The following is a 42,795-nucleotide window of genomic DNA, read 5'->3' as shown; positions in this document are numbered from 1 at the left end:
TATCGCACCGGCGACCTGGTGCGCTGGCGCGAGGATGGACAACTGATGTACCTGGGCCGGCTGGATCATCAGGTCAAGCTGCGCGGCCTGCGCATCGAACTGGGCGAGATCGAGGCTGCCTTGCTGGCGCAGCCCTCGATTCGCGAGGCGGTGGTGGTGGCCGTGGATGGCCAGCGACTGGCGGCGTATGTGTCGCTGCATCAGGGCCAGAGGCATGACGAGGCAGCGCTGAAAACCGCGTTGGCCGAGCATCTGCCCGAGTACATGGTGCCGGCCATCATCACGGTGCTGGCGGCGTTGCCGCTGAACACCCATGGCAAGATCGACCGCAAGGCCTTGCCGGCGGTGCAGATCAGCCAGGACAACGACTACAGCGCCCCGCAAGGCGAGATCGAACTGGCGCTGGCGGCAATCTGGCAGGAAGTGCTGGGCCTGCCCCAAGTGGGACGTCAGGACAATTTCTTTGCCCTCGGTGGCGATTCCATCCTTAGCCTGCAGATCATCGCGCGCCTGCGCAAGAGCGGCTGGAAGCTGACGCCGCGCCAGATGTTCGATCGCCAGACCATCGCCCAGTTGGCCGAGGTGGCGCAAGCCATCGATCAGGCGTTGCCTCCCGGCGCCGCGCCGGTCGCCGTCAGCGGTCCCGATATCAGCCTGCTGGCGTCGGCCGACCTGCCGGTCCTGCCGGCGCCGCCTGAAGAGGTGGCCGCCGTCTATCCGCTCTCGCCGATGCAGACCGGAATGCTGTTCCACAGCGTCTATGACAGCGGCAGCGCCGCCTATCTCAACCAGTTGCGCATCGATATCGATGGCGAGCTGGACGTGGCGCGCCTGCGCAATGCATGGCAAGCGGTGCAGGATCGGCACGACGTCTTGCGTACCGGTTTCCTGGCCGAGCATGCTCCGCCGCTGCAATGGGTGGCGCGCACGCTGGCGCTGCCCATCGAGCAAGCCGATGTGCGCGCCGCCAGCGACCCCGGCACGGCGCTGGAAGCGATCGCCGCCGAGCAGCTGGGGCGCGGTTTCGACCTGGCGCGTCCGCCGCTGCAGCGCCTGATGCTGGTCCGCACCAACGCGACGCGCCATCATTTCATCTGGACTGTTCACCACCTGCTGCTGGATGGCTGGAGCACCTCGCAGTTGCTGGGCGAGGTTGTGCGCCATTATCACGGGCAAGCCGCCAGCGAGCCGGTGCAGGGTGCCTATCGCCACTACATCGGCTGGCTGCAGCAACAGGATGCCGAGGCCGCGCGCCGCCACTGGCAGGACAGTCTGGCCGCGCTGGCGGCGCCGACCTATCTGCACCAGGCCTGCGCCCCGGCGCAACAGGCCCCGGCGGCCGGGCCTGGGGCCGGCTATGGCGAATACAAGGTCTTCCTGTCGGTGCGGCAGACCGAGCAATTGCAAGGCTTCGCGCGCGAGCAGCGGGTCACCCTCAACACCCTGTTGCAGGCCGCCTGGGGGCTGCTGCTGCAACGTTATACCGGACAGGCGGCGGTCTGCTTCGGCGCGACCGTGGCCGGGCGTCCCGAGGAACTGGAGGGCGTGCAGCAATGGCTGGGCCTGTTCATCAATACCTTGCCGGTGCTGGTGCCGGCGGCGCACGCCCAGCCCGTCGGCCAGTGGCTGCAACAGCTGCAGGATCAGAACCTGGGCGCGCGCGCCTTCCAGCACACGCCGCTCTACGAGATCCAGCGCTGGCACAGCCACCTGGGCCAGAGCCTGTTCGACAGCATCCTGGTGTTCGAGAACTATCCCATCGACAGCGTGCTGCGCAGCGGCCAGGCGCAGGGGCCGAGTTTCCGCCGCACCCATACCCGCGAGCAGACCAACTATCCGATGACGGTGGGCGTGGCGCCGGGGGATGGGAGGCAGAGCGGCTTGCAGATCGGTTTGCGCTATCAGTGCCAGCACTTCGATGACGCGACCGTGCAGCAGATCGCCGGTCATCTGCTGCATGGCCTGCAGGCGCTGACGCAATCGGCGGCGCGCGCCGTGGGCGAGGTGGCGCTGCTGGCGCAGGATGAGCAGCAGGCGCTGCTGCAGTTGGGCCGGGCCGCGCCCGGCGAAATGGAGCGCGTACCGGTGCACCTGCTGTTCTCGCAGATCGCGCAGCGCCAGCCGCGGGCCGAGGCGGTGGTAATGGGCGAACTCAGCCTCAGCTATGGCGAGATCGAACAGCGCTCCAATCGCTTCGCCCGGCAGTTGCTGGCGCGCGGCCTGCCCGCCAGTGCAGGCGAGCAGCGCATCGCCGTGGCGCTGCCGCGTTCGCCGCAGATGATCGTGGCCCTGCTAGGCATCCTCAAGGCCGGCGCGGCCTATGTGATGTTCGATCTGGAAGCACCGCAGGAGCGCGTGGCCTACATGCTGCGCGATGCCCGGGTCGGCCTCGTCGTTGCGCAGGGGCAGCCCTGGCCCCCGCTGGCGGCGCAGGATGGTCCCGACTGGCTGGATATCGACAGCCTGGATCTGGACAATGGCCACGCCACGCTGCCCGCGGTCGAGACCAGCCCGGAGAGCCTGGCCTATGTCATCTACACCTCCGGCTCCACGGGCCGCGCCAAGGGGGTGGAAGTGGCGCATGGGCCGCTGTCCATGCACATCCAGGCCACCGCCGCGCTCTACGAGATGGGGCCGCAGTCGCGCGAACTGCATTTCCTCTCCTTCAGCTTCGATGGCGCGCACGAGCGCTGGATGACGGTGCTGAGCGTGGGCGGTGTGCTGGTGCTGCGCGATCCCGAACTGTGGACGCCGGAGCAGACCGCCGCAGCGCTGCACCGGCATCGCATCACCCACGCCGGCTTCCCACCGGTCTATCTCAAGCAGCTGGCCGACTGGGTCGAGCGCACCGGTAATGCGCCGCCGGTCTTCCTGTACTCCTTCGGCGGCGAAGCCATGCCGCGCGAGACCTTCGAACAGGTGCAGCGCGTGTTACGGCCGCAGCGTCTGATCAACGGCTATGGGCCGACCGAAACGGTGGTCACGCCGCTGGTCTGGAAAGCCGGAGCGACCCAGCCCTGCGATGTGCCGTATGCGCCCATCGGCCGCCCGGTCGGGCAGCGTACCGCGATGATCCTGGATGACCGCCTGCAATTGCTGCCGCGCGGCGTGGCCGGCGAACTCTACATCGGCGGCGCCGGACTGGCGCGCGGCTATCTGGATCGTCCCGGCCTGACGGCGGCCTCCTTCCTGGCCGATCCCTTCGGCGCGCCGGGGCAGCGCATGTATCGCACCGGCGACCTGGCGCGCTGGCGCGAGGACGGGCAGATCGCCTATCTGGGACGCATCGACCATCAGGTCAAGATCAAGGGTTTCCGCATCGAACTGGGCGAGGTCGAGGCGGCACTGCTGGCCCAGCCTGCCTTGCGGCAGGCTGTGGTAGTGGTCCGTACCATGGGCGGCATCGATCGCTTGCTGGCGTATGTCAGCGCGCATCCCGAGTACGCGCCTGATCTGGTCGCGATCCAGCAGGCGCTGGCCGACAGTCTGCCGCCCTACATGCTGCCCAGCCGCATCATCGTGCTGCCGGCGCTGCCGCTCAATGCCAATGGCAAGATCGACCGCAAGGCGCTGCCGCAGGAGCTGCCGGCCATGCCGGAAAGCGCACTGGGCGATGCGCCCGAGGGCGCGCTGGAAAACCTGATCGCGGCCAGCTGGGCCGAAGTGCTGGGCGTGCAGCGGGTCGGCCGGCACGACAACTTTTTCGAACTGGGCGGTGATTCCATCCTCAGCCTGCAGATCATTGCGCGCCTGCGCCAGCAGGGCTGGAAGCTGACGCCGCGCCAGATATTCGAACAGCAGACCGTAGCGGCGCTGGCCCAGGCGGCCACCCCGGCCGAGCCGGTGGCGCAGCGGGCGCAGGCAGGTGCCGAGGTGGATGAAGCCAGCGATGGCCCGGTGCCGCTGCTGCCGATCCAGGCCGACTTCCTGGCCAGCGCCATTCCGCAGCGTCATCACTGGAATCAGGCCATCCTGCTGCACAGCCGCCAGCCCATCGATTTCAGCGCGATGCAGCAGGCCCTGGACGATGTGGTCAACCATCACGATGCATTGCGCATGGTGTTCCGCCAGGATGCGCAAGGGCTGTGGCAGCAGGCCTATGGCCCGCGCCGCGAACGCGATGCCGATGAGTCGTTGCTATGGCAGGCACGGGTGCATGCGCCGGCCGAGCTGGAGGCCTTCTGCGCGCGCGTGCAGCGCAGCCTGCAGCTGGAACGCGGCCCCTTGCTGCGCGCCGGCAGCATGGCGCTCAACGACGGTAGCTGGCGCTTGCTGCTGGTGGTGCACCATCTGGTGGTCGATGGAGTGTCCTGGCGCATCCTGCTGGAAGACCTGGGGCTGGCCTACCGCCAGCGGCTGGCCCATGCCGAGCCGGTCTTGCCGCCGCGCACCGCATCCTATCGCCAGTGGGGCCGCTGGCTGCAGGCCCAGGCGGCCACGCGCGGCAAGGAGTTCGGCTACTGGCAAGCGCTCATGGAGGTGCCTGCCAGCCTGCCGTGCGATCATCCCGACGCGCCGTTGCTGGCCGCCGATCAGGCCCGCGTGGCGTGCCGCCTGGATGCGGCGCAGACGCAGGCGCTGCTCAAGCAGGCGCCGGCGGCCTATCGCACCCGCATCAACGATCTGCTGCTGGCGGCATTGGGGCGCGCGCTGGGCCAGTGGGGTGGCATGGCGCAGTTGCTGATCACGCTGGAAGGGCATGGCCGCGAGCAGCTTGAGAACGGCAGCGAGGCGCCGGACGTCTCCCGCACCATAGGCTGGTTCACCAGCGTCATGCCGGTGGCCTTGCCCACGGCGGGCGAGTGGCCCACCCTGATCCGCGCCGTCAAGAGCCTGCTGCGCAGCCTGCCGGACAACGGCATCGGCTACGGCCTGCTGCGCCAGTGGGGCGAAGATGCCCAACGCGAAGCCTTGCGGCGCATGCCCAAGCCGGCGCTGGCCTTCAACTATCTGGGCCAGTTCGACGGCAATTTCCGCGAGGAGGGCGGCTGGCAGCCGGCGCCGGAATCGCCCGGCGCCTCGCGCGATCCGGGCGCGCCGCTGGGCTGCGAGCTGTCCATCAATGGCCAGGTGGTCGGGGGCGAGCTGCGGCTGGAGATCAGCTACAGCCGGCAACGCTATCAGGCCGCCACCGTGCAGCGGCTGGCCAGCACGCTGGAAACCGCCTTGCACGAACTGATCGCCCATTGCGCCAGCAGCGCGGGCGGGGTGACGCCATCGGACTTCCCGCTGCTGCAGCGCGACCAGACGCAGCTGGACGCCATCGTGGCCGAAATGGCCTGCCCGCCGGCCCTGATCGAGGACATCTATCCGGCCCCCCCCTGGCAACGCAATATGCTGCGCCATCTGCGGGACTCGCCCTACTCGGTGGCCAACGTCGTGCAGCTCGACGCCAGCAGCGCCCACATCGATCTGGCGCGCTTCGCCCAGGCCTGGCGCACCGTGCTGCAGCGTCATCCCATCCTGCGCACCGGCTTCGCCTGGGGTGGGCAGGCGCAGCCGGTGCAGGTGGTGTTGCGCCAGGCCGAGCTGCCGCTGACCGTGCTGGACTGGCGCGGCCAGTCGGCGGGCAATGTGCAGCAGCAATGGGAAGCGCTGTGTCAGCACGAGCACCAGCGCGGCTTCGCGCCGCAGCGGGCGCCGTTGATGCGTTTTGTGATCGCCCAGGAGGATGGCGCTTATCGGCTGCTCTGGACCTGGCACCATGTGCTGCTGGATGGCTGGAGCATGTCGCAGCTGCTGGGTGAGGTGTTCTCGCTGATGGAAGAACAGCCACTGCAGCATCAGGCGCTGGACTTCAGCCATTACATCGCCTGGCTGCAACAGCAGGCCGGGCCGCAGGATGAGTCGTTCTGGCGCGCCCAGTTCGCGCGCTGCCCGCAGTTCCCGGCCGGGCTGCTGTGCGGCGCCGCCACTGGCCTGCCGCAAGGCCAGGCCAGTGGCGCGCCATCGGCCTATGGCACCGTGCGCGAGCAGCTCACCACGGCGCAGACCCAGGTGCTGCAAGCCTTTGCGGCCAGCAGCAAGGTCACCTTCAATACCCTGGTGCAGGCCGCCTGGAGTCTGGTGCTGCAGGAGGCCACCGGATCCGATGATGTGGTCTTCGGCGTCACGGCCTCGGGGCGCAGCACCGATTTCCCGGGCATCGAGCGGGTCATGGGCATGTGCATCAATACCTTGCCGCTGATCCAGCATCTGGACGGCGCGATGGGGGTGCCGCAGTGGTTGGCCGGGCTGCAATCGCACAACCTGGCGCTGCGCCAGCGCGAGCATGTGGATTTGGCGGCGATTTCTCAATGGGCGGCACGCGATGAGGGCGACTGGTTTGACAGCCTGCTGATCTTCGAGAACTTCCCGGTGGATGAATCGCTGAAGAAGGGCGTGGGCCGCTCGCTGGCCTTCGACGCCATCCGCAGCCGCGGCGCCACCGAATTCCCGCTGACGGTGGTGGCGTTGCCGGGCGCGGCGCTGCGCTTCCAGTTCGAGTACGACGGCGCACGGATGGAGCAGGCGCAGGCGGCGCAACTGGCTCGCCGGCTGATCGAGCTGCTGCTGGCGCTGCCCGGACAGGACAAGCTGTCCGGTCTGCTGCGCCAGGGGGACCCGCTGTCCACACGTGGACGCCTGGCCGACCGTACCCGTACTGCATCGGTACTGCACCGCCATCCATCCAGCCGCACGCGTGGCGATGGTCAGGAGGAGCGACCGGAGGATGCGGTGCTGGTGTGCTTCCCGGCGCACATGGGCAATGCCCATGAGTACGATGCGCTGGCCGCAGCCATCGGCAGCGAGCATGCGGTGTACCAGCTGCTGTGTCCGTCGCATGAGCAGTGGCGCTGGAGCAGCATGGATGCCGCTGCGCTGGCGGCGCAGTATGCCAGTGCGCTGTGCGCAGCCCTGCCGGGCCGCCGCCTGCGCCTGCTGGGCTGGTCAGTGGGCGGCCTGCTGGCGCTGGAGACGGCGCGGCAGCTGCAGGCGCGCAGCGATGGAGCGGTACAGGTGGAGTGGATCGGCCTGGCCGACAGTGCCGACTTTGCCGGGCTGCGCCAGCAACTCGCGCAGATGCCCATGCCGCCAGCGGCTGTGCTGCTGGCCCATGAGGCCACGCTGGAGCGCTGGCTGGCGGGTTCGCAGCGGCGCGCACGCTGGTATGCGGTGCTGGGACAGATGAGCGCGGCACAGCGGGCGTATTTCCTCATGGAGATCGTGGGGCGGCTGGGTGAGCGCCTGCCGCTGGATGCTCCGGGCACAGTCGGGGCGGAAGCGGCGCTGTGGGAGCGCATCCGTTGCCTGCGGCTTGGCCTGCAGGCACAGGTACAGGTGTCGGCGCCGCTGCATGTCTGGCAGGCCGGTCGGCGCGATGCCGGGCAGGCGCCGACCGACTGGGTGCAGCATGGCGCTACGCTGATCTCGGTGAACACGGTACCGCAGGCCGATCACCTGTCCCTGCTCACCGATGGCCACTGGCACGCCAGCGTGCGTGCATTGCTGGTCTGAAGCGGGCAGGGCGGACGTGAAAAAACGGCCTCCCGGAATCATCCGGGAGGCCGTGCCAGAGGTCGAAGCAAGGCAGTGGCAGTGTGGGCTTCAGGCCTGGCGCAGCTTGTCCTTGCTGAGTTTGCGGCCTTTGCGCTTTTTCCACCACACCACGATGCCGGTCACCGACAGCAGGGTGATGACCAGTCCCATGAAGGAAATGAAGATGCGCCATGGCAGCCCGAACACATGCCCCATATGCAGCGCGCCTATCCAGTTGCTGAAGGTATTGCCGCTGCGATCGCCCTTGGGCAGCCAGTGGCCGCGCAACTGCCCGGTGCGGGCATCGATCAGGATGCCGGTGTTGCCGACGTTGCTGCGCAGGTCGGCGGTGCTGTGCACCATGTAGGCATACAGGCCGCGGCGGCGATCGAAGCTGAGTCTTTCCTCGAAATCGGTGCTGATGCCCCGTTCGGCGGCAAAACGCTGCATCGCCTCGCGGGCCATCGTGTGCGCCTGCGGCCAGCTCATCGGCGGCGCGGCCAGAGGTTCGCGCAGCGGCGGTTGGGCGCGCCAGCTGTTGTCGAAAGGCAGGATACGCGACATCACCGGCATGTAGATCTGGTCACGCAGGTTGAACATCACGCTGGACCAGGCGAACAGCAGTAGCATCAGCCAGCACCACAGGCCGAAGGCCCGATGCAGGTCGAGGTTGATGCGGTAGACGCCGGCCTGCCACTTGACCATCCACGCCGGTTTCCACTTGGACCAGAACGGACGTCCGCGCGGCCAGGTGAGATAGACGCCGACAAAGCAGTCGATAGTCCAGAAAGTCGAGACCAATCCCATCAGCAAGGCGCCCGGCACGCGCGGCAGGGCCATGGAGTGGTGGATGTTGAAGACCAGCGGCATCAGGTTCTGCGGACGAAGGCTGATTTTGTCGCGGTCGCGCACACCCTGCACCTTGCCGGTGTACGGATTGACCAGGATTTCGTTGTAGCCCAGCCGGTAGGGCCGGCCGGTAGCCGGATCGGTGGCGGGGTCGGCCATGAAGGAGACCGTGCGGCCGGGCTGCGGATGCAGCATCAGCTGGTTGATGTGGAGCTTCTCGCCCAGCTGCTGCTGGACCCGTTCACGCAGGGTGTACGGGTCCAGCATGGCAGCGGCTGCCTGGCCCGGTGCCGGCTGGGCCAGTTGCAGCTCGGGCGCGAGCCAGACCTCCAGCTCATCCTCGAAGGCGAGCAGGATGCCGGTCAGGCTGGCCACCACCAGGAAAAACGCGATCGCCAGACCGGTCCAGCGATGCAGCAGGACGAAGGTCTGGCGAGTCGGCACCCACAGCCTCCAGGCGCGCCCGGAGGACGCCGGAGCGGTTTTTACCATCGTGTGGTCACCTGTACCAGGCCGGTGCGGCGAGCGCCGTATTCACACAGTTCCGAGCAGAAGGCATAGACGCGGTCGGTGACGTTGTTGAGCTTGAGGGCCAGCTCGAAGTTGCGCCAGTCGCTGGAAATGCGGCCCAGGTCGAAGCGCGCGCCGAAGTCCAGCAGCGTGACCGAAGGTGTCTCGAAGGTGTTGAGCGCATTGCCATAGGCGCGGCCGATGTAGCGTACCCCCGCCGAGACGTGCGCGCCAGCCAGTGCGCCGCGCTGGAAGCCGTAGTCCAGCAGCACGCCGGCATTGTGCTTGGAGGCGCCCGGCAAGGCTTTGCCCAGCGTGCTGGTACTGGAACTGCCGGAGGTATTGCTGGTGACCTTGGTGTTGGTATAGCTGTAGCTGGAGGTCAGGTTCAGGCCATCGGCCAGCGACATCTTGCCTTCCAGTTCGACGCCTCGCGAACGGGCTTCGCCGGTTTGCAGGAAATAACCGGTGTGGGCCAGGTCGGCGGTGGAGACGTTCTGGCGGCGCAGGTCGAACACGGCCAACGTGAACAATGCATTCGTGTTGACCGGGGCGTACTTGACACCGGCTTCGTATTGCTTGGCGGTCTCCGGTGTGAGCATGGCGCCGCCGAAGCTGGTGCCGGTGGTCGGGGTGAAGGATTCCGAGTAGCTGGCATAGGGAGACCAGCCGCCATCGAGCTCATACACCGTGCCCAGGTTGCGGGTATTGGCCTGGTCGCTGCGCTTGGTCCGGGTTCTGGCGATGTAGTTGCTGACGGTCTGATCGGAGTTGTCGTGCCGGATGCCGGCCGAGACGATCCAGCGCTGGCCGATCCTGAGCTGGTCCTGCAGATACACCCCGACCTGTTCGTCTTCGGTCTTGGTGTTGTAGTTGTCCGCCACCGCCGGCAGGTTGGCATAGGTGTTGGTGTAGATGTTGGAGAGCACGTAGCCGGCCAGCGTGTTGGGACTGAGGTAGCCGGTCACGGTGCCGACGGTGCGATGGTAGTCCACGCCCATGAGCATCTTGTGCTTGACCATGCCGGTGCTGAAGTCGGCCTGCAGCTGGTTATCCGTCGTGAGAGTGTCGGAATCGGTCTTCAGGCGCCAGCGTTGCAGCGCGGCGGTGGCGTACTGGGTGGTCGGGTAGTAGGAGGCGAAGCGCAGGTTGTTGCGGGTACCGTCGTACTTGGTGTAGCGCAGGTTCTGGCGGAAACTCCAGACATCGCTGAACCGGTGCGAGAACTGCGAGCTGATCGACGCGTTGTCGTACTTCTCGTTGTTATCGGCCGAGCGGCCCAGCGCCGTGCTGGTGGGGATACGGCCATTGGGGTTGTAGGTGACTGTGCCGGCGGCCGGGAACAGGTTGTTGGCAAGGCCTTCGCTGCGTTGCAGTTCGATGCGGCCGGTCCATTCGGTGCGGTCGTCGGGGCGCCAGGTAATGGCCGAAGCCAGGAACAGGCGGTTGTCGACGGTGTTGTCGACCTGGGTCTTGGCTTCGCGGGCCAGGCCGGTGACGCGATAGGACCAGACACCCGCATCATCGAGGGCGCCGCCGAAGTCGCCAGCGATCTGCTTGCGGTCGAAGCTGCCTGCCTGCACCTGCAGCTCGTGCAGCGGCGTGGTGGTGGGCTTCTTGGAGACCACGTTGATCAATCCGCCCGGTGAATTCTGGCCGAACAGTACCGAGGCCGGGCCATGCAGCAGTTCGATGCGTTCCAGACCATAGGGCTCGGGCGCATAGCGACTGTAGCTGGCGTTGGAGGAGGTCAGCATGCCGTCGCGATAGAAGGAGCCGCCGTTGTTGAGGGCGAAGCCGCGCAGCAGCGAAGCGGTGTCGACGATGGCGAAGGCGCCGGTGGAGACCTGCACGCCGCTGGTGTAGCTGAGCGCTTCGGCGACGGTGCGGGCCTGCTGGGTGGCGATCTGGTCGGCCGTCACCACCGAGATCGACGTAGGCGTTTCGGTGATAGGGGTGTCGGTCTTGGTGGCGGTGGCGCTGCGCTTGGCCACGAAACCATGCACTGGACCGGTGGCTTTCTCTTCTTCACCCGTAGCCGTGACGGTGACCTGGGGCAGTTTTTCATCCGTGCTGGCGGTCTGGGCCATGCTATTGGCGGAGACCGACATGCCCAGCAGGGCGCACTGGAGGGAGCTGACCAGCAGGCGCTGGCGCAGCGGGGACGGATGGTTCCGGGAGTTTCGTGTGGTCATGGTAAAACGCGTTCCTCGATTGCTGTTGTTGTTGATGTTATTGACGTGAAGTTGAACATGGGGCGGCGCGGGCGGCGGCTAGCGTGCCCCGGGTCAGGCCTGCAAGGCGCCATGGCGCTGGACATCCCCTGATGCTTGCAGTGCTGCGGGTACGGCATGGCCCTGGTGCAGCGTGTGCGTGAGGGCCACGCGTATTTCGTCGGTGCGGATCGGCGTGATCGACAGCAGCGTGTCGGACAGGCCATGCGAGGCTTCGCAACTGCCCTGCAGGAAGATCGCTGGACGGAAATTGGGCGTGCTGTCCAGGCGATAGTGGCGATCCACGCGCATGCCGGGCAAATAGGCCTGCAGCTCGGCCAGCAGGGCGTGATGCTGCTGGCGCTGGTAGCCGGTGCCCAGGATCACCGCATCGTAGGTTTCGGTATTCACCTTGCCGCTTTCCAGGTCCTTCAGGGCAAGGTGCACGCCGGCGTCATCGCTCCAGGCCTCGACGGTGTCGTGGCGGCGCAGGAAACGATGGCGCTGTTCGCCCCGTACTTTCTGCTGGTACAGCACGTCGTAGAGGCGCTCGATCAGGGCCATGTCGGGCGCGGCGTAATTGGTTTGCATGAATTCGTCCAGCAGTGCCACACGGCTGTCGGCCGGGGTGTTGTAGACGTAATCGGTGTAGTCGGGATTGAAGATCTCGTTGACGAAGGGACTGTCGTCGGAGGGCTTGATGGTGCGCGCGCGCGTGACCAGATCCACCGACAGGTGCGGATGGCCTTGCAGTTCCAGGAAGATCTCGGTGGCGCTCTGGCCGGCGCCGATGACGGCCACGCGGCGCGGCTGTTGCAGCCGGTCGAAGGCGCTGCGAAAGCTGCTGGAATGGAATACCCGTGGCTCCTCGCGCAGGTGCGCCAGGCAATCCGGGATATTGGGCGTGCCGCCCAGGGCCATCACCAGGTTGCGCGTGAGGCGCTCCTGGGTGCGGTGCTGGGCATCGCGCGAGATCACCCGCAGCAGCGTCACCTCGCTGCCCCTGATCTCGGGCAGCACGGCGATGACTTCTTCGCCGTAGCGGCATTGATGACCGAAGTGCCCCGCGGCCCAGGCCAGGTAATCGTTGAACTCCAGCCGGCTGGGGTAGAAGGTCTTGAGATTGATGAAGTCCGACAGCCGCTGCTTCTGGTGCAGGTAGTTGATGAAGGTGTAAGGGCTGGATGGATTGCGCAGCGTGGCCAGATCCTTGAGGAAGGAAATCTGCATGTGGGTGCCATCGAGCATCATGTCGCCATGCCAGGCGAAGTGCGGCTGCTTTTCCAGGAACAGGGCATCGATCGCGCCCGCCTGGGCCTGGCCTTCCTGCAGGGCAATGGCCAGCGCCAGGTTGGACGGGCCGAAGCCGACGCCGATGAGGTCATGGATCTTCAAGACGGGTCTCCTTTCAGGGGGAGCAGGGGAAAAACGGCGGGTCCAGCGGCGCCAGCGTGGTCTGCGGTTGCCACAGGCCCTGCCCGAAATAGCGTTCGCGCGACAGCATCACCAACATGGCGCGCTTGTGGGGGAAGTCGAACTCCTTGAGCTTGGCGTAGCCGCTCTTGTCGAGATTGCGGATCTGCTTGTCGTGGTCCGCGCGCGGCTCGCCCACGACGGTCTGGGTACGGCAATCGTCGAGGAAGAGGTAATGCGAGATCGAGGTCAGCCAGGCCACCGCGAACTGCTTGCCGCGGAAGGCTTCCTCGCCCACCAGCACATGCCAGCCGCGGTCGAAGTCGCCGCAGTCGTAGAAGGGCGCGATGCGGTTTTCCTTGGCCCAGTAGACTTCGAAATAGGCAAAGGGCCGGTCATCGAAACTGGCGATCAGCGAGGTCATGTGCGGATCGGCGGCGATGGTGTCGAGATAGCGGCGATGGCGCGCCAGGTCGCCAGCCTCATCCCAGAACTGCACCACCACCGGGTCATTCATCCAGCGGTTGAACAGCGGCAGATCCTGTTCCAGCCGCAGGCTGCGCAGCGACAGGGTCTGGCCCAGCCAGGGCAGGTAGCGGCGATATACTTCGCCCTCCGGCTTGGGCGCACGCAGCGGGTGGCGCTTGCCTTCGCTCATCACCTGCTGCACCGGGAAGGGCGGGCGCTCCTGCGGCAGCCATCCGGCGGCGTGCTGCCAGACCAGTTCGGGCGCGGCCACATGACGCGTGCCCTGGCGCTGCAGCAGGCCGGCGCGGCACATGGCCGCGGCCTGCTCCCGGGGCAGCTCGACAGTGACCAACCTGGCTTCTGGCGCATGCAGGAAGATGGTCTGCAGGATGGCCAGCAGATCCGCGTAAGAGGCGCCGCCGCCTTCCTTGGCGATGGTCCAGTCCCGGCTGCTCGTACTGCGCTGCCAGGACCAGCGCGACCGCACCTGGCCATCGGGATCGGTCACGGCGAGCTGCTGCGCCTGGCGCAACACCAGCAGGGACTCGCCGCTGATGCAGACAGGCGTGACGGCGGAGGAGGGGGACAGCGGCATAAACAAAGGCTCCCGGTAGGCAAGCGGACGCAAGGCGAGGCGCCAGCGATCAGCGATGGATACTCAAGAAAGATGACTAAAAGCAACTCCGAACATGTCGGGATCGCAAAAAATCCTTCACCTTTATTTAGACGAATGAGACGTATTTTTATTTATAAGAAAGCGTGAAATCGGCTGGAGTGCCTCTTGAGCGCGGCACAGAGCAATTCGAGGTCGGTATCCCGATAGGTCAGCAGGGGTAAATGGCGGGGTGGCTGGATCGTCAGTTCAGTAAGAGTCATTCATTCACGATTTCCTTGTATTCCCCCTTCATTCGATTACTCAACCCCGTCCCGCATGCTCAACTTCCTGATACGCCAATCCTGGCGACTGCTTCTGTTAGCCGCTTCTGCCAGCGTCCTGCGCGGCATCTGCAGCGTGCTGACAGTGGTCCAGATTAATGCTGCCATCGCCGGCCAGGCAGCCAGCCGTCCCCAGGCCGCTTGGCAATTCGCCGCGACGGTACTGCTGCTGATGGTGTTTCACATGCTTTCCAACATTTCCTTCGAGCGGCTGAACCAGCGCGCCCAGGCCGATCTGCGCCGCTACATCTCCTCGCGCGTAATCGGCGCCGATTATCGGCATATCGAAAAGATCGGCGCACCGCGCATCCAGTCGGCCCTGACCGAGCACAGCGCCAAGGTGGCAGAATTCTTTGTCGGCATGCCGGCCATCCTGACCAACTCGGTCGTGGTGATCGGCTGCCTGATCTACATGGTGCTGCTGTCCTGGCAGGTGTTCCTTGGCGCGCTGGCGGTGCTGGCGCTGGGGTCGGTGGGCTATCACCTGGCCCATCTGAAGGCCATCCGTTACCTGGAGCAGGCTGCCCGTGAGCAAGATGTGATGTTCAGCCATTTCCAGGGCATGACCCACGGCGCCAAGGAGTTGCGCCTGCATCGCGACAAGCGCGAGCGTTTCGAGCGCGACCTGCTACACGTCGCCATCGAGAATGTGCGCCGTCTTCGCACGCGGGGCATGTGTACCTTTAGTGCCTCTGCGGGATGGGGCAATTTCCTGATCTTTGCCTTCATCGGGGTGGTGCTGTTCGCGCTGGTCAGCGACGTCCCCGGGCAGCGCGCGGTGGTGAGCGGCTTCGCGCTGGTGTTCGTCTACATCGTCACACCGCTGGAAGTGCTGCTGATGAACATCCCACGTGCCAATCTGGCCCGTGTGGCCGCTGCCCGTATCGATTTGATCACGCAAGAAATGGTCAGTAGCGAGGCACTCGCACCGGCCGGCCAGCGCAGCCAGCTGGACAGCCTGGTCCTGCGTGGCGTAACCCACCGCTACTATCATGAGCGTAGCGATGGGATGTTCATGCTGGGGCCGATCGACCTGAGCTTCCGTCCGGGCGAGTTGTGCTTTCTGGTCGGCGGCAACGGCAGCGGCAAGACCACGCTAGCCAAGCTGCTGGCGGGATTGTATGTGCCTCAGGATGGGGCCATCCTCTGGAATGGCGTCGCGGTCGACGACGCCAACCGCGACGCGTATCGGCAACTGTTCTCGACGGTGTTCTCGGACTTTCACCTGTTCGATCAATTGCTCGAAGGAGGCCGCCCCGGCTTGGATGCGGAGGCCAACCGCCTGCTGGAACGGTTGCAGCTGCAGCACGTGGTGCAGGTGAAGGAGGGCGCATTCACCACGCGCGCCCTGTCACAAGGCCAGCGCAAGCGCCTGGCACTGGTAGTGGCGGCATTGGAAGACCGGCCCTTCATGGTCTTCGACGAATGGGCTGCCGATCAGGACCCTTTGTTCAAGGATGTCTTTTATCGCGAAATCCTGCCGGAGCTGAAAGCGCGAGGAAAAGCCGTGCTGGTGATCTCGCATGACGACCGCTACTTCGGCCAAGCCGATGTGCTCCTGTCTTTGGAGAATGGTCAATTGACCCGGAACTCGGCAGTCCTCAAAACTGAGACTGAAGTGCAGCAGAAGGAATTTGCGCTCTGAAGAGTAGGAGAGGAAGGCCGCCTAGTTCTGCCTAGTTCAATGAACGGCAGTCGCAGTGAGACTGCCGCACTTTTGCTTCATGCGCGACGCTTACTTCAGCGGACGCGGGTGGCTTTCTTGGTTTTGAGTAGGATCATATATTTTACATAATACAAATTATGCGAAAATATAGCAAATCGTAACACAAGCCCAAAACGAGGAAAAACGCTGTGCAGGGTTTTTTCTTCAATCGGGATTCATGCCATAAACGAGCAGAATCTCATTCGTCTCCTATTTATACTTATACTTTTATGGCCGTAAAATCCATGCCCATGACGCCATCGACATCCATACCGCTAAAACGGCAAGTTTTCTTTCCGGCCGCTGTACTTATTATCTTTTTGGCCGGTTTTGCAATGCTCGCGCCAAACGCCGCACAGAGCTTCTTTGACGCCATTCAACGATGGATACTAACCAATGCCAGTTGGTTCTATATCCTGGCTGTAGCCGTCATTCTTGCTTCGGTTGTATTTCTGGCCATCAGCCGCTATGGTGAAATCCGGCTAGGTCCTGACCATAGCAAGCCAGACTATCGGAACTTCACCTGGTTCTCCATGTTGTTCTCGGCTGGCATGGGGATTGGCTTGATGTTTTTTGGCGTGGCCGAACCTGTGATGCATCTGATGGCGCCGCCAACCGGCGAACCCGGCACCATCCTGGCCGCCAAGGAGGCCATGAAACTGACCTTCTTCCACTGGGGCCTGCATGCCTGGGCCATCTATGCCGTCGTCGGCCTCATTCTTGCGTATTTCAGTTATCGCCATAATTTACCGTTGACCTTGCGCTCGGCCCTTTATCCGCTCATTGGCAAGCGTATCCACGGGCCGATTGGCCATGCTGTCGATATCTTTGCCATCCTGGGTACAGTAGCCGGTGTCGCAACGTCTCTGGGCCTGGGCGTGGCCCAGATCAACAGCGGGCTGCACTATTTATTCGGCATGCCAGTCAGCGTGTCCATGCAAGTCTTGCTGATCGTTATCACCTGCGCCCTTGCAACGCTGTCAGTGGTGAGCGGGTTGGATCGCGGGATCCGTATCCTGTCTGAGACCAATCTGTATTTGGCGGCAATCCTGCTGTTATTTGTCCTGATTCTTGGGCCAACGATATTCCTGCTGCAGACGTTTGTGCAAAATACCGGTGCCTATTTGTCCGATATTGTCAGCAAAACCTTTAACCTTTACGCGTACGAGCCCAACGATTGGATTGGCGGGTGGACCTTGTTCTACTGGGGCTGGTGGCTGGCCTGGTCGCCGTTTGTCGGACTGTTCATCGCGCGCATTTCACGTGGCCGCACCATCCGTGAGTTTATCGGTGGAGTATTGCTGGTACCCGCCGTGTTTACGCTTTTTTGGATGACTGTGTTTGGCGACAGCGCCATTCATCTGATATTGGTTGACCATGTGCAGTCCCTGGCGGAAATGGTCAAGGCCGACAGCTCATTGGCGCTGTTTGCCTTCCTCGAGCAGTTTCCATTCAGTCGCTTGACCTCCATGATTGCCATCATCATGGTTGTCGTGTTCTTCGTCACCTCGGCTGACTCCGGCGCGTTGGTGGTCGACCTGCTGGCCTCAGGCGGAGCCAGCAACACACCTTTGTGGCAACGCGTGTTCTGGTCTGTTCTGATTGGCGCCATCGCCATCGCCTTGCTCCTGGCCAATGGCTTGAGTGCGCTGCAGACGGCTACGATTGCCAGTGCCCTGCCCTTTGCCTTTGTACTGCTCGTGTCATTGATGGGCTTGTTTCGTGCACTCAGACTCGATGCCACCAAGCGCGAGCTGCGCCACCATACGCATACCTTCTCACGCCTTGCAACGGCAACTGCCGACCAGGATTCCTGGGAGTCGCGCTTGCGCAACATCGTGATGATGCCTCGGCGCGCCCATACCCAGCGCTTTATCAGCGATGTTGTCATTCCCGCGCTCAATTCGGTGCGTGACGAATTGCACAAACAGGGATATGGCGCGGAAGTCTCGGAGGAAGAAAATCATGCGGTGACCTTGCGCGTCCTCCATGGTCAATATCTGGACTTCCTATATGGCGTCCGCTCCCAAGAGTATGTTCGACCAGGACTTACTATCGCTGAATTCGATGAAGAGGAAACCCGCAAGTACTTCCGCGCTGAAGTCTATTTGCACGAAGGGGGGCAGGACTACGACATCATGGGATGGAGCAGAGAAGCCGTCATCAATGACATTCTCGATCAATACGAGCGGCATCGACACTATTTGCACGTTGTACAGTAGTTCAACTCGCAATAGAGAACACCTTGCGCGGATCTGAATGGCTCCCTGGGCAGTGCAAATAAACGAACAAATCACTGAATCGCATGTAACTGCCCTCTAAATACGCTGGCCGACGGCAGCATCGTCATCCTCCCCCCCCCCCGCAGCGCCATTGACCACCAGATCCAGCCTGGCTTGCGCCAGATCCGCCTGCTGGCGGGCGAGATGCAGTTGCAGGTGGCCGCGCGCGATGGCCAGCCCTTTGCCATCGATACCGTGCACGGCAGCGTCAGCCTGCTCGCCGGCACGCTGATGATGGCCTTGCAGCCGCTGCGCACCGACCTGGTGGCAGTACAGGCTGCACAGATAGGCATCGTCACCCGCAACAACACCCGTGGCGAACTTGCCAGCGGCCAGCACGCCTGGTTCGACAGCGACCGCATCGGGGAGCCGCGCGCCAACGAGGGAGGCGAAGCCTCGTGGGTCGAGGGTTACTACACCGCCTCCGACAGCGCACTGGCCGACGTGGTGGCGGCACTGCGTCCGTACCGCAGGGGCAATCCTGCGGCTTGATCGGCCGTAGCCGATCTGCGCATCAGCGGGGCCTTTCCGCTGGACGATACCGACCGCGCGCTGTCGGCGTTGGCCAGCGCCCTGCCGATCTCGGTGACCCGGGTCAGTCCCTACTGGGTGACCATCAGCGCCCGCTCCTGATCCGACCTTCCCCCATGCAAGCGCGACGTCTCGCCTTCCTGCTGGCGCACTGCCTGGCTGCCGGCCCCCCTGGCCATGGCGGCCTGGCCAGTTGCCGCGCAAGCGCTCTCCTCTTCGCCCCAGGCTGCACAGTTCGACTTCCAGGTGCAAGGGCTTCAGGGGGCCCGGCGTGGCAAACAACTTCGCACCACGCGTTGTGATTCGAAGGCGGCCTGCCCGTTCCTGATGTTGCTGACCCGGAGCCCCGTCTGGCTGAGGCAGCAAGGAACCCGGACCGGCCAGGCCGTCACTCACGATCATCGATGTGCCATCCATGGCATCCCGCACAGACGGAGCGTGAAACGATGATCAAGACGACGTACCTGAAAATCAGGCAAGCAGACCTGACCCGCCAGCCGCGCCCAGCCGATGCGGCGCGGTTGACGATCCACCCGCTGGCCGACGCGCGACGTTGCTCGGCGTTGTACAAGGAGGTGGGCAAACCTTATTACTGGGACATCTACCGGCTCGGCTGGAACGCCGACGACTGGCAAGACTACCTGCGCCAACCCGATGTGCACATCTCGCTCATCCGGGATACGCATGGCGTGGTCGGCTACCTGGAATTGAAGCGCCAGGGCGATGCCGTAGAAATCGTCAACTTCGGCCTGCGGCCCGGCTGCATCGGCCGCGGACTGGGGAAGCTGGCGTTGGAAACGGTCATCGAGCATGGCTTTTCACTGGGCGCCGATGAATTGTGGCTGCATACCTGCAACCTCGACCACCCGGCCGCACTGAAGAACTACTATGCGCGCGGCTTCGCGTTCGTGCGTGAACAGGTCGACAATTTCCTGCCGCTGGATCCCAGCCCGCGCGGCGTGGCGATGGCAGCCTGAGAGCTGGGGCGCTGACGTTGCCATCTCGTGTTGAATCACCCTGGATCGAAGCAATAGATGGAACCGCCGCCGCACGCGGCTCCACTCATGGATATTGGTGTAGGCGACAAACGTCGCGCACTCGAGGGCCAACAGTGCCTTGGACGGGGGTTCGATTCCCCCCACCTCCACCCGATGGCATCCCAGCACATGTCCATTGACGTCAGCCACCGCCACACGCGTGCCCGGCCCGAGCGGCAGATCGGCGAATGCGGCCGGATCCAGCAGTGCGTAGTGCGCCCCATATTGCAGACGCGTGAGCGTCTTGCCGGCTTCGACGGCGGGCGCCACGTCGCGTGTGACCGCCATGCCATTGGACAGCACGAAATCCGCCGCTTGCGCCCCTGGTTCCGGTTGCGCCATGCCCCAGGAAGCCAAGACGGGACGCGGCCGCAACCGCAACCGCCACATCTTAGATGGATAAAAGCGATTAACAGGCGTTCAACCGCCCCGGAAACCATCGGGATTGGAACCTTGGTCGAAGGCGCATGGATTGCCATCCCCGTTGGATGACAGGATTCATCGACTTCCCATCACTCCCAATCCAATGCGCCCTTTTTCCATTCGAAGGCAAGCCCGATGGTCAGGATGCCCAGGAAGATCATCGCCGCGGCAAAACCAACGGTTCCGATTTCATCCAGCGCCAGGGCCCAGGGCACAAGGAACGCCACCTCGATGTCGAAAAGAATGAAAAGGATCGCGACCAGGTAGAAGCGGACATCGAATTTTAGGCGGGCGTCTTCAAACGCTTCGAATCCGCATTCGTAAGGCGACGTCTTCTGAGGATCAGGCTTGTTCGGCCCCAGCATCTTGCCCAGCACCTGAGGCGCGACGCCCACGAGAAGGCCGACAAGAATGAACATCAATACGGGGAAGTAGTTTTCGAGATCCATAGCGTTTCGTGATAGGTATGCTTCCGCAAGCGCATGACGGCATCATTGCCGCTGGCCCAATGGAAGGATTCTTATGCCGGGGGGAATAGTACGCATGGATATCGGCCATCAGCCGGAAGTTGCAATCATCGTCGCGATGCTTATGAAAGATGGGATTGGCTTGCTGAAACTATTCGACAATTTCATCGAACGAGCCCAGGCGATGTCCAATAGACCTGCGATGGGCTGCATTGCCAAGCCAGGCAAATCGCGCCCGGCCCGGCCCCGGTTCTTCACTTGCCGCCGGTGACATCGAGGAATGTGCCGGTGATGAAGGAAGCCTCGGCGCTTGCCAGCCACAGGATCGCCCGCGCGACCTCTTCGGGCTGGCCGCCCCGCCCCATCGGGATCGAGTCCTTGACGCGCTCCACCCGTCCCGGCTCGCCGCCGCTGGCGTGCATCTCGGTGTAGATGTGCCCGGGGCGGATGCAGTTCACGCGTATCCCCTCCCGCGCGACTTCCTTGGCGAAACCGGTCGTAAATGTCTCGACGGCGCCCTTGGAGGCAGCGTAGTCGACATATTCGTTGGGGCTGCCGAGGCGGGCCGATGCCGACGAGATGTTGATCACCGCGCCGCCCCGCCCGTGATGGCGATAGGACATGCGCTTGGCCGCCTGCTGTGCGCAGAGGATGGGGCCGAGCGCGTTGACCGCGAAGATGCGCTGCATCCGCTCGAACCCGAGATCCTCCAGGCGGGACTGCTGCGCCAGTATCGAGGCATTGTTGACCAGCACATCGATCCGGCCGAACTTGCTGTCGATGGCGGCGAATAGCCGGGCGACCTGCTCCGGATCGGCGCTGTCGGCGCGCATGGCCAAGGCCCGGCGTCCGGCGGCCTCGACATCGGCCGCTACTGCGAGAGCGGCCGCTTCGTTGGCGACGAAGCTGATCGCTACATCGTAACCTTGTGCGGCGGCCAGCCGCGCAGTGGCCGCACCTATGCCGCGGCCTCCGCCCGTGATCAGGATCAGCGGCGCTTGCGAGACGGTATCCATTTGGCGAATCTCCATGTCAGGATGAAATAACGATAAACAGAATGAACAGACCTGCGGCCGGGCGATCGCGACGACCGTCAATCGATATCAACCGATGACGAGCGTGCCGATGGCAATCACCGTGCAGGCCAGCATCTTGCGCACCGTCAGCGCCTCGCCCAGGAAGAAATAGCCGATCAGCGCGGCAAACAGCACGCTGGTTTCGCGCAATGCCGATACCGCGCCCATGGGCGCGCCGGACATGGCGTAGATGACGATTCCATAGGCCAGGAGCGAAACCAGGCCACCGGTGAAGGCCATGCCGAACCCGGGCCGGATGGTCAACAAACTGTCGACGCCGCGCAAGGCGATGTAGACCAGCGGCATCAGGACGCCCCACAGCGCGCACATCCATGCCGTGTAGGCCATCGGGGCGCCGGACAGGCGCACGCCGATGCCGTCCGTCACGCTGTAGGCGGCGATGAAGCATCCGGTTCCCAGCGCATACGGCAGGCTCGGGACCGCAAGCCTGCGCCCCTTGAAGGCCAGGGAAACAATGCCGCCCGACACCAGGGCAATGCCTAGCAGCGCCGCCATCCCTACCCGCTCCCCGGCGAAAACCGATGCGGCGACAGTGATCAGGACGGGAGAGGAACCGCGCGAAATCGGATAGGTTTGACCGAGGTCGCCAACCTGGTAGCTCCTGACGAGGAACAGGTTATAGCCGACATGCAGCACCGCCGACAGCACGGCATATATCCAGCTGGCCTGGGCCGGCGCCGGCAAGAACAAGGCGATGGCGGCGCTGGAAATCGCTACCGCCAGGCACATGACCGTCATCGACCACAGCCTGTCGGCCCCGCCGCGCAGGAGCGCATTCCAGCTTGCATGCAGCAGCGCCGCGAAAAGCACCAGTAATACGATGTGAAAAGGCATGCGCCATCCTAAGCAAAGCGGCGCCCTGGTTAAAGCGAAGTCTCTTCATTGAAGAATGAACAAATCCTCATGCATCATCGGTAACTTTGTTGGGCCTTGCCGGACTCCATCAGCAGCCAGTTGCGAAAGCTGGCGATGTGGGGCTGCGATTCGATCCCTTTCGGGCAGACGAAATAGTAGGCCACGGGGGAAGCGAACGGCACGTCGAACAACCTGACCAGGCTGCCGTTGCCGATCTCGGTTTCGACATGCCCGCTGCGGGCCAATGCGATGCCCTGGCCCAGCAACGCCGCCTCGATCGTCATGTTGGTGTCGGCGAACCTGACGCTCTCCTTGAGCGCGGAAATACCGATGCCCACTTGCTGGAACCAGAGCGCCCATTTCGGCACCAGATCGGCGCCGCCACGCGTGAGCAGCGGGTAGCGCAACAATTCGGCCGGTTTGCGCGGCGCGCCAAGGCGCTTGAGGAGATCGGGGCTGGCAACCGGGAACACCTGTTCCCGGAACATGAATTCCGAGTACAGGCTGGGATAATGCCCATTGCCCAGGCGGATCGCGACGTCCGAGTCCGTGCTGGAAAAATTGATGGCCTTGTCGGTGGTTTCCAGCGTGACCAGGATTTCCGGATGCTGCCGGGACAGGTCCGGCAATCTTGGCAGCAGCCATTTCAGCGCGAAGGAATAGGTCGTGCTGACCTTAAGCCGGACCCTGCCCTGTTGCTCCCGCAGGTCGGCCAGCGCGCCCTCCAGGTTCATGAAGAACTCGCGCACGATCGGCGCCAGCGCCGCCCCGGCGGGCGTCAGGCTCAACGACTTTCCCCGCTGGAACAACTGCAATCCCCAGATCTCTTCGAGATTCTTCAGTTGGTGGCTGACGGCGCTTTGGGTGACATGCAACTCTTCCGAAGCGGAGGTGAATGTCGCGTGCCGTGTCGCAACCTCAAAGGCGCGCAATGTAGCGGTGGGAGGCAAATCTCTCATGACGGGGTCTCTCGGTGAGCATTGTAAAAATGCCTTTTATGAGTGAAGGCTCATGATAGAGCATTCTAACCACTCACCGGAAAAAGCCGGTTGCCTGATACAAGCAGGACGACCGGCAGCGCCCCTCAGCCGGGCAGTTCATCCAGCAAGGGATGGGCCAGGTACAGCACCTGATACGCGATGGCGCCTGGCAGGTCCAGCTCACCTTCCGACAGGCAGGTGCGCATGATGCGCCATCGATCCACGTCTACGCCGACTGCCGCGACCACGATGCTGGGTTGGCTTGCCGCCTCGCGATTGTGCGCCGTTTCGGATGCCAGCACTTCGGCCAGGTCGGCGTCTTGCGCAATCTCGATCTCCTGCCGGTAGGCCAGACGGGCAATGCTCCCCAGCCCTTTGCGCGCATCCAATGCGAAGCGAGTACGTATGTCCGGACGACCGAAACTGTCGATCACCGAGCGGAACCGGCTGGAGATGAAATCGGTGAAGGCCGCCTCGCGGCGCCACAGGTACAGCGAGGAGTAACTGTGTGCGCTGGCGCCGTGCCTGCCCGCTTCGCGCAGCAGGAAGGCCTTGAAATACAGTTCCGGCACATCGTCCCATAGCCCGCCGCGGGCGGCGGCGCGGCGGCGGATGATGCCGAGGTCGTAATCGGCGGGGAGTCGGTGTTCGTATTGGGCGATGATCATGGTCGTCGGTCTCTGGTGGTGAAAGAATGGTGGTGAAAGAAAGAAGGCTCCGCCAACGCGACGCCTCGGCCATTTAACTTAGTCCGCCCTTTCCATCCTGCCCAGACCTGAAACCATATTTCTGCGATCAGCTTCTCCAATGCTTGCATCCAGAATGACGCTGCGCGCTCATTCAGAAAGCGCATAAGCTCAGACGAAAGCAGCGCAAAGGCATCGTGACATCTGCCTTACCGTCATTTCCCCGACCGGCGGGTTTAGAGGCTGCCCAATACAAGCCCGCGTGCCTCATTCCAGTTGCAGCCCGCATCTCGCAGATCTTGCCGGATCGAGCCAGTTTCCTGCTGGCAGCGCTCTTCCGATTGACTACCCACCCAAGCCGTCAACTCAATTGGGCCGTAACGGGGGGAACAAATGCATGCGCATCCCCGGCGGAGATTTTCCTCATATACAACTGCGAAATGCTTCGTTCCAGGCTGGAATGATGCGCCGTAATATCGGCGCATCCAATCGGTCAATACCTGTCATGACAGGTTGATATCGAGCCGAACCAGCCATCAGGAAACGTCATGCCCGTCTTCGAAGTCATCGCCCCCTCGCCGATGCCGCTGTATGTCCAGGTCAAGGACAGGCTGCGCGAACGCATCCTCGACGGCACCTATGTCGCCCACGCGCAATTGCCGTCGGAGAGCGAACTGGGCGCCGTCTTCGGCGTGAGCCGCATCACCGTGCGCCAAGCCCTGTCCGACTTGCAGCGCGAAGGGGTGATCTTCAAGATCGCCGGCAAGGGCACCTTCGTGGCCAAGAAAGAGGCGGCGCAGGAACTGACGCGCCTGGAAGGCTTCGCCGAGGCGATGACCCGCAAGGGCTACGAGATCTACAACCGCGTGATCGGCCACCGCCCCCTGCCGGCCACGCCGGAAGTGGCCCAACGCCTGGGCGTGGAGCCTGGAACCGCGGTAGCCGAGATCCGCCGCATCCGCCATCTCAACCGCGAACCGGTGTCGCTGGAGATCACCTACCTGCCGGAGGAGCTGGGCGAGCGCCTGCGCAACGAAGACCTGGGCAACCGCGACATCTTCCTGATCTTCGAGAACGACTTCGGCATCCCGCTGGGCCATGCCGACCTGCAGATCGGCGCGGTGGTGGCCGACGGCAAGCTGGCCGAAGCATTGCAAGTGAGCGAAGGCACTGCCCTGCTGCGCATCGAGCGCCTGACCCATACAGCCGACGGCAAGCCGTTCGACTTCGAATACCTCTACTTCCGCGGCGAAACCTTCCAGTACCACCTGCGCATATCGCGCCAGCCGGAAAGCGCCGTCTGACCTGACAGAAAGGAAACGCCATGCAAACGCATGTCCAGACAGTCGACGTCCTGGTGATCGGTGGCGGCACCGCCGGACCGATGGCCGCGGCCAAGGCCAAGGAGGCCAACCCGCAATTGCGCGTACTGTTGCTCGAGAAGGCCAACGTCAAGCGCAGCGGCGCCATCTCGATGGGCATGGATGGCCTCAACAACGCCATCGTCCCCGGCTTCGCCACGCCCGAGCAGTATGTGAAGGAAATCACCATCGCCAATGACGGCATCGTCAACCAGAAGGCGGTGATGGCCTATGCGCAGAACAGCTTCTCGATGATCGAGGAGCTGGATCGCTGGGGCGTGAAGTTCGAGAAGGACGAAACCGGCGACTATGCCATGCGCAAGGTGCACCACATGGGCACCTATGTGCTGCCGATGCCCGAGGGCCATGACATCAAGAAGGTGCTGTACCGGCGCTTGAAACGCGCCCGGGTGGAGATCACCAACCGGCTGGTAGCCACGCGCCTGCTCACGGCCGGCGACGGCAGCATCGCCGGCGCCATGGCCTTCGACTGCCGCACCGGCGACTTCCATGTGGTGCGCGCCAAGACCGTGGTGCTGTCCACCGGCGCGGCCGGACGCCTGGGCCTGCCGGCTTCCGGCTACCTGTTCGGCACCTACGAGAATCCGACCAACGCCGGCGACGGCTACAGCATGGCCTACCATGCCGGCGCCGAGCTGTCGGGCATCGAATGCTTCCAGATCAATCCCCTGATCAAGGACTACAACGGCCCGGCCTGCGCCTACGTCACCGGGCCCTTCGGCGGTTTCACCACCAACAGCCACGGCGAGCGCTTCATCGAATGCGATTACTGGAGCGGCCAGATGATGCAGGAGTTCTACAACGAACTGCAGGGCGGCAACGGCCCGGTATTCCTCAAGCTGAACCACTTGGCCGAGGAAACCATCAGCGCCATCGAGACCATCCTGCACACTAACGAGCGGCCCAGCCGCGGCCGTTTCCATGCCGGGCGCGGCACCGACTACCGCGCGCAGATGGTGGAGATGCACATCTCCGAGATCGGCCTGTGCAGCGGCCACTCAGCCTCGGGCGTGTGGGTCAACGAGCATGCCGAGACCACCGTGCCCGGCCTGTATGCAGCTGGCGACCTGGCCTGCGTGCCGCATAACTACATGCTGGGCGCCTTCGTCTACGGCCGCCTGGCCGGCGAAAGCGCGGCCCGTTATTGCGAGGAAAAACCATTGGCCGAGGTCGACCAGCAGCAGGTCGCTGCCGAGCGCGAACGCGTCTGGGCGCCGCTGGCGCGCCAGGATGGCCTGCCGCCCAACCAGGTCGAGTACAAGCTGCGCCGCATGGTCAACGACTACCTGCAGCCGCCCAAGGTCACGCGCAAGATGGAGATCGGCCTGCAGCGCTTCGACGCCATCCATGAAGACCTGCATCGCCTGCAGGCGCGCAACCCGCACGAGCTGATGCGCGCCATGGAAGTCCACGCCATCCGCGACTGCGCCGAGATGGCCGCGCGCGCCTCGCTGTACCGCACCGAAAGCCGCTGGGGCCTGTACCACAACCGGGTCGACTATCCGGAGCGCAACGACGCCGAATGGATGGTGCATACGCAACTGCAGAAGCAGGACGGCCGCATGGTCAGCTTCAAGCGCGCCATCGATCCCTACATCGTGCCGCTGGACGATGCGGAAAAATCGGCCTACCAACACCTGCGCGTGAAGAAAGAACCAGAACCGGCCGCCGCCTGATCCATGTGAGGACAACCCAATGCCAACCGCCTTTTCCGTCACCAACGTCCCCGTCACGATCGACCAAGACAAGTGCATCGCCGACAAGGGATGCACGGTCTGCGTCGATGTCTGCCCGCTCGACGTGCTTGCCATCGACTTCGACAAAGGCAGTGCCTACATGAAGTTCGACGAGTGCTGGTATTGCATGCCCTGTGAGAAGGACTGTCCCACCGGGGCAGTCCATGTCGACATACCGTACCTGCTGCGCTGACCACACGGCCGCGGGATATCACTTTGGGGAAAACCATGCAATTGCGCAACACCATCACGACCACGCTGTTCGGCCTGACGCTGCTGGCTGCCGCCTCGGCCGGCGCCGAGACCATCCGCATCGCCATCGGCACACAGGACACCACGATCAACTGCGCCACCGGCGGCCTGCTGATCCGCGAATTGAAACTGCTGGAGAAATACCTGCCGCATGACGGCAAATACAAGGATGCGCAGTACGACATCCAGTGGAAAAACTTCACTTCGGGCGCGCCGCTGACCAACGAAATGGTCGCCGGCAAGCTGGATATCGGCTCGATGGCCGACTTCCCCGGTTCGTTCAACGGCGCCGCCTTCCAGAAGGCCGGCAAGAAGAGCCTCTTCATTACCGTGCTGTCAGGCAGCACTACCGGCAGCGGCAACGGCATCGTGGTGCCCAAGGGCTCGACCGTGCAGTCGCTGGCCGAACTGAAGGGCAAGACCATCTCGGTGCCGTTCGCCTCCACCGCCCACGGCATGCTGCTGCGTGCGGTCAAGGACCAGGGCTGGGATCCGGAGAAGGACGTCAATATCATCACCCAGGCGCCAGAAGTGGCCGGTTCCGCCCTGCAGAGCAACAAGATCGAGGCGCATGCGGACTTCGTGCCGTTCGCCGAACTGTTCCCGCATCGCGGTTTCGCACGCAAGATCTTCGACGGCTCGCAAGCCAACACCCCGACCTTCCACGGCAGCCTGGTCGACGCCGACTATGCGAAGAAGTACCCCGAGATCGTCGTGGCCTACCTGCGCGCAGCCATCGAGGCCAACCGCATCATCGCCGCCGAACCTGAAAAGTACAGTGAACTGATCGAAAAGGTCACCGGTATCGAAGCCGAGGTCAATTACCTGTTCCACGGCCCGCTCGGCCTGCAGACGCGCGACTTCACCTGGAAGCCGGAATACCGCCAGGCGGTCAAGACCTCGATCGATACTCTCAAGGCCATGAAGCGCACCGATACCGAGCTCGATCCCAATACCTTCGTCGACGACGAATATATCAAGGCTGCCTTCAAGCAATCCGGGCTGGACTACGAGGCGCAGTTGAAGAATTACGCCAAGTCGCCCTTGAACGCCAGGGACGCGCTGACCGGCAAGGCCATCGCCGCCCCCAAGCGCGTCGGCCAGATCTGGGTGCAGGGCGAACCGCTGGTGCGCCACTGGAAGCTGTTCATGACCCTGAGTTCATCATTGCCGGCGCAGGATGGCGCGCAAGCGTCCGTCCCGGCATCGCCCGGCCCCGCCGCCCGTCCCGGACAATGGCCCCGCCTTGCCCTGCGTATTGCGTCAGTGGCCGTTTGCCTGTTGCTATGGCAATGGGCGTCGCAACACCGGATGAACCTGGGCCTGCTCACCTTCCAGAACGTCCCTGCGCCGCGCGAGGTGCTGGCGGCCGCCTGGGCGCTGGCGCAGTCGCCCAGGCTGTTGTCGCACCTATGGGCCAGCCTGGCGCGGGTCTTTTCCGGTTTCGCGGTGGCCGCCGCGGCCGGCATCCTGCTGGGCATGCTGATCGGCCGGTTGCGCTGGCTGTCGGACGTGCTGCTGCCGCCGCTGGAATTGCTGCGGCCGATTCCGGCGGTGGCCTGGATTCCGTTGGCGATCCTGATGTTCCCCTCGTCGGAAATCTCGATGATCTACATCACCTTCATCGGCGCCCTGTTCCCCATCCTGCTCAACACCATCCACGGCGTGGAAGGCGTCGATCCGCGCCTGATCGCCTCGGCGCGCAGCCTGGGCAGCGGGCGCGGCGCGGTGTTCACCCAGGTGATCCTGCCGGCGGCGGCTCCCAGCATCGTCACCGGGCTGTCAATCGGCATGGGCACCGCCTGGTTCTGCCTGGTGACCGCCGAGATGATCGCCGGCCAGTTCGGCATCGGCTATTACACCTGGGCCGCCTACACCATCCAGAACTATGCCGACATCGTGGTCGGCATGATGTTCATCGGCATCCTCGGCATGGGTAGCAGCGCCGCGATCAGGCAAATCGGCCACTTGCTGATGCCCTGGTACCGGCTGCAAAGGTAAAGCATGGCCAATATCATGAGCAATATCGTGAGCAACAAACAGAGCGGCGAAATCGTCATCGATCACCTGCATATCCAGCTCGGCACCGGCACGCGCCGTTTCGAGGCGCTGCAGGACATCGCCACCACCATCGCAGCGGGCGAATTCGTCTGCGTGCTGGGCCCTTCCGGCTGCGGCAAGTCGACGCTGCTGGGCGCGCTGGCGGGCCACCTCGCCCCCAGCGCCGGACGCGTCAGCGTCGACGGCGTGCCCGTCGCCGGGCCGCATCCGGAGCGCGGGCTGGTGTTCCAGCACCATACGCTGTTCCCCTGGCAGCGGGTGATCGACAACGTTTCCTTCGGCCTGAAGATGAAGGGCCTGTCACGCCGAGAACGCCATGCGCGCGCCCGCGACCTGCTGGCGCTGGTCGGGCTAGAGGGGTTCGAGCAGAGCTATCCGGCGCAGCTTTCCGGCGGTATGCAGCAGCGGGTGGAGATCGCCCGCGTGCTGATCAATCATCCGCGCGTGATGTTGATGGACGAACCCTTCGGCGCACTCGATGCGCAAACGCGCCTGAAGATGCAGGAACTGCTGCTGCAGGTGTGGGCACGCATCAACACCACCATCCTGTTCATTACGCACGACATCGACGAGGCCTTGTTCCTGGCCGACCGCATCCTGGTGATGAGCCCTCGCCCCGGACGCATCATCGACGAGATCCGGATCGACTTCCCCCGCCCGCGCGGCCCCGAACTGGTGACCTCGCCCCGCTTCACCGAGCTCAAGCGCCATTGCCTGGCCCTGCTGCATCCGCAAGCCAAGGTCGCTCCGCTGGAAAGATTGAGCCCGCTCGGCGCCAATCCGTCCGAAGTCCAATTTGCCATTTGAGGAACCGCAGTGAACGCAGCAGCCTTTGCCACGCATGACGATGAGACCGAAGAATTCCGCGCCCGCCTGCGCCATGCCGATGCCGCGGTGCGCCGCATCGCGGTCCTGGACCTGATCGACGTGGCCGGCGACGAACACGCCCCGCTGCTGGTCGAGGCGCTGGGCGACAGTTCGGCCGAAGTGCGCCTGGAGGCCGTGCGCGCGCTGGAAGCCTTCGAGAGCGAAGCCAGCGTGGCCGGCATCGTGCCATTGCTGAGCGACGAGGACATTGAAGTGCGCGAAGCCGCGGCGCATGCCTTGAGCGAACTCAAGCATGCCGAATCGGCGGCGCTGCTGCTGGCGCATGCCCGCGACCAACGGCCTTTCGTACTGGTAGCCATCCTGCGCGGCCTGCGCGAGCTGCGCGTTGCGCAGAGCTTCGACCCGGCGCTGCAAGCGCTGGCGCACGGCGATGCCCTGGTGCGGCGCGAAGCGGTGGCCGTGCTCGGCTACCTCAAGGACAGCCGCGCATTGAAGGCGCTGATGGAGCTGGCCGCGCAGGATCCGGAACCGGAAATCAGGCGCGCCGCGACCGGGGCGCTGGGTTTCGCCCAGGAAGAGGAGGTATTGCCGGCATTGTTGTCGGCGCTGGGCGACTCCGCCTGGCAAGTCAGGGAAGAAGCGGCAACCACACTGGGCAAGTTGCGCCTGCCCAGCGCCTTGGCGCAACTGATCGCGGCACTCGACGACCCTTACTGGCAAGTGCGCCTGCGCGCCGCCCGCAGCCTGGGCCGCCTGCGCGACAGCCAGGCCGTGGCGCCGCTGCTGGTGAGCTTGCAGCACGAGATCAGCAACCTGCGCAAGGAAGCTGCGCTGGCGCTGGGCGAGATCGGCGACGCCGCGGCCTTGCCCGGATTGCTGCTGGCCGAACAGGATGCCGCCCCCGAAGTACGCAAATCGGTGCGGCTGGCGCTGGAACAGATCCGCGCCGCAAGCTGAGCGCCTGCGCCATGTCGTATCCACTGCGCATCACCAACCATACCGCCACCGCCTCACTGGTCATCGACTGGGATGACGGCCGTCGGCAACAGTTGTCGTACCTGGCTTTGCGACAGGCCTGTCGCTGCGCCGACTGCCTCGCGCTGGCGCAACGAACCGGACAAGGCCCGGCGCCGGCGGCCGATATCCGGCTGAACACCATCGCGCCGGTCGGCCAGTACGGCATTCAATTGGTATTCAGCGATGGCCATGACCGCGGCATCTATCCCTGGCCATTCCTGTTTGGGCTCGAGTAGCGTCGGGATGCGAAGCCGGCACGCCAAGCGCAAAAAGCGGCTATGGATCTTCGTAAACATTCTTTGAGTGTCCAGCCCATGGCCAATAGGATGTCAGGCTTTCCCTGCTGCGACAGGAACTTATTCTGAGTTCGGCAGCAGACGCAGAGGAGCCCTTGATGCCGACGTCCAATCAAACTAAAAACCAGAAGCCAGTGCCGTGGCTTGCCCGCATTGCCAAGCTGCTGGCGCCTGCCATGTTCTTGCTGGCGGGCCAGGCCCATGCGGAGGGGCAGATTCGCATCGCCTACCAGTTCGATGTCGGCGATATCCTGCTGCATGTGGTGCGCGACCAGAAGCTGATCGAGAAATATGCCAGTCAGGAAGGCATCCAGGCCAACGTCGAATGGAAGCAGCTCTCCGGCGGCGCGGCGATCAACGATGCGATCCTGTCCAATACGCTGGACGTGGCCTCCACCGGATTGCCGCCCTTGCTGACGATATGGGACCGCACCTACGGCAAGCAAAACATCAAGGCCATCGCCGCGCTGGGTTCGTTGCCGACCTATCTGCTGACGCGCAATCCGGCGGTCAGGACGCTGGGCGATTTCGGGCCGAAAGACCGCATCGCCCTCCCCGCCACCACCATTTCCCTGCATGCGCGGCTACTGCAGATCGCCGCCAGCGCGCAATATGGGAAGGAGCATTTCAATCATTTCGATGAGCTGACCGTCAGCCTGCCGCATAGCGAAGCCGCAGCGGCGCTGCTGTCGGGGAAGACCGAGGTCAATGCGCACTTTGCCAGCCCGCCGTTCCAGTTCCAGGAGCTGAAGGACCCGGCCATCCGCAAAATCGCTTCGTCCTACGACATTCTTGGCGGGCCGGCCACCCTCAATATCCTGTGGGCCCCGGAGCGCTTCCAGCGCGAGAACCCGAAGACGTTCATCGCCCTCAGAAAAGCCCTGGCCGAAGCCCTGGCGTTCGTCCGCAACAACAAGGCCGAAGCGGCCGCGGCCTATGTCCGCCTGGAGAACTCCAGACTGCCGGTGAGCTTCATCCAGGAGATCATTTCATTGCCGGATGTCCAATACACCCTGCAGCCCCAGAACACGTATAAATTGGCGTCGTTCCTGGCCGATGTGGGCGCGATCAGGCACCGCCCCGCTTCATGGAAGGACTACTTCTTTGAAGAAGCCTATCCGCAAGGGGGAAGCTGATTCAAGCCATATAGCGTCCGAATATGGATTGGCCGGACGCGGGCGCGGGGCCGACATCGCCATGCGATATCGGCCCCGCCTTCCTTGCGCCTTACTTTTTCAGCTTGGCCGCCGGCTTGACGGGCTTGGCCGGCTTTTGGGGCTTCCCTTTTCCGCCATTCTTCGCGCTCTTGAACAGCTCGAAGTATTCGGACGCCATCTTCCTGATGGCGCGGCCGATGTTGGCGTAATCATATTCATTGAGATTGGCCAGGGAGACCCGGCCTGACGGATGGGTGGCGCCGAAGCCTTTTCCTGGCAACAGGATGACGCCGGTTTCCTCGGCCAGGCGGAACAAGGCTTCATTGGGCTTGAGTTGCTTGAGAAGCCACTTGGAAAACTCCACGCCATGCATCTGCGCGGCCAGGGATTCCATGTCGAGGAGGTGGTAGTAGCGCACCGAATTGGCGTCGTAAGGCATGGGCAGGCCGAGTTCGCGATACAGGGCTTCCTTGCGGCGCAAGACGATGCGCTTCATTTCGGCCTTGTAGCTGCCCGCCTCGTCCATCAGCGAGAACAATGAGAACAGCGCCATCTGCGCCTGCACCGGCGTGGACAGGCCGGCCGTGTGGTTGAGCGCGACGGTGCGGCTGTCGGCCACCAGGCGATCGATGAACTTGAGGTCGCGCGGCGCCGTCGTGATGGAGCTGTAGCGCTCGTCCAGTTGGCGGGAAGTCTTTTCCGGCAATTTGGCAATGAGCTCGTCGATGACATTCTGCTTGTGCGTCGCGACCACCCCCATGCGCCAACCTGTTGCGCCAAAGTACTTGGAGAACGAATACACGAGGATGGTGTTGTACGGGCAGATCGCAAACAGCGAAGTGAAATTGTCGGCGAAGGTGGCGTAGACATCGTCGGTGAGGATGATCAGGTCCGGGCGCTTCTTGACGATCTCGGCGATGTAGGCCAGGGTCTTGTCATCGATCTTGACCGAAGGCGGATTGCTGGGATTGACCAGGAAGAAAGCCTTGACCTTCGGGTCCAGCAGCTTGTCCAGCTCCTTCTTCGTGTATTGCCAGTTGTTCGATTGCGGCGCATCGATCGCCACTTCCACCAGGCTGAATTCGGCCAGATGCGGGATCTCGATATACGGCGTGAAGATGGGTATGCCCAGGGCGATGGTGTCGCCCTCCTTGATGACGTGATTGGCCTTGAGGCTGGCGAACAGATAGGTCATCGCCGCGGTTCCGCCCTCGACCGCATACATGTCGAAATGGCCCACAAACGGATACGTGCCGATCATCTCCTTGTGCAGATAATTGCCGACGATGCGTTCGGTCATGCGCAGCATGCGGTCCGGCACCGGGTAGTTGCAACCGAGGATGGCTTCGCACATCTCGTAGATGAAGTCGCCGGCCGACATGCCAAGCTGGTCGCGCACGTAGGACACGGCCGCCTCGATGAAGCGGATGCCGGGGACGCCGGCATGCTGCTTGGCGAACAGCTCGAAACGCGCCTCGATGCCGTCACGCTGGGGGAAGCCGCCCACGCCGTCCATGTAGATATACGAACGCTCGGCTTCGGTCATGGCGAACAGGCCGAACTGGAAGAAGCCGTGCCGCGGCGTCGTTGCCAGGAAGTTCGGATTGCCGCGGCCGGCATTGAGCATCAGCTTGTTGCTTTGCCGGGCGGTCTGGATCAACGCATCTTTGAGTTCGAACGGGCTTAACAGGGACAGCTTGTCCGGGTCACTGAAATCCATGGTGTAGCTCCTTTTCTAAGGGATGACGGCAAAAATATCCTGAAGGGGGAAATCCTCTATACCAACGCCACGATGAGCGGCCCCAACAAGGTCAGGAAGACGTTGGCCAGCGCGTAGGTGATGGCGAAGGGTACGGTCGGGATCGAGTTTTCGGCCTTGTCGAGCACCTCGCCGAACGCCGGATTGGCGCTGCGCGAGCCGCTCAGGGCGCCGGCGAAGATGGCGGTATTGTCATAACGCAGGACGTAGCGGCCGATCAGCATGGTGAGGATCAAGGGCAGCACGGTGACCACCACGCCCACGCCGAACAGGGTCAGCCCTTGCTGCTTGACGGTCTGCACCGCCTGCAAGCCCGATGACAGGCCGACCACCACCACGAAGCCGGCCAGGCCCAGGTCCTTGAGGATCTGTACGGCGCCGTTGGGCATCGCGCCGAAGGTCTGGCGTTTGGCGCGCAACCAGCCAAACAGCAAGCCCGATAGCAAGGCTCCGCCTCCGCTGCCCAGGGTCAATGGAATCGAGCCGATGCGCGCCGTCAGCAGGCCGACCAGCAAACCGACCACCAGGCCGGCGCCGAGGTAGACGAAGTCGGTCTTGGCGCTGGGCACGACCGCATAACCGATCAGGGAAGAGACGCGCTTGATATCTTGTTCCGAGCCGAATACCGACACCACATCGCCGGCCTGGACCACGGTTTTTTCCTGCATGGGCAGTACTTTCCCCATGCGCTGGATCTGGACGACATAGATGCCGTGCCGGACCTGTTGCGAGGTGTTGGCGCGGATGTCGCCGACCGTCCTGTTGTGATATTCCTTGTTGACCAGGACGATGTCGCGCCGCTCCATCATCAGCTCCATGCCCTCGACCGCGTACAGTTCCTTGCTGAAGATCGGCACGATATCGACCATGGCCTGCCGGCGTCCGACCGCCAGGACGATGTCGCCCGTCTCCAGCTTGAGCTCGGGCGATATTTCGATGATCTTGCCATGGCGCTTGAGACGCTCGATGGTAATGCCATGCGCGGCATGCTCTTTTTCAAGCTGCTCGACGGTGAGGTCGGCATGGTCGCCGATCTGGTAAATCCGGCCGACCAGGTCCGGCGCGGCGGCTTCCTGCCCGGGAGCCAGGACTTGCAGGCCGCCTTGCATGGCCGTTTCGGCGCGCACGGCATCTTCCTTGATGCTCCGCCCCATGAACCTGGGCAGCAAGTTGACGCATACCAGAATCGCGCCGAACGATCCGAATACGTAGGTCACGGCATAGCCGACCGCCACATTGCCCTGCAGCCGCTGGACCTCTTCCGCCGCCAGCCCGAGCTTGTTGATGGCGTCGCCCGCGGTGCCGATGATGGCCGATTGCGTCAGCCCTCCGGCGGCCACGCCGGCTGCCAACCCCTTATCCAGCCCGAACAGCCGCGCCATGACGACCACTGTCGCCAGCCCGGTGATGGCCAGCACGGCGGCGAGGATGATCTCGCGGACCGATTGTCGGCCCAGCGAATTGAAGAATTGCGGGCCGCTCTCGTAACCGACGGCATAGATGAACAGGGCGAACAGCACCGATTTCACGCCGGGATCGATGGTGACGCCAACCTGGCTGACCAAGACGGCAACCAGCAGCGAACCGGCCACGCCGCCGAGCTGGAATTTCCCGAACTGGATCTTCCCTATGTAGTAGCCGACCGCAAGGGACAGGAACAACGCAATTTCAGGAGACCGTGAAAATAACTGATGTAACCATTCCATGATTACCACCTTTCAATACAGTAAATAAAGTGAATACAGTGGATGCGTTCTATCAATACTTGCCCAGACCCAATCTCGCGGTGAGTGATGTGAGTGATGTGAGTGATGTGAGTGATGTGAGTGATGCAATGCATTCTAATGTCTCGCCATCTGTCCCACGACACCGGCCAATGCAACGACCAGTGGACCAAGCAGGGGCAACACGACATTTGAAATCGCGTAGGTAATGGTGTACCCGAGCAACGGCGTGGAGTTGCCGGCGGCATTCTGGATGCCGCTTAATGCCGGCGTGCTGCATTGTTGGCCGGCGATCGCCCCGAGCAGGATCGGCGCGCTCAACTTGAAGAAGAAATGCCCCACCAGCAACGAAACCAGTGCCGGAACCAGCGCCACGGCGACGCCGATCAGCGGCAAGGTGATGCCATATCGGGAAAGCAGATCCAAGGCCTGGGGACCGGCTTCCAGGCCGACGCAGGCGATGAAAACCGTGAGCCCGATATCCTTGAGAAGAATCAGGGCATCCTTGTTGATGGTAGGAAGATCGGGGCGTTTTGCGCCATACCACCCCAGCAGCAGCCCGGTCAGCAAGGCGCCGCCGCCGGTGCCGGCCGAAAATGGCGTATCGCCGATGCGTACGCTCAATCCGCCGAGGAAAATCCCCAGCAGTATCCCCAGCCCCAGCACGCCGATATTGCTCCGACGGTTTTCCGGGAGGGGTTTTCCGATCAGGGGGATCACCTCGGAAAATGCCGCCTTGTATGTCGCCGCCACGGCGCACAGCCGGATGACATCGTTGAGCTGCAGCTCAACCTCGGGAAGCAAGGGCAAACTCTGTTCGCCACGCCTGATCATGGCGATATGCAGGTTGGGCGGCAAGCCCGATAGCAGTTCGAGCAGCGTGCGTCCTTGCAGGGATTTGTTGCGCACGACGATGTTTTGCGTGTGCAACCCCGTATTCAATTCCGGCGTGTTGGCCAACTCTTCGCCGAGCAAGGGGGCTATCCTGATCAACGCGTCGCGGCGCCCCACCACCAGCACTTCGTCATCGGGTTCAAGCCGCAGCGCCGGATGGATGGCGACGTCATTTCCGTGCCGGTGCATGCGCACGATGCTGATCCGGTCGCCCAGCTGGATGCCGATCTCGGCAATGGTCTTTCCTGGCGCCGCACTGGCCGGCCCGCCGATCCGATAAATACGCCCGACCAGGTCGGGCGCCGCGATGACAGCGTTTTCCCGGTCATCGCCCTCTCCTCCCATTTCCGCCCAGAGCCTTTTTGCTTCGGCGCGGATATCGATGCGCAACAGCAATGGGAACACCTGGCTTGTCGCGATAACAATCGTGATCAGTCCAAAGATATAGGTAATGGAATAGGCGGTGACAATGTTGGCCTGCAATTGCGTGACTTGCGCAATCGGGAGCGGCAGTTTTGAGATGGCATCGGTCGCCGTGCCGACGATCGCCGATTCGGTGGCGGCCCCGGCCATCAACCCGGCGGCGGTGCCCGGATCAAGCTGCAATACGTATGTCGCGGCCAGCACCATGCAGAGTACGACCACCACTTCGATCAGGCAAAACGCCCCCAGCCGCAGGCCTTTGGCATTCAGGTTGGCGAAGAATTGCGGGCCGCCGGCGAAGCCCAGGGAGAAGATGAAGAGCGCGAAGAAAACGGTCTTGATATGCGGGGCAAGCGTGACGCCCAGCTAGCCGAGGACGAGCGCGGCAATCAGCGTTCCGCATACGCCGCCTAATTGAATCGGTCCGAATTTTATTTTTCCAAGGCCATATCCAATGGCCAGCGCGGCAAACAATACCGCCTCTGGAATTGCCGTCAATAAAGCGACAATCGAATCGTCATAAACAACCCATGGCAGATTTATTTTCTAGTTTTAAAAAATATTGCCGCATGGCCAGTTACATACAAGGTAAGCAGAATGCTTGATAAATACAAAAGCGTCAATGCACAAGTTGATCAATCCATTTTTTGCAAAAACGGAGAGGGCCAGGGCCCTCATTGAAAATGGCATTGCCGCTTCAATGGGGATGGTTTTCGATGCAATGCGCGGCACTCGCGATAGCGATTGATTGCCCGGTTTTATGATTTTTCGGGATTTTCCCTCTGGAGCAATCGCGAATTGCTTGGCACAATGGTCTATCGGGCATTTCGACGGGAATCGAAATGCATACACACCGGGACGGAAAACTCCCGATATACGACTGGCTTGGCAGGAAACAGGATGACGCGATGACAACACGTCTCCCTTCCTGCATGAGGGAAAAATGAACATCTTCCAAACCTTGGCGCACTACGGGGCCTACGCATTGACCTTCTACGCCTTGTACGTAGTGGTAGGCGCGCTGGCATTCGGCTACTTCATCTGGCGCAAGGTTTTCCGCAGCAGCGGGAGCAAACCGCAGGGCATTGCGGCTCGCCTTGGCGACTCCGATTCGCACCTGCCCCGATAGTCCCTGCAACCGCCCCGTCAGAACAGTTCCCGTTGCGGTGAAGTGACGCTGGCGAAGCTGTCGCCGACGAAAGCCAGGATGGCGTCGGCCACCGGCGCCAGCTGGCGCTCCAGATAGTGCGCGTAGTCGATGGCGGCGCTGCGTTTTTCCAGGGGCTCCGGCCCGGCCGTGGTCATCACGTAGTTGATCCAGCCGCCCTGCTGGTACTGCAGCGGCCGCCCGTCCCCCTTGTTCACCTCGTCGGCCATGCGCGCGGCGCGCACGTGCGGCGGCACATTCTTTTCATAATGGTCGAGTTGCCGGCGCAGGCGCTTGCGGTAGACCAGTTGCGCATCCAGCTTGCCCGCCAGCAGGTCGGCCACATACGCGGCGATGTATTCGCGGTAAGGCTCCTTCCTGAAGATGCGCAGGTAAAGCTCCTGCTGGAACTGCTGCGCCAGCGGCGTCCAGTCGGTGCGCACGGTTTCCAGTCCCTTGAAGGTCAGCTTGTCTTCGCCCTGGGCGGTGCGCACGTAGCCGGCGTAGCGCTTCTTGCTACCGACGTCGGAACCGCGCACGCTGGGCATCAGGAAGCGCTGGTAATGCACTTCGAATTGCAGTTCCAGCGCGCTGTCCAACTGGTATTGCTCGCGCAGGCGGCGGCGCCACCAGTCGTTGATCGTGCGCACCAGGTCCAGTCCGATGGCGCGCGCCTGTTCATCGCTGTGCGCGCGTTTCAACCAGACGAAGGTGGAGTCGGTATCGCCATAGATCACTTCATAGCCCTGTTCTTCGATCAGTTCGCGCGTGCGGTGCATGATCTCGTGCCCGCGCCGGGTGATCGACGAGGCCAGGCGCGAATCGAAGAAACGGCACACGGTCGAGCCCAGCACGCCGTAGAAGGAGTTCATGATGATCTTCAGCGCCTGCGACAGCGGCTGGTTGCCGTGCCGCTTGGCGGCCTCGCGCTCTTGCCAGATCTGCTCGATGATGGCCGGCAGGCTATGGCTGCGGCGGGAAAAGCGGGCGCCGTTGAAGCCCGGCACGGTATCGGCTTCGGGCTCGTTGTGCATGCCGTCCACCAGTCCGACCGGATCGATCAGGAAGCTGCGGATGATGCTCGGGTACAGGCTCTTGTAATCCAGCACGATCACCGAGTCGTACAGCCCCGAGCGCGAGTCCATCACAAAGCCGCCCGGGCTGGCGATGGCTTCGGCGTCGCCCAGGTTGGGCGCCACATAGCCTTTGCGGTGCATGTGCGGCATGTAGAGGTGGGTGAACGCCGCCACCGAGCCGCCGCTGCGGTCGGCCGGCAAGCCGGTGACGCTGGCGCGCTCCAGCAGGAACTCGAGGATCTCGGTCTTGGCGAAGATGCGGGTGACAAGCTCGCAGTCTTTCAGGTTGTAGGTGGCCAGGGCCGCCTTGTCCTCGGCGAACATGCGGTCGATCTCATCCATGCGCTGGTAAGGCGTGGCGATCGCCTTGCCCTCCCCCAGCAGCGTTTGCGCCACGTTTTCCAGGCTGAACGAGGGGAAATTCCAGAACGCCGAGCGCAGGCTTTCGATGCCGTCGATGACCAGCCGGCCCGGCGCCGTCACCAGCATGTGGTTGGCGCGAAAACCGTGCTCGCGCCATTCCAGCGGCGCGCCGCGGCGCCCCAGGCGCAATGGCGTCTTGAACTTGTCCGCCTGCTTCTGCAGCACGTTGAGGTCGAACTGGATCAGGTTCCAGCCGATGATGGCGTCCGGGTCGTGGCGCGCCATCCATTCGTTGAGGCGTTCGATCAGCTCCTTGCGGCTGGCGCAAAAATGCAGCGCGAAATCCACCGTGTCCACGGCGCCGCTGGCCGGCCCCAGGGTGTAGACGGTACGCTGCCCGCAGCCTTCCAGGGCGATCGAATACAGGTCGCCGTGCCAGCTGGTTTCGATGTCCAGCGAGGCCAGCCTGAGTTGCGGCCGGTAGCCCGCCAGCGGGCGGATGCGCACCTCCGTGAGCGCGCCGTCGGCCGCCGGCGTTCCCGAAAAAGCCAGCGGCGCATTGATGAAGCGTTCCATCAGGTAGCGCTCCGGCGGGCGCACGTCGGCCTCATAGACCGGGATGCCGTTTTCTATCAGTTGCTTTTCCTTCTTCAGCAGCTTGCGATAATGGCGCGCATACAGCCCCATCACCGGCCGCTGGCTGAAGTCTTTCAGGTTGTCCAGCGCACGCAGTTCGAAACTGCCGTCGCCGGCCAGCAAAGGTTCCACCCGTTCGCGCTCGGATCGGGGAATGAAGGCCACCGCCTGCTGCGGCGGCAAGCGCAGGCATTGCGGGCCGTCATCGGTGGCCAGCCACAGTTCGACCTCGATCCCGGCAGGCGTATCGCGCCAATGGCGGCTGAGGATGAATCCCCGGCGCTCGCCTTCCTGCACTTGATCCCGGCCATCCCGGCCGCCCTTGTCCTGCATTCCTGTCCGTCTCCCTGGTATCCCGCCGGCTTCGCTTCACCGTCGTGAAAACGCGATTTTACTTGGATAGGAAACGCGCCGCGCGCAATGCATCGGCATGCCATCGAAGCCGCATCCGGAATTCGGATGTAAAGAAGTCCGAACACGCTTTTTCACCTGCAAAGATTTTAAAAAAAAGACCTCTCTTCTTGTCGTTTTGCGCCTGCAACGGCGATGCCATGCTTGCGCATATCGCATCGCCGCAACATGGGAGGAACATCATGGAAACGCCGCTCACGCTTGCCCCGCGGCGCTTTCCGCTTTCCGCCTTCCAGTTCCCGATGCCGATCATCCGCCACGTCATTTCGCCAACGCCATGAAGAAAACCATCCTTTACGCTGCGGCCTTCGCTGCGCATTGCGCCTTCGCCAGCGCCCCGGCCGTTGCCGCCGGTTTCGATTGCAGCAAAGCCGGTTCCGCCAACGAAAAAACCATTTGCGGAGATAGCGAACTTTCCGCGCTGGACGACCAGTTGGGCAAGGCGTTCCGCCTGGCCCGCATGCATGCCGCCGACAGGCGCGCCTTCACCATCGCTTCGGACCAGCAATGGCGCTGGCGCGAACAGAACTGCCGCGATCGCGCCTGCCTGCTCGACTGGTACCGGCGCCGCCAGGCCGAGCTGCAGGCACAGGCCGGCAGCGCCCTTGCCGGCGACGTACGCCTGCCGGACAAGGCCGCAGCGGCAGCCCAAACCGTACGCGCGGAACCGCTGCGGCTCAAGCTCAACGATGTCCAGATTGCCGGCATCGCCCCGCCCGGAGCCATGCCGTGGCCGCATTATGTGCGCGTCGACAGCGGGGAGTATTTCTATGAAGATCCGCAAGCCGGCGCAGCGGCGGCGCTGGTGGGCGTGCGCTACTACGGCATAGAGAACGGCCAGTACATCATCGAGGCCAGCCGCGGCAAGGCCGTGCTGCGCTACACCTGCAGCGCGGATTGCGCCTACATCGGCCAACTGGCGCTGCCGGGCGATATCGAGAAAGATATGGTGATCGTCAGGAACGACCGCAATTCGCTGCCGTCCGTGATCGTCAACGATGCCGTCAACGGCCTGCTGGCGCCGACCGGGGCACGCTGACGGCGTCTCCAATTTGCGCGCCATGCCTGCCATGGCGCCTTATGCGCCGGCTCAGGCCGCTGAGAAGCCCACCCTCTCCATCGTCCCGATATGCATGCTGAGCAGCTGCAGCGCGCGGTCGACCTTTTTCTCTTTCAGCGCATCGATGATCAGCATGTGATCGTGGTCCGAACGCGGCTGCCAGCCGCGCTTGAAGCCGGTCGAAAACAGGTAGCGCGAATTGGTCAGTTGCAGTTGCCGCAGCACCGCCAGCAACCTGGGCATGCCGCATTCGCTGCTGAGGATTTCGTGGAACAGGTTATTGGCCGCGTCCCACTGCGCCAGCGAAGCGGCTTCCGAACATGCGGCATGCGCCTGCTCCAGGCGTTCGATGTGCTCCGGCGTGAATTTCGGCGCGCTGTGCCTGAGCGCCAGGATCTCCAGCGCGGCGCGCATCTCGACGTTTTCCTTGATGACGGCCGGGTTCAGCGAAGTCACGCGCACGCCGCGACGCGGCAAGGTCACCACCAGGCCCTGCGCTTCCAGGCGCTGGAACGCTTCGCGCACGGGGACATGGCTGGACTGGAATTCCTCCGCCACATGGTCTTGCCGGAGCGCCGCGCCGCCCGCTATCTCGCCGCGCAC

Annotated in this window: 32 protein-coding genes and 1 pseudogene (1 of these 33 cut by a window edge); 18 read left to right on the top strand and 15 right to left on the bottom strand. The window is 63.3% G+C overall.

The features are described from left to right. The first annotated feature begins 18 nt into the window (after positions 1 to 18). On the top strand, positions 19 to 7,497 hold the full coding sequence (locus FB598_RS17650) for a non-ribosomal peptide synthetase (protein ID WP_255515806.1): 7,479 nt from the start codon (positions 19 to 21) through the stop codon (positions 7,495 to 7,497). A gap of 90 nt (positions 7,498 to 7,587) precedes the next feature. Here FB598_RS17650 and FB598_RS17645 read toward each other — a convergent pair whose 3' ends face one another. The 4 genes from FB598_RS17645 to FB598_RS17630 form a co-directional block, all read right to left on the bottom strand. Beyond that, on the bottom strand, positions 7,588 to 8,859 hold the full coding sequence (locus FB598_RS17645) for a PepSY domain-containing protein (RefSeq protein WP_141917013.1): 1,272 nt from the start codon (positions 8,857 to 8,859) through the stop codon (positions 7,588 to 7,590). After that, entirely contained in the window at positions 8,853 to 11,072 is a 2,220-nt protein-coding gene (locus FB598_RS17640; protein WP_141917010.1) for a TonB-dependent siderophore receptor, read from the bottom strand. The genes FB598_RS17645 and FB598_RS17640 overlap by 7 nt, the downstream gene beginning before the upstream one ends. 93 nt (positions 11,073 to 11,165) lie before the next feature. Then, entirely contained in the window at positions 11,166 to 12,485 is a 1,320-nt protein-coding gene (locus tag FB598_RS17635) for a lysine N(6)-hydroxylase/L-ornithine N(5)-oxygenase family protein (RefSeq protein WP_141917008.1), read from the bottom strand. A 13-nt stretch (positions 12,486 to 12,498) separates the two neighbouring features. Beyond that, complete coding sequence (locus FB598_RS17630) at positions 12,499 to 13,566, bottom strand: GNAT family N-acetyltransferase (RefSeq protein WP_141917006.1); 1,068 nt, start codon at positions 13,564 to 13,566, stop codon at positions 12,499 to 12,501. Between the two features lie 336 nt (positions 13,567 to 13,902). Here FB598_RS17630 and FB598_RS17625 point away from each other — a divergent pair, with 336 nt between their 5' ends. The 4 genes from FB598_RS17625 (at position 13,903) to FB598_RS17610 (ending at position 19,402) form a co-directional block, all read left to right on the top strand. Then, complete coding sequence (locus FB598_RS17625) at positions 13,903 to 15,552, top strand: cyclic peptide export ABC transporter (RefSeq protein ID WP_141917004.1); 1,650 nt, start codon at positions 13,903 to 13,905, stop codon at positions 15,550 to 15,552. Between the two features lie 311 nt (positions 15,553 to 15,863). Next, positions 15,864 to 17,834, top strand: a complete 1,971-nt coding sequence (locus FB598_RS17620; RefSeq protein ID WP_141917098.1) for a choline BCCT transporter BetT — start codon at positions 15,864 to 15,866, stop codon at positions 17,832 to 17,834. 78 nt (positions 17,835 to 17,912) lie between these two features. After that, positions 17,913 to 18,386 carry a FecR domain-containing protein gene (locus tag FB598_RS20955; RefSeq protein ID WP_370455036.1) on the top strand — a complete coding sequence of 158 codons (474 nt, stop codon included), beginning with the start codon at positions 17,913 to 17,915 and terminating at the stop codon, positions 18,384 to 18,386. Positions 18,387 to 18,871: 485 nt separating this feature from the next. Continuing rightward, on the top strand, positions 18,872 to 19,402 hold the full coding sequence (locus FB598_RS17610) for a GNAT family N-acetyltransferase (protein WP_183405874.1): 531 nt from the start codon (positions 18,872 to 18,874) through the stop codon (positions 19,400 to 19,402). 572 nt (positions 19,403 to 19,974) lie between these two features. Here FB598_RS17610 and FB598_RS17605 read toward each other — a convergent pair. After that, a complete protein-coding gene (locus FB598_RS17605; RefSeq protein ID WP_141916999.1) occupies positions 19,975 to 20,334 on the bottom strand; it encodes an NADH-quinone oxidoreductase subunit A in 360 nt (119 codons plus the stop codon). A 94-nt stretch (positions 20,335 to 20,428) separates the two neighbouring features. On the opposite strand from FB598_RS17605, the gene FB598_RS17600 reads away from it, so the two are divergent. Next, positions 20,429 to 20,623 (top strand): hypothetical protein, encoded by a 195-nt coding sequence (locus FB598_RS17600; protein WP_141916997.1) that lies wholly within the window; start codon positions 20,429 to 20,431, stop codon positions 20,621 to 20,623. Here FB598_RS17600 and FB598_RS17595 read toward each other — a convergent pair. The 4 genes from FB598_RS17595 to FB598_RS17580 form a co-directional block, all read right to left on the bottom strand. After that, positions 20,607 to 21,368, bottom strand: a complete 762-nt coding sequence (locus FB598_RS17595; protein ID WP_141916995.1) for an SDR family oxidoreductase — start codon at positions 21,366 to 21,368, stop codon at positions 20,607 to 20,609. The genes FB598_RS17600 and FB598_RS17595 overlap by 17 nt on opposite strands. A gap of 87 nt (positions 21,369 to 21,455) precedes the next feature. Then, a complete protein-coding gene (locus tag FB598_RS17590; protein WP_141916993.1) occupies positions 21,456 to 22,283 on the bottom strand; it encodes a DMT family transporter in 828 nt (275 codons plus the stop codon). Between the two features lie 74 nt (positions 22,284 to 22,357). Next, positions 22,358 to 23,263: a transcriptional regulator GcvA gene (gene gcvA, locus FB598_RS17585; protein WP_141916991.1), complete on the bottom strand. Its 906-nt coding sequence runs from the start codon at positions 23,261 to 23,263 to the stop codon at positions 22,358 to 22,360. A 125-nt stretch (positions 23,264 to 23,388) separates the two neighbouring features. After that, on the bottom strand, positions 23,389 to 23,952 hold the full coding sequence (locus FB598_RS17580; RefSeq protein ID WP_141916989.1) for a DUF4865 family protein: 564 nt from the start codon (positions 23,950 to 23,952) through the stop codon (positions 23,389 to 23,391). Positions 23,953 to 24,518: 566 nt separating this feature from the next. Here FB598_RS17580 and FB598_RS17575 point away from each other — a divergent pair. From FB598_RS17575 to FB598_RS17540, 9 genes and pseudogenes are all read left to right on the top strand, one after another. Continuing rightward, complete coding sequence (locus FB598_RS17575; protein ID WP_141916987.1) at positions 24,519 to 25,274, top strand: GntR family transcriptional regulator; 756 nt, start codon at positions 24,519 to 24,521, stop codon at positions 25,272 to 25,274. Between the two features lie 20 nt (positions 25,275 to 25,294). Further along, entirely contained in the window at positions 25,295 to 27,028 is a 1,734-nt protein-coding gene (locus FB598_RS17570; RefSeq protein ID WP_141916985.1) for a fumarate reductase/succinate dehydrogenase flavoprotein subunit, read from the top strand. A gap of 19 nt (positions 27,029 to 27,047) precedes the next feature. Further along, the gene (locus FB598_RS17565) at positions 27,048 to 27,281 is read left to right on the top strand and encodes a ferredoxin family protein (protein ID WP_141916983.1); all 234 of its coding nucleotides are present in this window, start codon (positions 27,048 to 27,050) and stop codon (positions 27,279 to 27,281) included. Between the two features lie 35 nt (positions 27,282 to 27,316). After that, positions 27,317 to 28,546: pseudogene (locus FB598_RS20845) on the top strand (ABC transporter substrate-binding protein); the annotation flags it as partial. A gap of 60 nt (positions 28,547 to 28,606) precedes the next feature. Beyond that, on the top strand, positions 28,607 to 29,341 hold the full coding sequence (locus FB598_RS20840; RefSeq protein WP_370455035.1) for an ABC transporter permease: 735 nt from the start codon (positions 28,607 to 28,609) through the stop codon (positions 29,339 to 29,341). 15 nt (positions 29,342 to 29,356) lie between these two features. Continuing rightward, positions 29,357 to 30,208, top strand: coding sequence for an ABC transporter ATP-binding protein (locus FB598_RS17555; protein WP_141916979.1), 852 nt, complete (start codon positions 29,357 to 29,359; stop codon positions 30,206 to 30,208). Positions 30,209 to 30,217: 9 nt separating this feature from the next. Then, entirely contained in the window at positions 30,218 to 31,186 is a 969-nt protein-coding gene (locus tag FB598_RS17550; RefSeq protein WP_141916977.1) for a HEAT repeat domain-containing protein, read from the top strand. An 11-nt stretch (positions 31,187 to 31,197) separates the two neighbouring features. Then, complete coding sequence (locus FB598_RS17545; protein WP_141916975.1) at positions 31,198 to 31,482, top strand: DUF971 domain-containing protein; 285 nt, start codon at positions 31,198 to 31,200, stop codon at positions 31,480 to 31,482. Between the two features lie 194 nt (positions 31,483 to 31,676). After that, positions 31,677 to 32,678 (top strand): ABC transporter substrate-binding protein, encoded by a 1,002-nt coding sequence (locus FB598_RS17540; RefSeq protein ID WP_255515805.1) that lies wholly within the window; start codon positions 31,677 to 31,679, stop codon positions 32,676 to 32,678. A gap of 91 nt (positions 32,679 to 32,769) precedes the next feature. Here FB598_RS17540 and FB598_RS17535 read toward each other — a convergent pair whose 3' ends face one another. From FB598_RS17535 to FB598_RS17525, 3 genes are all read right to left on the bottom strand, one after another. Further along, positions 32,770 to 34,419, bottom strand: coding sequence for a bifunctional aspartate transaminase/aspartate 4-decarboxylase (locus FB598_RS17535; protein WP_141916971.1), 1,650 nt, complete (start codon positions 34,417 to 34,419; stop codon positions 32,770 to 32,772). A gap of 56 nt (positions 34,420 to 34,475) precedes the next feature. After that, positions 34,476 to 36,164 (bottom strand): aspartate-alanine antiporter, encoded by a 1,689-nt coding sequence (aspT, locus tag FB598_RS17530; RefSeq protein ID WP_141916969.1) that lies wholly within the window; start codon positions 36,162 to 36,164, stop codon positions 34,476 to 34,478. Positions 36,165 to 36,299: 135 nt separating this feature from the next. Beyond that, on the bottom strand, positions 36,300 to 37,841 hold the full coding sequence (locus FB598_RS17525) for a TrkA C-terminal domain-containing protein (protein WP_304599182.1): 1,542 nt from the start codon (positions 37,839 to 37,841) through the stop codon (positions 36,300 to 36,302). A gap of 280 nt (positions 37,842 to 38,121) precedes the next feature. Between FB598_RS17525 and FB598_RS20950 the strand changes: the two genes are divergently transcribed. Both FB598_RS20950 and FB598_RS17520 read left to right on the top strand, forming a co-directional pair. Continuing rightward, positions 38,122 to 38,247 carry a hypothetical protein gene (locus tag FB598_RS20950; protein ID WP_255464051.1) on the top strand — a complete coding sequence of 42 codons (126 nt, stop codon included), beginning with the start codon at positions 38,122 to 38,124 and terminating at the stop codon, positions 38,245 to 38,247. A gap of 195 nt (positions 38,248 to 38,442) precedes the next feature. Beyond that, positions 38,443 to 38,628, top strand: coding sequence for a hypothetical protein (locus FB598_RS17520; RefSeq protein ID WP_141916966.1), 186 nt, complete (start codon positions 38,443 to 38,445; stop codon positions 38,626 to 38,628). 17 nt (positions 38,629 to 38,645) lie between these two features. Here FB598_RS17520 and FB598_RS17515 read toward each other — a convergent pair whose 3' ends face one another. After that, entirely contained in the window at positions 38,646 to 41,054 is a 2,409-nt protein-coding gene (locus tag FB598_RS17515) for a DNA polymerase II (protein WP_141916964.1), read from the bottom strand. A gap of 58 nt (positions 41,055 to 41,112) precedes the next feature. Beyond that, positions 41,113 to 41,598, bottom strand: coding sequence for a hypothetical protein (locus FB598_RS20945; protein WP_255464052.1), 486 nt, complete (start codon positions 41,596 to 41,598; stop codon positions 41,113 to 41,115). Between FB598_RS20945 and FB598_RS17505 the strand changes: the two genes are divergently transcribed. Next, positions 41,593 to 42,171 carry a hypothetical protein gene (locus FB598_RS17505; RefSeq protein WP_255464053.1) on the top strand — a complete coding sequence of 193 codons (579 nt, stop codon included), beginning with the start codon at positions 41,593 to 41,595 and terminating at the stop codon, positions 42,169 to 42,171. The two genes, FB598_RS20945 and FB598_RS17505, sit on opposite strands and share 6 nt — an antisense overlap. A gap of 51 nt (positions 42,172 to 42,222) precedes the next feature. Here the strand turns inward: FB598_RS17505 and FB598_RS17500 are convergent, their stop codons facing one another. Beyond that, a protein-coding gene (locus FB598_RS17500) for a GntR family transcriptional regulator (protein ID WP_141916957.1) crosses the window boundary here: on the bottom strand, positions 42,223 to 42,795 show its 3' portion. The gene runs 69 nt beyond the window's last position; only the last 573 of its 642 coding nucleotides appear in the window; the start codon falls outside the window, past its right edge; it ends in the stop codon at positions 42,223 to 42,225.

The sequence above is a fragment of the Herbaspirillum sp. SJZ106 genome (genome assembly GCF_006715495.1).
Classification (GTDB): Bacteria; Pseudomonadota; Gammaproteobacteria; order Burkholderiales; family Burkholderiaceae_D; genus Herbaspirillum.
The sequence above is the reverse complement of the archived record's forward strand: the minus strand, read 5'-3'. Positions and strand labels throughout refer to the sequence as shown.

What these genes read in the sequence shown, in the direction of transcription:
- FB598_RS17570 (WP_141916985.1), top strand. Translation starts at nt 25,295, where the DNA reads ATGCAAACGCATGTCCAGACAGTCGACGTCCTGGTGATCGGTGGCGGC.
- FB598_RS17625 (WP_141917004.1), top strand. Translation starts at nt 13,903, where the DNA reads ATGCTCAACTTCCTGATACGCCAATCCTGGCGACTGCTTCTGTTAGCC.
- FB598_RS17600 (WP_141916997.1), top strand. Translation starts at nt 20,429, where the DNA reads ATGGATATCGGCCATCAGCCGGAAGTTGCAATCATCGTCGCGATGCTT.
- aspT (WP_141916969.1), bottom strand. Translation starts at nt 36,164, where the DNA reads ATGGAATGGTTACATCAGTTATTTTCACGGTCTCCTGAAATTGCGTTG.
- FB598_RS17515 (WP_141916964.1), bottom strand. Translation starts at nt 41,054, where the DNA reads ATGCAGGACAAGGGCGGCCGGGATGGCCGGGATCAAGTGCAGGAAGGC.
- FB598_RS17630 (WP_141917006.1), bottom strand. Translation starts at nt 13,566, where the DNA reads ATGCCGCTGTCCCCCTCCTCCGCCGTCACGCCTGTCTGCATCAGCGGC.
- FB598_RS17580 (WP_141916989.1), bottom strand. Translation starts at nt 23,952, where the DNA reads ATGATCATCGCCCAATACGAACACCGACTCCCCGCCGATTACGACCTC.
- FB598_RS17610 (WP_183405874.1), top strand. Translation starts at nt 18,872, where the DNA reads ATGATCAAGACGACGTACCTGAAAATCAGGCAAGCAGACCTGACCCGC.
- FB598_RS17620 (WP_141917098.1), top strand. Translation starts at nt 15,864, where the DNA reads ATGACGCCATCGACATCCATACCGCTAAAACGGCAAGTTTTCTTTCCG.
- FB598_RS17545 (WP_141916975.1), top strand. Translation starts at nt 31,198, where the DNA reads ATGTCGTATCCACTGCGCATCACCAACCATACCGCCACCGCCTCACTG.
- FB598_RS17645 (WP_141917013.1), bottom strand. Translation starts at nt 8,859, where the DNA reads ATGGTAAAAACCGCTCCGGCGTCCTCCGGGCGCGCCTGGAGGCTGTGG.
- gcvA (WP_141916991.1), bottom strand. Translation starts at nt 23,263, where the DNA reads ATGAGAGATTTGCCTCCCACCGCTACATTGCGCGCCTTTGAGGTTGCG.
- FB598_RS17555 (WP_141916979.1), top strand. Translation starts at nt 29,357, where the DNA reads ATGAGCAATATCGTGAGCAACAAACAGAGCGGCGAAATCGTCATCGAT.
- FB598_RS17590 (WP_141916993.1), bottom strand. Translation starts at nt 22,283, where the DNA reads ATGCCTTTTCACATCGTATTACTGGTGCTTTTCGCGGCGCTGCTGCAT.
- FB598_RS17595 (WP_141916995.1), bottom strand. Translation starts at nt 21,368, where the DNA reads ATGGATACCGTCTCGCAAGCGCCGCTGATCCTGATCACGGGCGGAGGC.
- FB598_RS17640 (WP_141917010.1), bottom strand. Translation starts at nt 11,072, where the DNA reads ATGACCACACGAAACTCCCGGAACCATCCGTCCCCGCTGCGCCAGCGC.
- FB598_RS20950 (WP_255464051.1), top strand. Translation starts at nt 38,122, where the DNA reads ATGCACAAGTTGATCAATCCATTTTTTGCAAAAACGGAGAGGGCCAGG.
- FB598_RS20945 (WP_255464052.1), bottom strand. Translation starts at nt 41,598, where the DNA reads ATGCATGCGGGCCAGGCGGAACGCCTTGCCCAACTGGTCGTCCAGCGC.
- FB598_RS17605 (WP_141916999.1), bottom strand. Translation starts at nt 20,334, where the DNA reads ATGGATCTCGAAAACTACTTCCCCGTATTGATGTTCATTCTTGTCGGC.
- FB598_RS17520 (WP_141916966.1), top strand. Translation starts at nt 38,443, where the DNA reads ATGAACATCTTCCAAACCTTGGCGCACTACGGGGCCTACGCATTGACC.
- FB598_RS17565 (WP_141916983.1), top strand. Translation starts at nt 27,048, where the DNA reads ATGCCAACCGCCTTTTCCGTCACCAACGTCCCCGTCACGATCGACCAA.
- FB598_RS17535 (WP_141916971.1), bottom strand. Translation starts at nt 34,419, where the DNA reads ATGGATTTCAGTGACCCGGACAAGCTGTCCCTGTTAAGCCCGTTCGAA.
- FB598_RS17505 (WP_255464053.1), top strand. Translation starts at nt 41,593, where the DNA reads ATGCATGCCGCCGACAGGCGCGCCTTCACCATCGCTTCGGACCAGCAA.
- FB598_RS17575 (WP_141916987.1), top strand. Translation starts at nt 24,519, where the DNA reads ATGCCCGTCTTCGAAGTCATCGCCCCCTCGCCGATGCCGCTGTATGTC.